Raw genomic sequence first — 57671 nt, 5'->3', positions numbered from 1 at the left:
TGCCGGAAGGCAACCGGATCACCGAGGGGCAGTGGTTCGAGGCGGAGACGGCATCAGGCGATGGTGCCGTGCCGATTTCGGTCGAGGAGGAGCTGGCAGGAAGGCTCGGCCTCTCGCTGGGCGACGAGATGACCTTCACCATCGGCAGTGACAGCATCACGGGCCGAATCACCAGCCTTCGCCACCTGGATTGGGAGAGCTTTCAGCCCAATTTCTTCATCATCTTTCCCCCTGGGGCGCTGGATGGCTTCGGTCACAGCTACATCACGTCCTTCCATCTCCCCGGCGACGGCAACGAACTGCTGGGCGAGATGGTGCAGCGATATCCTGGCGTGTCGGTGCTCAACGTCGAGGCGTTGCTGGAACAGGTTCGCGGCATCCTCGGTCAGGTGACCCAGGCCATCGAGTTCGTGCTCGGTTTCGTGCTGCTGGCAGGCATCAGCGTACTCTACGCGGCGCTGACCGCCAGCCGTCCGGCACGTGCCCACGAAGGCGCCCTGCTGCGGGTGTTCGGTGCCGGTAACCGGACGCTTTCCCGCATGCAGTGGTCCGAGTTCGCCCTGCTGGGCTTTGCCAGCGGTCTGCTGGGGGCCGCGCTGGCGGAGATGGCGGCGCTGGGTATCTACGGCTGGCTGGGGCTGGTGCCAAGAATGCACTGGCTGATGTGGGGGATCATGCCGATCCTGGGCGCCGGGGTCGTGGGCGGCATCGGTTTTTTGCTTTCCCGTGGGACACGACGGCAGGCGCCGATGGCCAGCCTGCGGCTGTTGGGAGAGACCTGATGGATCACGACGCGACCGCAGGGGGCGAATCTGGCGGGGGCGAGACGGCGGATGACGCCCCCGGGCATGTTTTAACCAGGCTAAAGCCAACGTGAGAAATTATGGTTCAGCGCATGACGGACTTTCATAGGAAAGGCCGTCAGCGCTGGGGTATCATTGCGCCCCACGCTGCACCTGAAAAGAGCCTGCGCCGCCCATACAGCGTTGAAGATCGGCTCGGAATGCGCCTCGACTCCCGTGTCAATTCCGCTTCCTCACCGATTCTTGCCTCGTCTGGGTTTCGCTCGCCCCCTTTTCGAACTGCGCTGACGATTTTTGAGATCGAGCCGCCGGATGCCTGACTGGCGCCGCTGGTAGTCGAACCATCCCCGAGCCGAGGATTCCCGTCGATGTTCACCCGAGAGATGCAGATTGCCGGATTCGATGATGCCCTTTGGAACGCGATGCAGCAGGAAGTCGCGCGCCAGGAAGCCCATATCGAACTGATCGCTTCCGAAAACTATGCCAGCCCGCGCGTGATGCAGGCCCAGGGCACGCAGCTGACCAACAAGTACGCGGAAGGCTATCCCGGCAAGCGCTACTACGGTGGTTGCGAGCACGTCGACGTGGTCGAGCAGATGGCCATCGACTACGCCAAGGCGCTGTTCGGCGCGAGCTACGCCAACGTGCAGCCGCACTCCGGCTCTCAAGCCAACGGTGCGGTTTTCCAGGCGCTGGTCAAGCCGGGCGACACCGTCCTCGGCATGAGCCTGGACGCCGGCGGTCACCTGACCCACGGCGCCAAGCCGAGCTTTTCGGGCAAGCACTACAACGCGGTCCAGTACGGCATCGACGAGAGCGGCCGGATCGATTACGACGAAGTTGCCAAGCTGGCCAAGGAACATCAGCCGAAGATGATCATCGCCGGTTTCTCCGCCTACTCGCAGATCATCGACTGGGCCAAGTTCCGCGAGATCGCCGACAGCGTGGGTGCCTACCTGCTGGTCGACATGGCGCACGTCGCCGGCCTGGTCGCGGCAGGCGTCTATCCCAGCCCGCTGGCTCACGCTCACGTGGTCACCACCACCACGCACAAGACGCTGCGCGGCCCGCGTGGGGGCCTGATCCTGTCGGCCGAGAACGATGCCGAGATCGAGAAAAAGCTGCAGTCCGCCGTCTTCCCCGGCGGGCAGGGCGGGCCGCTGATGCACGTGATCGCGGCCAAGGCGATCTGCTTCAAGGAGGCGATGGACCCCGAGTTCAAGACCTACCAGCAGCAAGTGGTCAAGAACGCCCAGGCGATGGCCGGTGTCTTCATCGAGCGTGGCTACGAAGTCGTTTCCGGTGGCACCGAAGACCATCTGTTCCTGCTGTCGCTGGTCAAGCAGGGGCTGACCGGCAAGGATGCCGACGCGGCGCTGGGCCGTGCCCATATCACCGTCAACAAGAATGCGGTGCCGAACGACCCGCAGAGCCCGTTCGTGACATCCGGTCTGCGCATCGGCACCCCGGCGGTGACCACGCGCGGCTTCGGCGAGGCCGAGTGTCGCGATCTGGCCGGCTGGATCTGCGATATTCTCGACGCCATGCAGCAGGGCGACTCCAGCCAGGTCGAGGGCGAGGTCAAGGCCAGGGTCGAGGCCGTCTGCTCCCGCCTGCCGGTCTACCGCTGATCGGACCCGGCTTGCCGCTCACGATGCCCCTCCTTGGAGGGGCATCGTCGTTCTGGCCTCCCGACGGCGTCGCGGAGAGCAAGGGGCTTGCCCGTGGCGGTGGAAGGCGGGGGCGAAAGATGAGACAAGGAGATACCGTCGCGGTGCAGGTCGAATTCGGATTCAGGGTGTATTTTCCTACGACTTTGGTCTTGTCTATGACCATGGTCTAACAGCCAGGCAGGTCAACTTGCTGGAAGCTATGTCGGACATAGATGGCTGTGAGTTGAACATCGCGATGGCAGCAGATCCTCCAGCGACAGATCCCCCCAACCTCCCGAGGCCCGATATCGCCGAAGCGCTGGCCGAGGCCGTTTTCAGCGGCCGCTATGCGATCGGTGCCATGATTCCGCGGGAGGTCGATCTCTGCGAGCGCTTCGGCGTCAGTCGCAGTACCGTCCGCAGCGCCCTGCAGAAGCTGGTCAACGCGGGGCTGCTGGTGCGTATTTCCGGGCAGGGGACGCGGGTCTGCGAGCTGGCCTCCTGGCATCTTCTCGATCCCCAGGTCAGCGTCTGGATGGCGCGCTACGCCCAGCCCAACCCGCATCTCCAGCGGGAAGTCTTCGCCTTTCGCGTGGCCGCGGAGCCGTTCGTTGCCGCTCTGGCTGCCACCCACGCCACCGCCTCGGACCTGCTGGCCATCGAAACCGCCTACGAAGGCATGATCCGTACGCTCGAGCGTACGGATCTGCACTGGCAGGGACAGAGCTACAACGCTTACGACGTGGCGTTCCACGAGGCGATCTTCGCCGCTTCCCACAACCTGATCTGGGCGCAGATCAGTCATGTGCTCAAACCGGCCATCGCGCTGATCGTCGAGCGCTCCAACCAGAGCGCCACGCTGCATAGTGCCAAGGATCTCGATGACAGCATGGCGCGTCATCGACGGGTGATGGAGGCGATCCGCCTGCGCCAGCCGCAGGAAGCCGCCAAGGCGGCGCTATCGGTGCTCAAGCGCACCGGCCGTGACCTCGGCATGGAGGATCTGGTCGAGAATCCGCCGTCGATCGTGATGCCGCCTTCGATCGGGGTGCCGTGATGGCGCTCCAGGCCTGCCAGTGGGGCCGCGTCGGCGCTTTCGCGTCAGCCGGTCCGAATCGAACGAACTGCTTTGAAGAGAACAGGTGAACCATGAAGATTACCCGCTTGAAGACCTGGCAGGTGCCGCCGCGCTGGTTGTTTCTCAAGATCGAGACCGACGAGGGTTGCTATGGCTGGGGGGAGCCGGTGGTGGAGGGACGCGCCGCCACGGTCGAGGCCGCCGTGCATGAACTTTCCGACTATCTGGTCGGTCAGGATCCGCGCCGCATAGAACACTTGTGGAACATCATGTATCGCGCGGGATTCTACCGGGGCGGTCCGATTCTGATGAGTGCCATCGCCGGTATCGACCAGGCGCTGTGGGATCTGAAGGGGCGCGATCTCGGCGTGCCGGTGCACCAGCTGCTGGGGGGTGCCTGTCGCGACAGGATGCGGATGTACGCCTGGACCGGCGGCGACAAGCCCAGCGACGTGGGCGCGGGCGCCAAGGCGCTGGTCGACAAGGGCTTTACCGCATTCAAGATGAACGGTACAGCCGAAATGGCGATCGTCGACTCTCACGCCAAGGTGGACGAGGCGGTGGCCCGTGTCGCCGAGGCCCGCGATGCGGTGGGGCCGGATGTCGGCATCGGTATCGATTTCCACGGTCGCGTCCATCGCCCCATGGCCAAGGCGCTGCTGCGGGAGCTGGAGCCGTATCACCCGATGTTCGTCGAAGAGCCGGTGCTGCCGGAACACCTGCCGAGCCTCAAGCACATCGCCGGGGGCCTCGGCTATCCCATCGCCACCGGCGAGCGGCTGCACACGCGTTATCAGTTCCGCGACCTGCTGGTCGAAGGCATGGTCGATATCGTCCAGCCCGATCTTTCCCATTGCGGCGGCATCAGCGAGGGCATGAAGATCGCCACGCTGGCATCCTGCTTCGATGTGGCGCTGGCTCCGCACTGTCCGCTGGGACCGCTGACGTTGGCCGCTTCCCTGCACGTGGATGCGGTCAACCACAACGCCTTCATCCAGGAGCAGAGCATGGGCATCCACTACAATCGGGACAACGACGTGCTCGATTACCTGGTGGACAAGAACGCGCTGGCGATCGAGGACGGCTACTGTGCGATTCCACAGGGACCCGGGTTGGGCGTCGAGATCGACGAAGCGTTCGTCGAGGAGCGTGCCAAGGTCGGGCATCGTTGGCGCAACCCCGTCTGGACACATGAGGATGGTTCCATCGCGGAGTGGTAACGGCACACTCGATAGCCGCCTGCGCGAGTGAATCGCCGTGTTGCCCGGTGCGCGAACTCCTCACATATACCCCATATGCTCCGGGTTCTGTGCGCCGGGCGCCTTGCGCTTCAGCTCGCTCGGCTGGCTCTCGAGCGCACCGTACTTGGCGCTCAGCCGTCTTTGCTCGCCGACGCAGAGCATCCAGGAAAGTGTGGCCCGGCTGGCTCTCGAGCGCTCCATGCTGGTGCTCTGCTGGCTGCGCTCCAACGCGCGGCCCTAGACTGGCCGAAACGAGGAGAGAGAAATGAATGAAACACGCAAGTTCGCATTGGAAACGGCGCTGCGCGAGCGCCCCCTGGTGGCGATCCTGCGCGGTATCACCCCGGGAGAGATCGATGGGGTGTTCGACGCGCTGGTGGCGGCAGGTTTCAAGCTGATCGAGATTCCGCTCAACTCCCCGCGGGCCTGGGACAGCATCGCCGCGATCGCCAAGCGCTGCCCGGACGATGTCGTGATCGGCGCCGGTACGGTACTCGACCCCGAGCATGCCAAGCGTCTGGCCGATCTCGATGCGCCGCTGCTGATCACGCCCAACACCGATCCGGAAGTGATTCGGGCCGGGGTCGAGCACGGTCTGGCACCGATGATCGGCTGCATGACGCCCAGCGAGGCGCTGGCCGCGGCCAAGGCGGGCGCGTCGGTGCTCAAGCTGTTCCCGGCGGCACGCCTGGGCACGGGCTACTTCAAGGATATCAACGCGATCCTGCCCAAGGGTCTGCCGGTGCTGGCGGTCGGCGGCATCGATCAGAGCAACATGAGCGAATGGCATGCCCATGGCGTGGCAGGCTTCGGCTTCGGCAGCAATCTCTACAAGCCGGGACGCAGTGCCGAAGACGTCGGACGGGTCGCGGCCGAACTGGTCAAGGAGTGGCAGCGGCTGAGCGAGGTCGCCCACTATGCCGAGCAGCAGGAACGCGAGGCGGATGCATGAGTGGCGATGCACCGGCGCGTCTGATCGTCATCGACTGGGGGACCAGCAACTTCCGTGCCTTCCTGGTCGACACGGCCAGCGGCGAGGTGCTGGACAGCCGGCGTTCGGCCTCCGGCCTGCGCGCGCTGAGCCAGAGCGAATTTCCCCACTACTGCGCGTCGCAGACCGACGACTGGCGGGAGGGCGGCGGCGCGGCTTCGGGCGCTGAAAAAGTCCCGGTCTATCTGGCCGGCATGGTCGGCTCCGCGCGGGGATGGCACGAGGCGCCGCAACTGGAACTGCCGGTCACCGCCGCCGATCTGGCGCAGAACGTGGTCGCGGCGCCGGGGCTCGACGACGTCTGGATCGTGCCGGGAGTCAAGCAGGTGACCCCCGAGCATGTCGACGTGATGCGCGGGGAAGAGGTTCAGGCCTTCGGTGCACTGGCGCTTGCGGGCGTGGAGGGTGGCGACTGCTGTCTACCGGGGACGCACAGCAAGTGGGCGCGACTCGATGCCGGCCGCATGACGGCGTTCAACACCATGATGACCGGCGAACTCTACCACGCGGTGCGTTTCCACACCCTGCCGGGAGAGCCGGCTCGCGAGGATGCGCCGTTCGACGAGGGGGCGTTTCGACTCGGCGTCTCCCGGGCCGGCTGCCCCGGGGGGGTGATGCATGCCCTGTTCGAGGCCCGCAGTCGCCATCTCTACGCGGGGCTCGAATCGCCGCAAATCGGCAGCTTTCTCTCCGGCGCGTTGATCGGGGAGGAGGTGAGGGCCATGACAGCGGCTCGCCCCGAGCTCGACAAGGTGTACCTCGTCGGCGCCGATTCGCTACGGCAGAGTTATACCATCGCGCTGGAAGCTTCCGGGATCGAGGTCGAGGCGATCGACAGCGATCGCGCGACACTGGCCGGCGTCATCGCGATCGCGGCAAGACACGTCCGATACTGACCTCGCCCCGCCCATTGAACCATTAATGCACCAAAGTGGTGCAGAGGCACGCGCACCGAGGGTTCGACATCGCCGCCGACGGCCCGCGACCCGTACCCAAGGCGCGGGCCGTCGTGTTTGGCATGATACGTGCTACCTTCACCTATACGACTGCCGACACGCAGCCGATCGCGTATGACATGACGAGGTGATGCGATGCGGGTGAAGCCATGACACAGCCGACCTTGAACCAACCACCGTTGCTGGTGTTCACCGATCTCGATGGATCGTTGCTGGACCACGATACCTACGATTGGCAGCCAGCCTCGACCTGGCTGCATCGTCTCGAACAGCGGGCGATCCCGGTCATTCCCACCACCAGCAAGACCCGTGCCGAACTGCTGGCGCTCCGTCATGAGCTGGGGCTGGAGCAGACACCCTTCATCGCCGAGAACGGCGCCGTGATCGGCTTGCCGCCTTCCTGGCAGCACGCGCGACTGGATCGTGACCCGGCATCGCCGGATGGCCTAGTGGTCAAGACGCCGAGCATGGATGTCGATTTCATCCGGCGACGTCTGGACGTGGTACGCGAGCGCCATGGCCTGCGCTTCCGCCGGATGGGGGAAATGGATCTGGCCGAGGTTCGGGAACTGACCGGGCTCAGCGCCGCCGGTGCCGAACAGGCGATGATCCGTGAAGGGAGCGAACCGCTGGTCTGGGAAGACAACGACACCAAACTGCAAGCTCTGCATGAGACGCTGCGCGTCGATGGTCTCCGCCTGACCCGGGGCGGCCGTTTCTGGCATGTCATGGGCGCGGTCGACAAGGGGCAGGCCGCCGAATGGCTGGTGGCACGATTCGAGTCCTTGCGTGGCTACCGGCCGAGGACGCTGGGCCTTGGCGATGGACCCAACGATCTGGCACTGCTGTCGACGACGGACATGGCCGTGATCATTGCCGCCAGTCACGGCCAGGCGATGACACTGGAAAATGCCCGGGTCTATCGAACGCGAGCGCGAGGGCCTGCCGGTTGGTCGGAGGGCGTCGCGCATTGGCTGACCCAGGAGCCGGGGTGGGAAAATGACGAGCAGCGGTAGCCGAAGATATCGACCTGATGACAGGCGTCACGGATCGACGCCAAAACGACAATACGAAGAGGGCGCTTCATGAGTGATTTTTATCAGAACGGTATCATTACCAATTTCCACAACCTGACTCGGCGCTCGGTGGAAGCCCTGGAGAACGATCTCAAGCAGTTCTCGCGCAGCCGGCCGATGGGGTTGATTCTGCCATCGCTCTACTCGGAGCTGGAGGGACCCGCGCTCTCGCACATCGTCGATGAACTGTGCAAGGTGCCTTATCTCAGCGAAATCGTCATCGGCCTCGACCGGGCCGATCGTGAGCAGTTTCTCAAGGCGCGGGAATTCTTCTCTCGCTTGCCTCAGCACCACCGCATCCTGTGGAACGACGGCCCGCGACTCCAGGCTCTCCAGCAGGAGCTGGCGCAGGAGAATCTGGCGCCCCTGGAGCCGGGCAAGGGCTGCAACGTCTGGTACTGCTCCGGTTATGTTCGCGCATCCGGCAAGGCCGAGGCGATCGCGCTGCACGACTGCGATATCGTGACCTACGACCGCGGCCTGCTGGCGCGATTGATTTATCCAGTTGCCAACCCACGCTTCCACTACGAGTTCTGCAAGGGCTACTACTCCCGAATCGCCTCCGGCAAGCTCAACGGCCGGGTGGCGCGGTTGATGGTCACGCCGCTGATTCGGGCTTTCAAGATGATCTATGGGCCGTTGCCCTACCTCGATTATCTCGACAGCTATCGCTATCCGCTTTCCGGCGAATTTTCCATGCGCGCCGATGTGCTCGACGGCATTCGCATTCCCAGCGACTGGGGGCTGGAGATCGGCGTGCTCTCCGAAGTTCATCGGAACTTCTCGACCAAGCGCCTGTGCCAGGTGGATATCGCCGACGCCTACGACCACAAGCATCAGCCGGTATCCGAGGAGGATCCCAGCGGGGGACTCAACCGGATGAGTATGGACATTGCCAAGGCGATGTATCGCAAGTTGGCGACGCTCGGTGTGGAGATGAGCGTCGAGAGCTTCCGCACCGTCAAGGCCACCTACTATCGCGTGGCGCTGGATCTGATCGAGGCCTACGACCACGATGCCGCCATGAACGGGCTCAAGTTGGACCGTCACAGTGAAGAGGCCGCCGTGGAACTGTTCGCCGACAACATCATGCAGGCCGGCGCCGCCTTCTTCGAATCCCCGCGGGACAAGCCTTTCATCCCCAGTTGGAATCGGGTCCAGGCGGCGATTCCCGACCTTCAGGACCGCCTGTTCGAAGCGGTGGAGCTGGATAATTCCGGGGAGGTGTAGGTGTGATCCGTGCGCTTGCCGAAAGTCGGCCCGCGGGCGGAGAGCATTGCTTCGACCCTCTCGGCCCATCGCTCGAATATCTCAGGGCTGGACCAGCCACAGGCTGCGGTAGGGCCGGAGGATGTCGCGTTCGTCGGGATGCGGGCTCCAGCGCTTGCCATCCTTGAGCACGTCGTACCATTCGCCGCCATTCAGTTCGTCGATCTCCAGCGGTTGGCGCGTGTCGCTGATGTTGTAGATCGCCAACAGGCGGCGCCCATTGGCGAGCGGCCCGCGCTCGACGGCGAAGATGCCGGGCGGCGTATCCAGCACTCGCTGAGCGGCTTCGGGATGAAAGCAGGGCTCGTTGGCGCGGATATTGAGTCGTCGCTTCAGCGAGGTGAACGCCTCACGGGTCGGCGTACTGCGGCTGTCGATGAGTTCGTCCAACTCCTCCTTGGGCCAGCGCCGCCGATTGATCGAGCGAAGGTGACCGCTGCGTTCGACGCCGCCATGGTCGTTGAGCGTGGCGGTCAGGGTGTGGAAGTAGACGCCGGGGATGCCCTGCAGCGCTAGCATCAGATTCTGGCTGCACAGGAAGCGCTCGACCTGCCACGCATCGGCACCGCGACGTGTCCCCTTCATCGCGTCATAGTAGGTGATGTTGATCTCGTAGGGCGAGTCGCTGCCGTCGGCGTCGGTCTTCATGCTGACGTAGCCGCCGAAGCGATGCATGAGCTCGAGCAGAATCTCGAGGTCGTGCGGTGGCAGCAGGCCTTCGAGGGCTCTCACGCCGATACCGTCGTGGCTGGCGGTGAAGTTGAAGTAGGTACAGCCCGGTGGCAGCGCCGGCAGGCTGCGCGCCCAGTCGGCCAGCGTGGTGGCGTCTCCGCTGGTTAGCGTGTGCACCAGCAGAGGCGGTAGCGTGAACTGGTAGATCATGTGGGCTTCGTCGGGCATCGATTGCGACGCTTCGCCGTCGCTCTTGCCCTGTCTTTCCAGGCTCTGTCCTTCCAGCCCCTGTCTTTCGAGACCAAAGTAGCTCATGTTCTCGTGATGTGGCACGTTGGTCTCGGTGATCAGTAGTGTCCCCGGTGCCATGAAATCCAGAATCGCCCGCAGCAGGCGCACGATGGCATGGGTCTGAGGCAGGTGGACGCAGGTGGTGCCGACTTCCTTCCACAGATAGGTGATGGCGTCGAGACGGATGATTCGGGCGCCCTGCTGGACGTAGAAGAGCAGGATGCCGATGAATTCGAGCAGGACGTCCGGATTGGCGAAATTGAGATCGATCTGGTCTTCGGAGAAGGTCGCCCACAGGTGGCGCGTGCCGCGACGCGTCGATACCGGCACCAGGAGCGGCGAATTGCGCGGCCGCGTAACCATGGAGAGGTCCGTTTCCGGGTCCATCTCGATGAAGTAATCGCGCCCCGGCTGCGTGCCCGAGAGATAGTCGATGAACCACAGCGAATCACGCGAGACATGATTGATGACCAGATCGACCATCAAGTCCACCCGCGAGGCGAGCCGACGGATATCCCGCCAGTCCCCGAGCTTGGGATTCACCTCGCGATAGTGGATCACCGAAAAGCCGTCGTCGCTGCTCCAGGGGAAGAAGGGCAGGATATGCAGGCCGCTGAACGTCCCGTTGAGGCGCGTGGCGAGAAAGTCGTCGAGCACTTCCAATGGCGGACGTTCTCCATCGATGATGGTGTCGCCGTACGTGATCAAAATCTGGTCGCGCTCACTCCAGGTGGGGCGCGGCAACGTGTCCAGTGCACTGCGTTGGTGCATCAGCAACGTCATCAAACGCCGCATGATCTCGTCACGGCGGGGTCCATATACCTCCTCCAGGCGCGCGCTGGCGCGTGCCATGAAGGCCTCCTCGGAAAGCGCGGGATAATTCGCGGCACGACTGGGCATGGGCGATTCCTGGTGTCGGCGGTTGACGTACTGTGGCCGGTGGTTCGAGGCTTCGTTGTCAAGGATTGTCACAACATCCTTGCAGAAGATGGGCCAACATCAAAATCGCCAAGGTTTTTCCGCGTATTTCCGCTATGTTGCCCAAACCGGTACACTCTTTCTCTCATACGGCACCGTTACCGCATTCATCAACAAGAGCGGCGATCGCGCTCATCGCCCACGCTGACAGGTAGACCCCGACGATGCATTGCCCGTTCTGTGGTACGCACGATACCAAGGTGACCGACTCCCGCCTGGTGGCCGAGGGGGATCAGGTGCGTCGTCGTCGTCAATGCGCCGAGTGTGGAGAGCGCTTCACGACCTATGAAACCGCCGAACTGGTGATGCCCCGGGTGGTCAAGTCCGATGGCTCCCGCGAGAGTTTCGACGAGCAGAAGATGCGCGCGGGCATGGCGCGTGCGCTAGAGAAGCGTCCTGTCAGCGTGGAGTCGTTCGAGGCGGCGGTCGAACGGATCCGCCAGCGGCTGCGAGCCAGAGGCGATCGCGAAGTGGAAGCGCGCGAAGTGGGCGAAGAAGTGATGGAGACCCTGCAACGTCTCGATCACGTGGCCTATATTCGCTTTGCCTCCGTCTATCGCCGTTTCCAGGATCTCGACGAATTTCGTGCCGAGATCGACCGGCTGTCCCAGGAGCCGAATCTCCCATCGGGTGATGAGGGCGGCCAGCGCTGAGTCGGTGCCTGTCCCGTCACTATCGTCTCCTTGCTTTCCCTGCTATCGAGCGAGCCCTCATGTCCTCATCGATCCTCGAATCCATTTCCCCGCAATCCTGCATGGACCGGGCGATCCAACTTGCCTGGCAGGGCCGCTACAGCTGTGATCCCAATCCTCGGGTCGGCTGCGTGCTGGTCAGGGATGGCCGGATCGTCGGGGAAGGCTTTCACGTGCGGGCCGGCGAGCCCCACGCCGAGATCAACGCGCTGCGGATGGCCGGCGAGGCGGCCCGGGGAGCGACCGCCTACGTCACGCTCGAGCCCTGCTCGCACACCGGGCGTACCGGGCCTTGCAGCCTGGCCTTGATCGAGGCGGGCGTGACCCGGGTCGTCGCGGCGATGGAGGATCCCAACCCGCAGGTATCGGGCCGGGGATTCGCGATGCTGCGCGATGCCGGCGTCGACGTCGCCGTGGGGCTGCGGGAAGAGGCCGCCAGTCGGCTCAATCCCGGTTTCATCCGCCGCATGCGCGAAGGGTTGCCGAGAGTCACGCTGAAGATGGCGATGAGCCTGGACGGCCGTACCGCGATGGCGGATGGGGAGTCCCAGTGGATCACCGGCCCGGCCGCGCGGCGGCAGGTCCAGCGGCTGCGGGCCGAGTCCAGCGCGGTTCTGGCGGGCGTCGAGTCGATCATCCTCGACGACTCCCGGCTGACGGTGCGCGCCGATCAACTGGGGCTCGATGATGCCGAAGCGATCGCCCGGCGTCAGCCTCTCAGAGTGATCCTCGACAGTCAGCTACGCATGCCGCTGGCGGCGGCGTGCCTGAGCGAACCGGGGCGTACGCTGGTATTCACGATCCAGTCGGAGATGAGCGAGCGGCGTCGCAGGCTCGAGGCCGCTGGCGCCGAGGTGGTGGTGATGCCGGCCAATGCCGAGGGGCGCGTGGAGTTCACGGCCCTGCTGCGCCATCTCGCCACCCGGGAAGCTTGCAACGAGGTGCTGGTCGAGACCGGTGCCACGCTGGCCGGCGCGCTGCTCGAGGCCGACTGTGTCGACCGTCTCGAACTGTTCATGGCGGCCACGTTGCTGGGCAGCGAGGCGCGTCCGCTGTTTGCGTTGCCGGGGCTGGCGACGATGAGCCAGCAGCGGCGGTTGAAGATCGACGATATCCGGGCGCTGGGTGACGACTGGCGTATCTCGGCCCGCCCGCTCAGGGATGGCTGACTCCGGCGGAGTGGCGGCGTCACCGATAGCGCGCCGCGTCGCCGCCACCCGACAGTAGCGTCCGCGTCCCGCGACAGGTAGGCTGTGCCGCATCGACCCCTGGTAGTTTCAGTAGACGGCGGTTTCATTGGACGAGTCATCAATGACGACAGCGCAATCGAATCAGTTGGCCGGCATCGATGTCCTGCTGGAAGAGATCCGGCAGGGCAGGATGGTCATCCTGATGGATGACGAGGATCGCGAGAACGAGGGCGACATCATCATGGCGGCCGAGTGTGTCGAGGCCAGCCACATCAACTTCATGGCCCGCCACGCTCGCGGACTGATCTGCCAGCCGATGTCGAGATCGCGCTGCCAGCAGTTGAAGCTGCCGCTGATGGTTAGCGACAACGGCTCCGGCTACGGCACCAAGTTCACCGTCTCCATCGAGGCCGCCAGGGGTGTCTCCACCGGCATCTCGGCGGCCGACCGCGCCCTGACGGTCCGGGCGGCGGCGGCCCGCGGCGCCAAGCCTGAAGACATCGTGCAACCGGGGCATATCTTCCCGCTGATGGCGGAGCCGGGGGGCGTGCTCCGCCGTGCCGGTCACACCGAAGCGGCCTGTGACTTGGCCGCCATGGCCGGTTTCGAGGCGACGGGCGTGATCTGCGAGATCATGAACGACGACGGCACCATGGCGCGGCGGCCGGAGCTGGAGCGGTTCGCGGCGGAACACGGCATCAAGATCGGTACCATTGCCGACCTGATCCACTACCGCATGCTCAATGAGCGTACCGTCGACGCCATCGAGCAGATGCCGGTTCGAACGGCCTTCGGCGACATGACGATGCATGTCTTCCACGACAATGTTCAGGACAGACATCACCTGGCGCTGGTCAAGGGGCATCCATCCCGTCACACGCCGACGACGGTGCGGGTGCATGGCGGCGATACCCTTCGCGATCTGTTGGCCCTGTGCCGGGCGGATAGCCACTGGACCGCTCACACGGCACTGGCCGAGATCGGCCGGGCGGAGTCTGGCGTTTTCGTGCTGCTGGATGATGCACGCCCGCAAGGCGACTTCAAGCAGCAGCTCGACGAGGTGCTGGGGCGGGGGGCGTCGCCGCGTAATAGTGCCACCGATGGAGCGGGAAATTTCCTCTCCATCGGCACCGGGGCGCAGATTCTGCGTCAGCTCGGTGTCGGGAAGATGCGACTGTTGAGCTCGCCGTGGCGTTTCTCGGCGCTCTCCGGTTTCGATCTCGAGGTGGTCGAACTGGTCAGCGGTGACGCCTGAACGAGATTCGAGTCACAGCTCGTGTGAGCATGGTATGGCCGCGCGGCCATGATAAGATGGCCGGCTTCGCGCGCCGAGCGCTAGGTTCTGGCGCCGGCCAATCAGTCTGTTTTATCGCGTTCAGGTTCGAGTGACTGACGAGCCTGACGCAGTGTATCCGGAACCCGACAATGCAACCGATCGCGCAACTGGAAGGTCAGTTCACCGATGTCGATGGCCGTTACGCCATCGTCGTGGGCCGCTTCAATCACCATGTCGTCGACAGCCTCGTCGAAGGCGTCGTCGACAGCCTGATGCGGCACGGCGTCAGTGAAGAGAACATCGAGCTGATTCACGTCCCCGGCGCCTGGGAGCTGCCGTTGGCGGTCAAGCGCGTGCTGCAGGTTTCCCGACCCGACGCCGTCGTTGCGCTGGGCGCGGTAATCCGTGGCGGCACGCCGCACTTCGAGTATGTTGCGGGCAACTGCAACTCGTCGTTGAGCAGCCTGCAACTGGAGTTTGCGACGCCCATCGCCAATGGTGTGCTGACGGTCAACTCGATCGACCAGGCCGTCGAGCGTGCTGGCACCAAGGCCGGCAACAAAGGCACCGAGGCGGCCATGGCGGCGATGGAAATGGTATCGCTGTTCAAGCGACTGGGAGGCGAGGCATGAGTTCACCGTTACGTCAGTCGACGCCGGCCCAGGAGGCCCGCCGTGCAGCCCGGGAGCTTGCCGTCCAGGGGCTCTATCAGTGGCAGATGACCGGGAAGTCGATCACGGCTGTTGAAGCCGAGTTCCGTTCCCAGATCGCCGACGAGGATCTCGAGGATCACGAGAACTGGCACAAGGTAATGGAGATTGCCGACAAGGCGCTCTTCCATGACCTGCTTAACAACACGGCCAACAACCGCGCGGAGCTCGACGCGGCGATCGCGCCGCTGCTCGATCGGCGTCTGGAGGATCTGGACCGCATCGAGCTGGCCATTCTACGCCTCGGCACCTACGAGCTATCCCGCCGTCCCGAGGTTCCCTACCGGGCCGTGATCAACGAAGGGGTGGAACTGGCCAAGATATTTGGCGCCACCGATGGCCACAAATACGTCAACGGCATACTCGACAAGCTCGCCTCGCGGCTGCGGGGCGCCGAGGTCGCTGCACGCCGTCGTTGACATGAGTCGTACCTCCTTGAGCGAATTCGACCTGATCGCTCGCTACCTGTCGCGACCTGCGACAGCCGGGCGTAGCGACGTCATCGTCGGCAACGGCGACGACTGCGCTGTGCTGGCACCCTCCCCGGGTCAGCAGTTGGCGGTCAGCGTCGACACCTCGGTGGCCGACGTCCATTTCCCGCATGATGCACCGCCTGCTGCCATTGGCCATCGCGCCCTGGCCGTTGCCTTGAGCGATCTCGCCGCGATGGGCGCGAAAGCCCGCTGGTGCTGCATGGCGCTGACGCTGCCCGCCGCCGATCCGGTGTGGCTCGAGGCCTTCGCCGAAGGATTCCGTGGGTTGGCCGAACGCAGCGGTTGCGAACTGGTCGGCGGCGATGTCACTCGAGGTACGCTGACGATCGGTGTGACGGTCCATGGCGAACTACCGGCCGGGCTGGCGCTGCGGCGTAGCGGTGCCCGGGAAGGCGATCTGATCGCGGTGACCGGCTACCCGGGGCGCGCGGCCGCCGGACTTGCCCGTTGGCAGCAGGGTGAACGCGACCCGGGGCATCCTCTGCTCGAGGCGTATCTGCGCCCCGAGCCTCGCCTGTCGGCGGGGGAGGCGCTGAGAGGTGTAGCCACCAGCGCGATCGATATCTCCGATGGCCTGCTGGCGGATCTCCAGCATGTTCTGTCGGCCTCGAGGGTAGGCGCCAGGCTCGACCTCGAGTCGCTGCCATTGGCGACACCGCTGCGCGCGACTCTTGAGCTGGACGAGGTATGGGAGCGAGTGCTCAATGGCGGGGACGATTACGAGCTGCTGGTAACGATGGCTGCCGCTGATCTCGCCGAGGCGCAACGCCGCCTGGCGCCGCTCCACCTGCCGTTGACGCCCATCGGCCGGATCATCGCAGGCGAGGGTGTCGAGGGCGTGCCTCTCCGCCACCTCGAAAGCAGCGGCTGGGATCATTTTCCGGAGGTCCTCTCATGAACCGGGCGCCCGCGAGTGTATGGCGTCGACCGACGCATTTCCTGGCCTTCGGGTTGGGCAGTGGCGCCGTACCGTTCGCACCGGGGACTTTCGGTACGTTGGCGGCGATACCTTTCTACTGGTTGCTGTCTGGACTACCGCTGGCGATCTACATGGGGCTGATGGGCGTGGCCACGCTGGTCGGGATCTGGCTCTGCGAGACAACGTCCCGCGATCTCGGGGTTCATGATCATTCGGGTATCGTCTGGGACGAGTTCGTGGGCTACTGGCTCACGATGGCGGCGGTACCGTTTTCCTGGGAGGCCGCGCTGTGGGGATTCGTGGTATTCCGGATCTTCGATATTCTCAAGCCCTGGCCGATTCGCTGGGTGGACCGTCGGGTCGCCGGAGGGATCGGCATCATGTTCGACGACATCCTTGCCGGCGTGTATGCCTGGAGCACGATGCATCTCTGGTTCTGGCTGCATTGAACCATGGGCAACGAAAAACAAGGCGACATCCGATGCCGGCCGAGCCGAAGAGGGACAAGGTGACCGCGCCGACGTCGGCCTCCTCAATGTCTGTGTCAGGAGCAACATATGCGTAAATGGATGATCGCAGGCGCGGTCGTGATCGTGTTGGCCGGCGGCGGCTACCTGGGGGCTCAGGCCTATTCTAGCCAGCGCTTCGAGACCGAGATGGACAAGCTGGTCGCGCGGCTCGACGCGCGCCCCGACTGGGAGGTCTCACGCGAGGATGTCGACAGTGGCTGGTTTCACTCCTCCGGCCGCATCGAGGCGCGTTATGTGGCGGGCGCTGATTCCGTCGCGGTCGACGTCTCGTATCGGGCGAATCATGGCCTGCTCGAGACGACGCTCGATGGCGAAGCGCAGTCGCGGGACGGCGGGGGGCAGACACTGTTCGGTGACGTGCTCGAGAGCCAGGGGCCGATGACCTGGAGCGGGCGCTTCCTGACCCGCGAGCAGAAGCTGGAGGGTCACTTCACCCTGCCGAGTTTCTCGCAGACGGTCACCGTGCCGGCACGAGAGGTCGCTGGGGAGGTGACACCGGCTCGCGACATGCAGCTGGAGTCCGCCGAATCGACGCTCGACGTCGAGCAGGTCGGCGATCACGTCACGTTGAAGGGAGAGGCACCGCGGCTGCGACTGACCGACGATCAGACCGACGTCCTGATCGAGGGGGCGACGGTTTCCGGAACGTTCGAGGGTGATGACCAGGCTTTCCGCCAGGAGATGGCGCTGACGTTCCCGACTACGACGGTCACGCCCAGCGGCAGCCCCAGCGTGATCACCCGGGATATCGGTTACACGGTGAATGCGACGCTCGACGCCGACCAGCTGACGATGCAGATGAAGGCCGACCTGGGTGATACTCGAATCCAGGATCAGTCGGTTTTCAATGGCGGCTTCACGCTGGCGCTGGATCGGGTCGACGGTGACGCCTATCGGGCATTGGCGAAGGTGCTGGAAGAGAATCTGACGGACATTCAGACGGCCGCCGACGCCGGTGATGGCCAGGCGCTAGAGTCCGCGTTGGCGCCGTTGCAGCCCTCGATCCAGGCGCTGCTCGCTGGATCGCCACGCCTGTCGCTGGAGAGTCTGAGCGCCGACAGCACGATGCTGGGCATGAAGATGCGCGGCGAGGGCGAACTCAGTGTCGATGGCGCCGGCATCGAAGAGTGGGATCCCGAGATGATGAGCGACGAGGCGCTGGAACGCGGGCTCCTCCGCCGCCTGCAGGGCAGCCTCACCCTCGAGGGCGCGCCGGCCATGCTGCTGATGACGCTCGGCCTGCCACTGGGCAGCGATCCGCTACAGGTCGAACTGGCGGATGGCTTCCTCGATGTCGATGGTCAGCGGATACCGCTGTTGCCGCCGGCGAACGACTCGAACTGATATCGTCCAGATGCCTGACGGGGCCGCGCTTTCGGGCGCGGCCCGACGATTTCCGCGCTGATCTCCGGTCGCCGACTTGAACTCCCGCCCCGGTGCCCACATCCCTTGGTCATTCGGCCAGCTTTGGCCTCGAACTCAGGGTGAATGATGAGCGAACACGACCGCGACGCCACGGACTACTTCGAAGCCAGCCAGGACGCCGTCGGAGGCGACCCCAAGTCGCAGCAAGCCGCCGGTGCCGTCGTCCCTTCCGGTGATTATCTGCCGGAACGGATCTATCTCCTTCCCATCCATAACCGTCCTTTCTTCCCCGCCCAGGTGCAGCCGCTGATCATCCAGCGCCAGCGCTGGGAGGAGACGATGAAGCGCGTCGCCAATACCCCCCATCACATGGTGGGCGTGGCGTTCGTGGGCGATGTGGGCATGGAGGAATTGAATCCCGGCAGCTTCCCGGAGATCGGCACGGCGGTGAAAGTTCATCGCAACCAGACCGAGGAACAGCAGATCCAGTTCATCGCTCAGGGGATGCGGCGCTTTCGCATTCACCGCTGGCTGTCGAAGACACCGCCCTACCTGGTGGAGGTCTCCTATCCCCGCGAGCCGGTCGATGCCGAGGCGGAGGAGGCGCGCGCCTACGCGATGTCGTTGATCAACGGTATCAAGGAACTGCTGCCGATCAACCCGCTCTATGGCGAGGAGTTGAAGAGCTATCTCAACCGCTTCAGCCCGCACGAACCGGGTCCGTTGACCGATTTCGCCGCAGCCATCACCTCCGCCAAGGGCAAGGAACTGCAGAACGTCCTCGAGACCCTGCCGATCATGGATCGGATGCAGAAGGTACTGCCGCTGTTGCGCAAGGAGATCGAGGTCGCCCAGTTACAGAACCAGATCAGCGAGCAGGTCAACTCGCAGATGCAGGAGCGACAGCGCGAATTCTTTCTTCGCGAGCAGCTCAAGGTCATCCAGAAAGAGCTCGGTATCTCCAAGGACGATCGCGAGAGCGATGTCGATACCTTCCGCGACCGTCTCGAGGCGCTGCGGGTGCCGGAGCGGGTGCAGGAGCGCATCGACGACGAGTTGAACAAACTGTCGGTGCTGGAGACCGGTTCCCCGGAATACGGCACCACCCGCAACTATCTCGACTGGCTGACGTCGCTGCCCTGGGGCATCACCTCGGAGGACCAGCTCGATCTCAAGCGGGCCCGCGGCGTGCTCGATCGCGATCATGACGGGTTGAACGACGTCAAGGAACGCATCATCGAGTTTCTGGCGGAGGGTTCGTTCAAGGGCGATGTGGGCGGTTCCATCGTGCTGCTGGTCGGCCCGCCCGGGGTGGGCAAGACCTCCGTCGGCCGCTCCATCGCCGATGCCCTGGGGCGCAAGTTCTATCGCTTCTCGGTGGGCGGCATGCGCGACGAGGCGGAGATCAAGGGCCATCGCCGTACCTACATCGGCGCGATGCCGGGCAAGCTGGTGCAGGCGCTCAAGGAGGTGGAGGTCGAGAATCCGGTGATCATGCTCGACGAGATCGACAAGATGGGACAGTCGTTCCAGGGAGACCCGGCCTCGGCGCTGCTGGAGGTGCTCGATCCCGAGCAGAACGTCGATTTCCTCGATCACTACCTCGATGTGCGCCTGGATCTGTCCAAGGTGCTGTTCGTCTGTACTGCCAACCAGCTCGACACCATTCCGGGGCCGCTTCTCGATCGCATGGAGCAGATCCGGCTTTCGGGGTACATCGCCGAAGAGAAGGTGGCGATTGCCAAGCATCACCTGTGGCCGAAGCTGTTGAAGCGTGATCGTATCCCCAAGAAACGCATCAACCTGACCGATGCCGCGCTTAAGCAGGTGATCGAGGGCTATGCACGCGAGGCTGGCGTTCGACAACTGGAGAAGCAGCTGCACCGGATCGTGCGCAAGGCAGCGGTGAAAATGCTCGAGCATAACCAGGAGACGGTCAAGGTATCGGTCAATAACCTGGAGGAGTTCCTCGGCGCGCCGCTGTTCCGCAAGGAGAAGGTACTCAAGGGCGTTGGCGTCGTCACCGGACTGGCCTGGACGGCGATGGGTGGTGCCACGTTGCCGATCGAGGCGACCAAGGTGCATGCGTTGACCCGCGGCTTCAAGCTCACCGGCAAGCTGGGCGAGGTGATGCAGGAGTCGGCCAATATTGCCTACAGCTACACGCTGGGCCATCTTGGCGAATACGGGGCCAACGCCGACTTCTTCAACGAAGCGTTCGTTCATCTCCATGTGCCGGAGGGCGCGACGCCCAAGGACGGTCCCTCGGCAGGCGTCACCATGACCACGGCGCTGATGTCGCTGGCCCGGAACCAGAGTATCGACCGATCGCTTGCGATGACCGGCGAGCTGACGCTGACCGGGCAGGTGCTACCGGTCGGTGGTATCCGCGAAAAGGTGATTGCCGCGCGGCGCAGCGAAATCTTCGAGTTGATCCTGCCGGAGGCCAACAAGCGCGATTACGACGAATTGCCGGATTATCTGAAGGCGGGAATGACCGTGCATTTCGCCAAGGTCTACCAGGATGTCGCCAAGGTCGTGTTCGGGCGTTGAGAGAGGCCGCTGGCATACCGCGCAGACGCGTCATGGTATGCTGTTGGTGACGCTGGCGTGACGATCGGCGAAGGAATGAGGAGCATGACGTGGTAAACGACAAGGTGATACAACGATCACGCTGCCTGATGATGGCGACCTGGGCAGTGTTGGCAATGGTGATGCTGAGTGCCTGCAGCTACCATCCGGCACGCATCGAGTCCGAGCCCGCCGTGATCATTGGTGACGGTGACCATCGCCACGGCGACGGCGATTTTTGTCCGCCAGGGCAAGCGAAGAAGGGCAATTGCTGAGGCATTCATTGTCTGGACCGGTCACAAGCGGCGGCGCATCATGCGCCGCCGCTTGCGTTGACGGTTGCGCTGCAGGAGGCATCAGACACACAATCTCGGTTCATCGCTTCCTTCGCGGGTACACGTCATGAGTTTCGAGAGCGCCTTCACTTACCTGCTAGCCATCTTCCTGTTCGCCATTACGCCGGGCCCGGGAGTGTTCGCTCTGATCGCCACGGGCATGAACGCGGGGTTTCGTCGATGTCTCGCGATGGCGGTGGGCATGACGCTCAGCGACGTGCTTTATCTGCTGCTTGCGACCTTCGGCTTGGCCACCATCGCCGAGCACTGGGGGGAAGTCTTCGGCGTGATCCGCGTCTTGGGGGCGCTGTACCTGTTCTATCTCGGCTGGAAGCTATGGAGAGCCCGGTGCAGAGCACAGAGGTGGCATCACCCGGTCGGCCTGGCCGCAATCTGGCAGGTGTAGTGCAGGGGTTTCTGATCTCCGCCTCGAACCCCAAGGTAATCCTGTTCTATATCGCTTTTCTGCCCACGTTCGTCGATCTGGAGCGGCTTGGTGGGTCCGCCCTGGCGTTGTTGGCCGGGCTGACGGTCGCTGGCTTGATGGCGGGGCTTTGTCTGGTCGCTGCCGGTGCCGCACGAGCGCGGAGAGCCTTGCGTTCTCCCCGGGCGCAGCGCAGATTGAACCGGGGCGCCGGATCGCTGATGATCGGCGCCGGCGCGCTGTTGATAGCGAAAAGCTGATGGAGAAGGCGAGTGGCCCTCGTTACTCGTCATCGCCGTAGTACTGGACGCCGAGCTTGATCAGGTCGCGGCCCTGCGCCTTGCGGTGGAGGTTGGAGTCGCGTAGCGAGTAGACGCAGCCGCAATACTCCTGTTGGTAAAAACGCTCGCGCTTGCTGATCTCGATCATGCGTTTCGACCCACCCTTCTTGCGCCAGTTGTAATCCCAGTATTCGATCCCTTCGTAAGGCGCTGCGGCGCGGTGGCCACAGTCGTTGATCTGGTTCATGTCCTTCCAGCGCGAGATGCCCAGTGAGCTGGAGATCAGCGTATAGCCGTTCTCCTTGGCGTAGAGCGCCGTGCGCTCGAAGCGCATGTCGAAGCACATGGTGCAGCGGATGCCGCGCTCCGGTTCGTACTCCATCCCTTTGGCACGGGCGAACCAGTTGTCGGTATCGTAGTCGGCATCGATGAATTCGATGCCGTGCTGCTCGGCGAAGCGGATGTTCTCCTCCTTGCGCAGCAGGTACTCCTTCTTGGGATGGATGTTCGGGTTGTAGAAGAAGATCGCGTAGTCGATGCCGGAGGCGTGGAGCGCTTCCATGACCTCCCCCGAGCAGGGGGCGCAGCAGGAGTGAAGCAGCAGCTTGGTGTGCCCTTGGGGCAGGTGGAGCGTCTGGCGCTCGTCGGCAGTGGACATGGTGGGATTGGCCTGGTCGTGAAGCAATTTCCGAATCATTGCTCATGGTGCGTCGCGAGCCTGGTGTCGTCAACGTCGAGTCTCTTCAGCGGCGTCTTTGCCGGCCACTGACCAGGGCCACCCCGACGGCGGCGATGGCCATGCCCAGCCAGGCAACGGGAGGCATGGTTTCGTCGATCAGCCACCAGGAGAACAATGCGGCACAGGGCGGCACCAGGTAGAACAGGGCGGATACCCGGGAGGCCTCGCCACGGCGGATCATTGCCAGCAGCAGCGAGATGGCGATCAACGAGTTGCCGATGACCAGGTAGGCCAGCGATCCGACCAGCGCACCGTCCAGCTCGAGCGTGAAGTGGCCGAAGAGCGCGATCAGCGGCAGTGTTGTGATCAAGCCGGTCAGGTATTGGATGAGATTGGCGCTGATCGGATGGAGTGGCTCGCCAAAGCGCTTCTCGTAGAGTGTCGCACCGCTCATCCCCAGCAGGGCGGCCAGCGCCAGCAGCAAGCCGCCGACCGTCGTGCCCTCCACGGTCGAGCGACCGACGATGACCACCACGGCGCCCACGAAGCCCAGCAGGAAGCCGATCCAGCGCCGCCTGCCGATGATTTCTCCCACCATGGCCGGGGCCGCGAGGGCAACCAGTATCGGCTGCAGTGACACGATCAGCGCCACCACGCCGGCGGAACTGCCGATGGCGAAGGCGCTGTAGCAGCAGCCGAAGTAGACGGTCTGGATCAGGAAGCCGACCATCGCCTGATGGCCCCAGGCGCCGAGCCTGGCCGGCATCGGTGGGCGCAGCCATAGCCAGACCGGCAGCATGATCAGCAGCACCAGCGCGAAGCGAAGCCCCAGAAACAGCAGCGGATCGACGTGCTGCGTGCCGATCTTGGCAACCGGGAATCCCAGTGACCACAACAGCAGGAAAAGGCCCGGCGCCGCCGATAGCCACAACGGCTGACGCCGGCGAGCGGATGGCTCTGCCATGGAGGATTCAGTCATGTCGATCCGTCATGGAAATTGCGGGGCAGCGGCCGGTGTCCCGAACCGCTGGCGCCTCACGGAAAGCGATTCCCGGCAGTGCCGGGACTCTCGCCGGTATGTCTCAGTCCCGATCCACCGACAGACCGCCCCAGGATTGGCAGACCGGCATCAGCTCGAGACGGTTGATGTTGAGGTGCGGTGGTAGCGTCGCGGCGAGAAAGATCTGTTCGGCGACATCTTCCGGCTGGATAGGCTCCACGCCGCCGTAGAGCTTGTCGTGAGCGCTCTGGTCGCCCTTCATCCGGACCAGCGTGAATTCGGTTTCCGACATGCCGGGGGCGATATCGGTGACGCGAACCCCGGTGCCCTTGAGATCGCAGCGCAGGTTGTAGGAGAACTGATTGACGAACGCCTTGGACGCGCCGTAGACATGGCTGCCGGGGTAGGGCCATAGCGCCGCGGTGGAGCTGACATTGACGATGGTCGCGCCGCGCCCGACATCGATCAACGTTGGCAACAGCGTTCGCGTCACGTTGACCAGGCCGGTGATGTTGGTATCGATCACCGTCTGCCAGTCGTCCAGGTTGGCCTCCTGGGCCGGACCGGCACCCAGGGCCAGTCCGGCGTTGTTGACCAGCACCTTCACCGCCTTGAAATCCGAGGGCAGCTCCTCGACCACCCGGGTGACCGCCTCCCGGTCGCGCACGTCCAGTGCGGCGACGTGAACCGGGACTTGGCTCTCCAACTCGCTTTTGACCGCTTCCAGCCGCTCCTGGCGGCGGCCGCTGAGGACCAGTGCCCAGCCAGCTTCGGCAAAGCGGTGGGCACAGGCACGTCCGAACCCCGAGGTGGCACCGGTAATGAAGGCGACGGAGGATTGCTGATTCATGGTGACTCCTGGTCAAGATGAGTGTGGGAGGTGGGGAAAGACAACCCGGGCGGGACGCCCAAGCGTCGACAGGGATTACCGGGCGCGTCCCGATGAACCCATCAGCGCGGCAGCCAAGCGTCTCCTGGTGGCGACAGCGGCAGGGGGTTTGTGTAAAAAAGAGTGATTCCCAAAGCCCTTAAGCAGTTTTTGTTGCGATCTTGTTACACTTTGACGACGATCCGCGCCTACCGTCGCGGTGCGGCCCTCGCCCTTCGATAATAACCGTATAACGACCCCGCGCAATCGCTTCGCATAGAGCTGGCCGCCTTATGGGGCCGTTTCGGGCATCGCGTTCACTGGCGTGAGGTGCGCCTCGAAGCCTCGTCCGTCGATCACGTCGTCAGGCACTGTCCGGCGGCTAGAAAGGAGGTGACAGGATGTCCACTATCAAACGACAGCGATATTACGGCCTCGAGTGGCTGCGCTTTCTGATGGCGTTGTGGATGGTTGCCTATCACTTCGGCGGGATCTACAGCGACATGCCGGCGATGCTGAGAAGCTTCATCGGCATGGGCTTTTTCGCCACCAGCACGTTTTTCATGCTGTCCGGATTTCTGCTTGCCCACGTGGCGCTGGATCATGCCGGAGAGATGAAAATGCACGGCCCGGCGTTTGTCGCCAAACGCTTGTGCAATCTCTATCCGATTCATGTCATGACGATGCTGCTGTCAATCGGATTGCTATTGATCCAGTACCCCATTCGCCCTGAAGGGGTTCATGTCTACTTCAATACGCACCCCTATTATCCGCTGAGCGACGAGGTGAGGGCTGACTTCGCCGAGCGGTTGTCGTGGCCCAACGCCATTGGTCACATCGCGCTGCAACTGACGCTCCTCCAAGCCTGGGAGCCGCGTTTCCTGTGGCTCAATGGGGCCTCGTGGTCGATTTCCGCGCTGCTCTTCTTCTACGCCTGCTTCCCGTGGTTGGCGCCGCGACTGATGCGGGTCCAGCGTTGGGGCTTGGTGCTGCTGGGCATCTGGGGGCTCTACGCGCTGGGACCGCTTGTCGCCACGCTGGCGGGGTCGTTCGATTACGTAACGGTTGGCGTGCTTCACCGCAATCCGTTGTTTCGCTTGCCAGAGTTCTTGGCGGGCATCGTGCTCTATCGCGCCTGGCAGTCTCCGCGTGTCGGCGACCTGGTGCAGCGGTTCCGCTACCCGTTGCTGGCGCTGGGCCTGTGCGGTGTTCCCATCGGGGTCCTGCTACTGAAAATGGATGGTCTGCACTTCTACTACCTGACCCACAATGGCCTGCTGCTGCCATTCCAGGCGCTGGTGTTGCTCAGCGTATGCGCCTTCTCGGCTCCGCAAAGCGCGACGGTCAAAGCCTGGGCTCAGCGACTGGGGGAGTCTGCGCTGTGCATTTTTGCCCTGCACACGCCGCTGATCGGCCCGACCGCGAGAGCGACCCGCTGGCTCTTGCAGCGATGGCACGAGAGCTGGGTCGTGGACAGCAGCAACGTGGCACTCAAGTTCGCGATCCCGCTATGGACCATGGCTTTCCACCTCGCCATGATCGTCGTCCTGGCGCTCCTGATGCAGCGCTTCGTGGTCGCACCGATACGTCGATGGCTGGAAGCGCGATTGCCGTCGGCATGGCAACGGCATTCGGCATCGAGAGCTGTCCAGGCGTGAGTTCGCCAGCGAGGGGCGGTATCGGAGGCCCCGCAGGTTGTCGTCATGTCTCGAAGGGAAAGTCAGGCATCCAGTGTCAGGTCGGTGAGTGGGACGGCCTGGCAGCTGAGGCACTGGCCCGCTTCGAGGGCGTTGCTCGGCTCGTTCACCTCCCCCGCGATCACGCCGACGGCGCAACTTTCGCATTGACCGACCCGGCAGCCGCTCGGCAGGGCAACGCCATGCCGCTCGGCGCTGTCGAGCAGAGATCCCTCTTGCGGATGCCAGACGAATTCGGATCCCGTCCGTGCGAGACGGACCCGTCTCGGCTGCAGCCCCCGAGTCGCTGGCGCGGGCGGGGAGAGGAAGACCTCGCTGAAGATGGCCTGGGGGGCGACGCCCCGCGCTCGCAAGGCCGTGGTGAGATCGTCCACCATCGCGGGGCTGGCGCACAGGTAGTAACGCGCGTCCCGTGGCAGCTGCAGTCGCGTCAGGGCCTCATCATCGATTCGGCCGCTCATGGAGTGGCCTCGGTCTCCCTCCTCTGGCGCGCTATAGGCCGTGACGATGCGCAACCCTGGAAGCGCCATCGCGAGTTCCGCCAGGCGTTCCCGAAAAGCGTGCAGATGGCGGTTGCGACTGGCGTGGAGCAGCGTGATGTCCGGCATCTGCGGAGAGGCCTCGCGTGACAGCGTCTCGAGCAGTGACAGGAACGGCGTGATCCCGATACCCCCCGCCATCAGCACGATGGGCAGACGATGGCGGCGCGGAAGCGTGAACTGTCCTGCCGGCGCCTGAATGTCGACCTCGTCGCCCACCGCCACCCGCTCGTGCCAATAGGCCGAAACGCTCTCCACCGACTGCATCGCATCGGGCGCGCGCCTGATAGAGATACGATAACGCCGATGCCCCGAGGCGTCGGCCGGGCCGGAGAGTGAATAACTGCGCTGGAGATGTCGTCCGTCCCGGGTGAGGCGCGTCGCGATGTGCTGCCCGGGCAGGTAGTCGGGCAGGCTGAGGCCGTTGGCCGGCTCCAGCCAGAACGAGGTGACCTCCGGCGTCTCCACGATTCGCTCGCTCACCCGCATGCGGCGATAGCCCTGCCACCTTCCGGAGTCGGTTTGGGAGCGCCTGATATCGCACGGCGCCGAGCGCAACGGCAACGCGCCGCTGACCGGGTCGCGCCGGCGGGTGTCGATGATGGCGTTGACGTTGCGGGAACCGGGACCATGAAGCGGAGAACCGGGGCGCCCGAGATCGTCGCAGGCCTGCCACCAGCCGTAATCGGTGATCACCAGGTCCGGCGCGAGCGTCTCGTCGATGACGACGTCGAGAACGATCGAGCCTCGAATGCCCAGCAGCTCCGCGCGATCGCCGGCGTTCAACCCTCTGGCACGTGCCAGATCGGAACCGATGGTCAGCGTCGGTTCCGGTGACCGCCGCCGCAGCGAGGCAATCTGACGCTGCTGGCTGTGGCAGTAGAAGCCGTTCTTGACGCTGACCAGGGTCAGCGGAAGGCGCGGCTCGGGAAGTGAGGATGGTCGATAGGCGGGCACCCCGGGATAACCGGCATCGGCCAGCGTCTGCGAGTAGAGTTCCACCCGTCGTGTCGGGGTCTCGAAGCCCCTGGGTCGACCGGAGGCGTCCTGGACGGCGTAGCCGCATGGGGTCTGGGTCAGCGGCACCCGGTAGCCCTCGGGTCGCTGGCGCAGGTGTTCGACGTCGAGGCCCGAGGGCGCCAGGATATGGTTCCAGCCGCGTTCGATATCGCCGTCGAAGAACGCTTCGCCCATTCCCAGCCGGCAGCCCAGCGCCATGGCGATGGCATGGTCCGGGCGCGCCTCGCCGCGCGGCGATACCATTGCCGGGCGCAACTGAACGTGCGCGGCGGCCTCGGGATTGATCTCGAAACCGACCCGCAGCCCCTCGCGCTCCCACGGCGTCCCGACCGGCAGCAGGAGGTCGGCGTAGGCGTTGGTGGGGGAGGGGTAGAGATCGCAATGAACGTGGAATTCGAGCGCGGCAAGGGCGCGCTCGCCGCGGGCGGGATCGGGTTGCGAGACCAGGAAGTTGCCGCCGAAACCGAACAGCATCCTGGGCCGGTAGGGCAGGCCGGTCTCGACGGCCTCGTAGAGGGCTTCGGCACTGATCCAGCCGCTCGACGCGGGCCCTAGCGGCCGTGCGTCGAGACCCAGCGCCTTGCGTCTCTGCGACTCGGCAAGCAGCTCCAGGTCATTGACGCTGTTGGTCGGCGGCCGGGCCCACTGGCGGTTGCCCCCGGGCCGGTCGAAACTGCCGGTCAGTGCGTAGAGCGTTGCCAGTGCGCGCTCGGTCTGGGTGGCGTTCGCGTGCTGGCCGATTCCCGTCCAGGCGTGATAGCTCACGGCCGCTCCGGCCTCGGCGATCATCTCGGCGGCACGGACGATGGTCCCGGTGGAGAGCCCGGTCACGGCGGCGGCGCGTTCCAGTGGCCACTCGTCGCACGCCCGGCGGTAATGGTCGAAAGCGGGCCGGGCATGACACGCCCCGGTGCCTTCCCGAACCAGGCGATAGCGACCCTCCAGAGCCAGCGCCCGGGTCTGGTCGTTGGTCGGTGGCAGCCGGGTGTCGAGCTCCACGGGTTGCCCGCTCTCGAGGTGCCAGGCGAGAAAATTGCCGTTCGAGGCTTTCAGGAACTTTCCCGACGCCTCGTCCACCAGCAGAGGCGCATTGCTCCAGTTTCTGATGAACGACTGATCGTAACGCTCGTGGCGAATCAGTTCCCGGGCGATGGCCATCGCCAGCACGGCATCGGTACCTGGACGAATGGCGAGCCACAGATCGGCTCTTTTTGCCAGCGGCGTTTCACGCGGGTCGACGACCAGGAGCCTGGCGCCATTAGTGCCGCCTGCGGCGATCTCCCCGGCCTGGGCGAGCCAGACGTGCGAAGGGTTATGCCCCCACAGCACGTTGAGTTTCGAGTTGGCGTAGTCGGCGGTCGGCATGCCGCAACCGAAGGTGAAACGGTGGGCGACATCCTTGTGCCAATTGCAGATCTCGGTGCCATAGAGGGTGTTGGGGCTGCCGTAGAGGCGAATGAAGCGCTCGATCCAGTCGATGCTGTCGCTCATCGGCGTGCCGCTGGGCGTCGTGACGCTGAAGACGACGCTTTCCTGCCCGTGCGTGTCCCGGTAGTACGCCAGTCTTTCGGCCACGAGTGCCAGCGCGTCTTCCCAGCCGATGCGTTCCCAACCCGGGTCTTCCGAGCCCTTGGGGTGAGTTCGCCGCAGCGGATAGAGAATCCGCTCCGGATCGTCGATGAGCTCCGGCGCCGCTCGCCCCTTGGCGCAAGTGGCGCGTCCGGTCGGGTGGCTGGGCAACGCCTCGACCTTGATCAGCCGGTCGCCATCGAGATGATTGAGCGTGCCGCATCTCGAGCGGCATAGCGTACAGAAGCCGGGAACCTTGTTCAGCGTTGTCATGGGACCGTACCGGAATGCGCGTCACGGTTAACCGTATCGCTCAGCGTCGTCGAGGGCCAATGGTATCGACTCTGGCTCGCCATGGATTCTTGGCGTTCGAGATGCGGTACCCTAGGCTCTGTACGAAAACTGCCTGCACTTGGCAATACGGCGTTAAAAACCGGCTCAAGATGCTCATTTACACCCCGTAAACTCCGCGCTTTCGCCGATTTTTGCCTTGTCTTGCCTTCGCTCGCCGACTTTTCGTACAAACCCTAGCAAGCGAGTGCGCCTCGCCGGGTCGCCCCGCGAAGCGATTGCGAATTCATCTCTAAGGGAAACAGCATGAAGGGATCCATCCGTGTGGGGCTGGTCGGCTACGGCATGGCCAGCAAACGGTTCCACGCGCCGCTGATCACCGCGCAGGAGGGCCTGTCTCTGGTGGCCGTGGCAAGCCGGGATGCCGGCAAGGTGAACGCCGACTGGCCGAGCGTGCCGGTGGAGCCAACGCCGGGGGCGCTGTTCGAACGCGACGATATCGATCTGGTCGTGATCCCCACGCCCAACGCGACGCACTATTCGCTGGTCAGCGAGGCGCTGGCGGCAGGCAAGCATGTCGTGGTCGACAAGCCCTTCACCGTGACGGCGGACGAAGCCCGCAAACTGTGCGATCAGGCCAGCAAGGCCGGACGCCTGCTGTCGGTGTTTCACAACCGACGCTGGGATTCGGATTTCCTGACGGTGCGCAATCTCATCGACAGCCAGTCGCTGGGCAGGATCGTCCATTTCGAATCCCATTTCGATCGCTTTCGGCCGGAGGTCGCCCAGCGCTGGCGTGAGGATCCCGCCCCCGGCGCCGGTGCCTGGTTCGACCTCGGTTCGCATCTGCTCGACCAGAGCCTGGTGCTGTTCGGCACGCCGGATGCCATCTCGCTCGATCTGGCCTGCCAACGGGAGGGGGCCAGGGTCGACGACTATTTCCACGCCGTGCTGCGCTATCGGGAGTGCCGCGTGATCCTCCACGGCGGCACCCTGGTTTCCGCCCCCGGCGCGCGTTTCACCGTTCACGGCACCCGAGCCAGCTATGTCAAGCACGGCCTCGACCCGCAGGAGGACATGCTCAAGCGCGGTGACCGGCTGCCGTCGCCGCATTGGGGGGAGGATTGGCGCCACGGCATGCTGACGGTCGGCCAGGTGCGCGAAGGCATTCAGCCGGAGCTGCACGAAGTGCCGACTTTGCCCGGCGACTACCTCGCCTATTACGCGGGCGTTCGCGATGCCATTCAGGGCGGCGCGCCGCTGCCGGTGACGGCCGAATCCGCGCTGGAGGTCATGCGCGTGCTGGAAGCGGGAATTCGAAGCGCGGAGTCGGGGCAGGTCGTCACGCTGTCGTGACCTCTACTGACGTCTCGACCCCTGCCCCGCGATGATATCGAGGGTCGAACCCTCTGCACGACTCATTTCGGGATGGGGGCGGCCTCCTGGCGGGCAGAAGCGCTGTCATGGGCGCTGGCCTCGGCGGGTATCTCCTCCGGCGATCGCAGTTCGCCATTGCGCTTGAGCAGCCACGAGGCGATGGCCGGCGCCATCAGCGCCGAGACCAGTACGCAGGCAGCGACCTGGGTCGTGGCGACACCGACATAGGATTGCAGCGACGGGTCGGCCGCAGCGGCGATTGCCGGTGTGGCGATGGAGTTGCCGGCGGTGGTGCCGGCGGCGAAACCGATACCGCTGCGTCTGCCGCGTTTCAACAGATATCGATAGCCGAGATAGACCAGGCCACCGGTGAACGGGGCGACGAGCAGGCCCAGCGCCAGCCCGGTCAGCCCGCCGTGCAGCACGTCGGTCAGATTGATGCCGGTGCCGAGGCCGAACGAGAAAAAGGGAATCACCATCTCCGGCACCGGACGCATCACCTCGGTCCACTTGGGGTCGAGATTGCCGACCAGAATCCCCAGCAGCAGCGGGATGATCGCCGCCATGAACACTTCCAGTGGTATGTCGGCGAGGCCCGACGCGCCGATCAGGATCAGAGTGAAGAAGGGGCCGTCATTGATGGCGCTGGCGATATAGGCGCCGCGGTCGCGCTGGTCGCCGTAGCGGCCGGTGAAGGCGAGCCAGATACCGCCGTTGCTGTTGTCCATCGCGGCCAGCATGGCCAGGATCGAGATCCCGAACAGGCCCTGCATGCCGGTGGTCAGGCCCAGGATCGCGATCAGCACACCGGGAATCAGGCTCTTGGCCAGGAGTATGACGCTGGCGGTGCCGACGATGGGCCCGGCGTTGCGCGGCGTGATCTGCATGCCGGTGGCGAAGATCACCAGTGCCATGAACGCCATGGCGCCATCCTTGAACAGCGCGGTGGTGAAACTGCCGATCTCCAGCGCGGCGGGCGCGAGCGTGCCGACGATCGATCCGAGAATCAGCGGAATGATCATCAGGCCGCCGGGGATGCGGTTGAGCGTGTCGTAGATGGGGACGCGTGATACGGGAATCGACATGTGATCTTCTCCATGCCAGAGCGGGAGGGGCGCCGTCGGCGACGGCGCCGTGGAAGGTGGCTTGCGGGGTGAAGCGACATGCGTGTTCGGAGAACCCGCGAGTTCAGGTGATGACGCCGATCTGCCAGGGCACGAACTCCTGCTGGCCGTAGCCGTGACGCTCGCTGCGGCTGCGCTCGCCGGAGGCCAGGGCCAGCAAGCGCTGGAATATCTGCTCGCCAAGCTGCTCCATGTCGATGTCGCCATCGATCAGTGCGCCACAGTTGATGTCCATGTCGTCCGACTGGTGGCGCCAGAGCGCGCTGTTGGTGGATAGCTTCAGGGACGGCGCCGGCGCGCAGCCGAAGGCGCTGCCGCGACCGGTGGTGAAGGCGATCAGATTGCAGCCGCTGGCGACCTGGCCGGTGACCGAGACCGGGTCGAAGCCGGGAGAGTCCATGAATGCCAGACCGCGCTCGCGCATCGGTTCGGCGTACTCGAGCACTTCGACCAGCGGCGTGGTGCCGGCCTTGGCAACCGCGCCCAGCGATTTCTCGAGGATCGTGGTCAGGCCGCCCGCCTTGTTGCCGGCGGAGGGGTTGTTGTCGAGGGACGCGCCGCGAACCCGGCAGAACGCTTCCCACCAGTGGATGCGCTCGATCAGCTTGTTGGCGACCGCCGGGCTCACCGCCCGGCGTGTCAGCAGATGCTCGGCGCCATAGACTTCCGGGGTCTCGGCGAGCACGGCACTGCCGCCGTGGGCAACGAGCCGGTCGACGGCGGCGCCCAGCGCCGGATTGGCGGTGATCCCGGAGTAGCCGTCGGAGCCGCCACACTGCAGCGCGACCCGAAGATGCTCGACGGAACACGGTGTCCTTTCGACCTGATTGGCTTCCGCCAGCAGCTGCTCGATATGGCGTATCCCCTCGGCGATGGCCTTGGTGGTGCCGCCGATCTGCTGAATCGTGAACGGATGAAGCTTGGGTCCGGGGTTCAGGCCCTGGGATTCGATCAGGGTGTCGATCTGATTGGTCTCGCAGCCCAGGCCGATGACCAGCACGGCGGCGAAATTGACGTGTCGCGCATAGCCGGCGAGCGTGCGCTGGAGCATCTCCAGGGCCTCGCCGTCCGCGGCCACCGCGCATCCCACGCCGTGGGTCAGTGCCACGACGCCATCCACGTTGGGGTAGGCTGCCATCGCTTCGGGATGGACGTCCCGACGGAAGTGGTCGGCGATGGCGTGAGCGACCGTGGCGGAGCAGTTGACCGAGGTGAGAATGCCGATGTAGTTGCGCGTCGCGACCCGGCCATCCGCACGCTGGATACCCATGAAAGTGGCGGCGGGGGAAATCCGCTCGACGGGCGTGACCTCGCTGCCGATGGCATAGTCCTTGACGTAGCCCTTGGCATCGCCCTGTTCGTGGCCGTCACCCTCGAGATCGCCGATGCCAAGGTTGTGGACGTGGACATGATCGCCGGGTTCGATGGCGCGGGTGGCGCGGCCGATGATCTGTCCGTAGCGTCGAACCATGTCGCCCTGCCGGAGCGCGCGGATCGCGATCTTGTGCGCGGCCGGCACGGCGCTGGTCAGAACGATGCCCGGCAGGATCTCGCTCCCCTTCGGCAGCGGGACGCGGGCGATGACCACGTCATCGCGTTCGTGCAGTCGAATGATCGAGGCGGGAGCCTCGGTGGTGTGTTCGATTAGTGCCATCAATCGGCTCCTCGGGCGAGTCGTGCCACTTTGGTCTATGCGACTTTATCTTTAATTCTTTTTGAATCAGTCGGTTATTATGATTTCCGTGCTGGCTCCACCCTATCCGGTCGCCATGTGTCGCACTACTGAAAGTTGCTGATCGAATGATAACGACCGCGCATTCGTCCAAAGTCTTAGGGGGTGCACGAAAAGTCGGCGAGCGTAGGCAGTTTCCGTACAAAGTCTGATTCTGGTCACGTCATAAGCGAGAGGAGTCGTCGATGCCCCCGACGTTGGAGACACTGATGTCGCGTCTGCGCCTGCGTCAGCTGCGTTTGTTGATGGCGCTGGAGGAGTGCGGCTCGATTCACAAGGCTGCCGAGCAGGTGGCAATCTCCCAACCTGGCGCGACGCGGGCGCTCAACGAGATCGAGTCGACCCTGGGGGCGCCACTGTTCTTGCGTAGCGCGAGAGGGCTCGAGGCCAATGATCTGGGACGCTGCGTGGTGCGCTACGCGAGGCTGATCCAGACCGACGTGGCGCATCTGCGCGAGGAGATGATCGGCATTCAGCAGGGTTACGGAGGGCACCTGGCCGTCGGTGGCACGATGGGCGCCATCGCCGCGATCGTCGAAGCGATCGTCAAGGTGCGTGCCGAACAGCCCTCGCTGTCGCTGCAGGTGATCGAGGACACCAGCGAGGGGCTGTTGCGCTTGCTCGATCAGGGGCGAATCGACGTCGCGCTATGCCGCTCCAACTTCGGCCGGCGTCCCGGGGACTACCATTGCCACGGGCATTTCCCCGAGCCGCTCTGGGTGGTCGCCAATCCCGGACACCCGCTGGTCGAGGCCGGGGAGCCTGATTTCACCACGTTGGCCAGGCAGGCCTGGATCGTCTACCCCGTCAGCATGCCGCGGATGCTGGAACAGGAGTTCGTTGCCGCGGGACTTTCGCAGCCGGTGCAGTCGATCGAGATTTCATCGACCTACGCGATCCTGGCCATGCTGGAGCGGGACGAGGGCGTGCTGGCACTGCTGCCCGAGCGCATTGCCCGGGAGCAGGTGAAGCGGGGGCATGTCGCCCGGATCCGCTACCGCTTCCGAACGCGAAATCCCGCTTTCGAACTGCTCTGGCGCCGGGACAGAGAGCTGTCTCCCGCCGCAAGGAGATTCATCGAGTGTTATGACGACGGCGCGGAATGCGACGCCAGTATTTGCTAGTCGACGATTTTTTGTCTAGGTTTTGTATAGCTTGTTCAGACAAGCTTGGGTGACGCAAACGGAGAAGGTTGATTTCGTTGGATCGGCGTCATATGTAGAGATGAATTAAGGAGGATTCACATGAAAAAATTGAACGCAGCCATTTTCGCCGCGCTCATCGCACTCCCCACCGCCAGCGCGCTCGCTCAGGATGAGGCGCCCAGTGTTAGCCCCGAGACCGGCTCAGCCAATACCCAGTCCGGCGGGGCGTCGCCGACAATGGCCGAAGGCGCTACCGCATCGGACAGCGCAAGTGGGAAATTGCCGACCGAGAACAATCTGCCCGATGAAGACAATGGGCAGACCGGTTCCGCCAACACCCAGCCGGGCAGCATGAAAGTCGAGGGCGGGACGGCCCAGGATACGTCGGCAGCGCAGGGGGCGATGGCCGATGACATGGAAGGCAACCACGGTGTCGATTCCGCGCAGGACGTCGATCCTGACTGATCGAAATCTTGCTTCGCGCTAGCAGCTTCCTACAACGGCCTTGCCGTTCGAAGATCGCCCCGCTCAGCGGGGCGATCTTGGTTTGCCGCATCTTGATCTTTGGCGGCCACTGGTGTCAGCCATGCCTCACCACCAGCTTTCGGACTCCCGCTCGCTGCGCAGTTTTTCGCGAGCGATGAACAGGGCGGCGATGGCGCGACCTTCATGAAAATCGTCCCGTGCCAGTAGCCCGGCGATGTCGTCGATGGCATAGGTTTCCACGATCAGTGGCTCGGGTTCATCGCCTTCCAGGCGCCTCTCGTAGAGATCGCTGGCCAGCATCACCTGGATACGGTGATTCATGTAGTTGGGCGCCAGCGACAATTCCACCAGCGGCTCGATGCGGTTGGCACCGTAGCCGCACTCTTCCATGAGCTCTCGATTGGCCGCCGTGATGATGTCTTCGCCCGGGTCCACCAGCCCCTTGGGCAGGGTCAGCGTGTATTCATCGAAGCCCGCCGCGTATTCCCGGATCAGCAACACGTGATCGGGGTCGGGCATGGCCACCAGCATCACCGCGCCGCGGCCCTTGCCTTTCAAGCGTTCGAAAGTCCGTTCCGCGCCGTTGGTGAAGCGCAGATCGAGCGATTCGATGGCAAACAGTTCGCTCTGGGCGACGTTGCGCCGCGCGAGAAGCGTCGGCCGGGTCAAGACGGGCGGGGGGGAATCTGTCGGCGCCATGCGGCCTCCGTGCATAGGGCGGGTTGCACTGGGTACAATAATCGACGCTTGTCTCCGTGGGAAATGACTCCGATATCTCCTCCCAATGGAGGGGGCGTCCCGCGAGAGGGTTTCTTTCACCGACGGCGAGATTTTTCCGATGATCGACTGGACCGCTATCGATACCGTTTTTCTGGACATGGACGGTACGCTGCTCGATCTCCACTTCGACAGCCATTTCTGGCTCGAGCACTTGCCGCGCCGCTATGTCGAGCTGCACCGGCTCGACGACTCTCATCGCACGGCGCTGGAGTCGCGTATCCGCGACGCCAGAGGAACGCTGGACTGGTACAGCCTGGCCTACTGGAGTCGCGAACTGTCGCTGGATATCGTCGCGCTCAAGCGCGAGGTGGCACACCTGATCGGATGGCGGTCCGACGCACTGGCCTTCATGGAGTGGCTGAAGGCGTCGCCGGTGGATGTGGTGCTGGCGACCAATGCCGATCGCGAGAGTCTCGGTCTCAAGTTGCCGTTGACCGGACTGGATCGCTATGTCGATCGCATCGTGTCGTCGGCGGATGTCGGTGCTCCCAAGGAACAGCTGGCGTTCTGGTCGGCCATGCAGACGCTGCACCCCTTCGACCCGGCACGCAGCCTGTTCATCGACGACAACGCCGACGTGCTCGAAAGTGCCCGGCGATACGGCATTCGCCACCTGCTGGGCATCCATCAACCGGATAGCCGCAAGGTGGGGAGCGCCCATCCGTCGTTCACCGTCGTCGAGCAGTTTGCATCGCTTTTGCCCGTGCGGCCGGGTTGAAGCGGGCACTGCCCACCCCCATCTACGCTCTGTCTGAAAAATGCCTGCGCTCGCCCATACGGCGTTAAAAATCGACTCAAAATGCTCATTTACACCTCGTAAACTGGAGCGCCAGCCCGGTCCTTTTTTCGTCAATTTTTGCCTTGTCTGGCCATCGCTCGCCGATTTTTCAGACAGAGCTATCTAGGTCGGTCGAGGTAATTGACCCATGAGTGAAACCGTACGTATCGACAAGTGGCTGTGGGCGGCGCGGTTCTTCAAGACGCGTCAACTGGCCAAGAAAGCGATCGAGGGCGGCAAGGTCCGCTACAACGGCAGCCGCGTCAAGACCAGCCGCAACGTCGAGGTCGGCGCGCTGATCGAGCTGCCGCAAGGCTGGGACAACGTGACCGTCGAGGTCCTGGCGCTCTCGGATCAACGCCGCGGCGCCTCGGAGGCCCGGGCACTCTACGCCGAGACGCCCGAGAGCCTCGACCGACGGGAGCGGGAAGCGCATCAGCGCAAGCTGGCCAACCAGGTGATGCAACCGCCGATCAAACGACCCGACAAGCGCCAGCGTCGCGATATCCATCGGTTCCAGCGCCAGCACACCGATGACTGATGCCCCACGCTCGTGACGTTGCCCACTACCTGCCCCCACCGGGCGATCCTGCGATCCTCCCGGTGCCCGACGAGATCCGATCCATGAACGATGAAATCCAACGCTTCCTGTTCGACGACACCAACGTGCGCGGCGAGATCGTGCAACTGGAGGCCGCCTACGGCGAGGTGCTCGCGCGCCAGGACTATCCCGCGCCGATTCGCCATCAACTGGGCGAGCTGTTGAGCGCTGTCGCCCTGCTGACCGAGACCGTCAAGCTCGATGGCACCGTCAGTCTCGAGGTGCGCGGCAAGCAGGGGGTCGACGTGCTGATGGCCGAATCCAACCCCGGCGGTCAGCTGCGAGCCATCGCGCGGTACGACGAAAATCAGATCTTCGCCGACGATGCCACGCTGCGGCAGCTGGTGGGCGACGGGCAGATCGTGATCACCCTGGATCCCGCCGAAGGCAACCGCTATCAGGGGATCGTGGCGCTGGAGCACGATCAGCTCGCCGGCTGCCTGGAAGCCTATTTCGCCCAGTCGGAACAGCTGGCGACACGGCTGTGGCTGAGCGCCGACGGCCAACGCAGTGCCGGGCTGCTGCTCCAGCAACTGCCGGACGATGCGTCCAGCAAGGACCCCGATGCCTGGGACCGGGTGGTGCATCTGGCGGCGACGATCACCGCCGACGAGATGCTGACGCTACCGGCGCAGGACGTGCTGTATCGCCTCTTCCACGAAGAGACCACGCGCGTCTTCGACCCCAAGGCGCTGGCGTTCGGCTGCACTTGCTCGCGGGAGCGCATTGCCAACGCGCTGCACACCTTCGGCGCCGACGAGTTGCGAAGCATTCTGAACGAGCAGAAAGCGGTCGATACACAGTGCCATTTTTGTCATACGCAGTACCATTTTAGTGCGGCCGACATCGAGGCAATCATCGACTCTCCCGAGGCACCCTCGCCGACGCTTCACTAGAGAGGCCGTCACTCGCCGAGCGGAGCGGCTCGCCGGGGCATGCGCAGGGCTTTGATCAAATCCGAATTGACATCGGACGTCCAGCGTTTGCGCGCTGGGCGCTTTTTGCCATAATGGCGATCCTTTTTCGCCTGCCATGGTGTCGAGGTCGCCGGTCCCATCGAGAGCGGTGTCGTCGGGATGGCGGGTTTTCGACGCTGTGAAACGATACGAAAGCAGAGGCCTTCGAGCCCAGGATTGGATAATGACCACCTCTCAAGCCATCTCCCAGGCTGCCGGCGCGAAAGCGCATACCCATTTGACCGCGGCCGAGCTGGTCGAATATGCCTTGGCGAGGGGCGAAGGCGTGCTGGCCGACAATGGCGCACTGGTGGTGGAAACGGGCGAGCGCACCGGCCGGTCCACGCTGGACCGTTTCATCGTCGAAGAGCCCTCGACCTCGGATCTGATCGACTGGGGCCAGGTCAACCGTCCGATCGGGCCGGACGTGTTCGATGCGCTGTGGGAGCGGGTCGAGGACTATCTGGCGGGGGGAGAGACCTTCGTTTCGGAACTCCACGTCGGTGCCGATCCCGAATACTACCTGCCGATTCGCGTCGTCACGCAGAAGGCGTGGCACAACCTTTACGCACGCAATCTGTTCGTGCGTCCCGAAAACTGGAACCCCAAGGACAAGAGCGAGTGGACGGTGCTGAGCGCACCTGACTTCGTCTGCGAGCCACAGCGCGATGGCACTCGCTCCGAAAGCACGGTGATGATCAATTTCGCCCGCCGCCGGGTACTGCTGGCTGGCATGCGCTATGCGGGTGAAATGAAGAAGGCGATGTTCTCGGTTCAGAACTTTCTGCTGCCGGAGAAGGACGTATTGCCGATGCACTGCAGTGCCAACGTTGGCGAGGATGGCGAGACCACGCTGTTCTTCGGCCTCTCCGGTACCGGCAAGACCACGCTGTCGGCGGACCCCGAGCGCTATCTCATCGGCGACGACGAGCATGGCTGGGGGGAGGGCACCGTCTTCAACTTCGAAGGGGGGTGCTACGCCAAGACCATCGACCTGTCGCGCAAGAACGAGCCGATCATCTGGGATGCCATCCGGTTCGGCACCGTGCTGGAAAACGTGGTTCTCACCGAGGACCGCGTCCCCGACTACGCCGATGACAGTCTGACCCAGAACGGCCGGGCGGGGTATCCGCTCGAGTTCGTCGCCAAGCGGGTGGAGGAGAATCGCGCTGGCGAACCCAGCGCGATCATCTTCCTGACCTGCGACATGAGCGGGGTGTTGCCGCCGGTTTCGCTGCTCTCCAAGGAAGCGGCTGCCTATCACTTCCTTTCCGGTTACACGGCGAAGGTCGGGTCGACCGAGATGGGGTCCACCAGCGGCCTGGAGGCGACTTTCTCGACCTGCTTCGGGGCGCCGTTCTTCCCGCGCCCGGCCCACGAATACGCCGAGCTGCTGATCAAGCGTATCGAAGCGTTCGAATCCCGGGTCTATCTGGTCAACACGGGGTGGAGTGGCGGCGCTTACGGTCAGGGCGGCAGCCGCTTCAGCATTCCGACCACCCGGGCGATCATCCGCGCCATTCAGGAGGGTGACCTGAAGGACGTCGAGACGCGTCATATCGACGGGCTGAACCTGGATGTGCCGGTGGCGGTGGAGGGCGTCGATGCCAAACTGCTCGACCCGCGCGATGCCTGGGAGGACCGGGAGGCCTATCGAGAGCAGATGAATGCGCTGATCGCCAAGTTCACGGACAACTTCGCCAAGTTCGACGATGTCGATTCGGCGATTCTGGCCGCCGGCCCGCAGCGGCTCTGACCGGCCCCGTCGACAGACGACATTTCGCCGCAAGCGCGCTGCCGATCCGTTCGGCACTGCATCAAGGGGATGGCCAATCGGTCATCCCCATTCGATTCCGGCGTTGCGATGCGCCGGAGAGTGAGCCCCGTGCGTCGCTGTGCTAACGTGGCGCGATCTTGTCCATCGTGATGATTTTCATGTCCAACACCCAATCCGCAATCACCGCGCTGATCGCCGACGAACTCGGCGTTCGCCCCCCTCAGGTTCATGCCGCCGTCGAACTGCTGGATGGCGGCGCCACCGTCCCGTTCATTGCCCGCTACCGCAAGGAAGTCACCGGCGGACTCGACGACGGCCAACTCCGAACGCTGGAAGAGCGTCTGCGCTACCTGCGTGAGATGGAAGAGCGGCGCGATGCGATTCTGCAGGCGATCGACGAACAGGGGCAGATGACCGAGGCACTCCGTGCCGATCTGCTGGCGGCGACCACCAAGCAGCGGCTGGAAGACCTCTATCTGCCTTATCGGAAGAAACGCCGGACCAAGGCTCAGATCGCCCGCGAAGCCGGGCTGGAACCCCTGGCCGATCGCCTGCTGGCCGGGCCCGGTCTGGACCCGGAGCGCGAGGCGGCAGCGTTCGTCGACAGCGCCACCGGCGCCAGCCATGGTGTCGAGGACGCCAAGGCCGCGCTGGACGGCGCCAAGCAGATCCTGATGGAGCGCTTCAGTGAAGAGGCCGAGCTGGTCGGGCGGCTACGCGAGCGGCTGTGGGAGGATGGCCAGCTGCGTGCCCGACTGGTCAAGGGCAAGGAGGCGGAAGGCAGCAAGTTCTCGGATTATTTCGAGCACGACGAGGCGCTGGCCAAGACGCCATCGCACCGCGCGCTGGCGATGTTCCGGGGGCGCAAGGAGGGGGTGCTGGCTCTCTCGCTGGTCATGGCCGGCGAGGACGACGCGCCCATCCATCCGGCCGAGGTGGCGATCGCCCGCCATGTCGGTATCGACCTGGGTGCCGAGCAGGCCGCCTCTCGATGGCTGAAGGAGGTGGTTCGCTGGACCTGGCGGGTGAAGCTCTACACCCATCTGGAAACCGAACTGATGGGCCGTCTGCGGGAGCGGGCCGAGCAGGAGGCGATTGACGTCTTTGCCGCCAACCTCAAGGATCTGTTGCTGGCGGCACCCGCTGGACCGCGCACCACGCTGGGGCTCGATCCCGGCCAGCGCACGGGCTGCAAGGTCGCCGTCGTCGATGCCACCGGGCGTTTCCTGGAGCAGGCCGTCATCTATCCGCACGCGCCGCAGAAGCGCTGGGACGAGGCGCTGGCGACCCTGGCCGCGCTGGTGGAGCGCCATGACGTGTCGCTGGTGGCGATCGGTAACGGTACCGCCAGCCGTGAAACCGACAAGCTGGCCGCCGAACTGGTCAAGCGCGTGGCGCCACGCCAGCTCACCAAGGTGATGGTGAGTGAAGCCGGCGCATCGGTCTATTCGGCATCGGAGCTGGCGGCCAGGGAGTTTCCCGATCTCGATGTATCGATTCGCGGGGCGGTGTCGATCGCCCGGCGACTGCAGGACCCGCAGGCCGAGCTGGTCAAGATCGATCCCAAGTCGATCGGTGTCGGCCAGTATCAGCACGATGTCTCCCAGGTGAATCTGTCCCGGAGCCTCGAGACGGTGATCGAGGACTGCGTCAACGCGGTGGGCGTGGATCTCAATACCGCCTCCAGCGCGCTGCTCTCCCGGGTTTCCGGCCTGAGCGCGATGCTCGCCGACAATATCGTTGCGCGGCGCGACCGCGAGGGGCCGTTTCGCACCCGCCAGGAGCTCCTCGGCGTCGACAGGTTGGGCCCCAAGACTTTCGAGCAGTGCGCGGGCTTCCTGCGCATCATGGGCGGCACCAATCCGCTCGATGCCAGCGCGGTGCATCCGGAGGCCTATCCACTGGTGGCGCGCATTGCCGAGCGCAACGGGCGCGAACTGGGCGGGCTGATTGGAGACAGCCGCTATCTCAAGACGCTCAAGCCCTCGGACTACGTCGACGAGGCGTTCGGGGTGCCGACGGTCATCGATATCCTGGCTGAACTCGACAAGCCCGGCCGCGATCCTCGCCCGGAATTCAAGGCAGCGACCTTTCGCGAGGGCGTGGAGAAGATCGGTGACCTCGAGCCGGGCATGCTGCTGGAGGGCGTCGTCACCAACGTGACCCACTTCGGCGCCTTCATCGATATCGGCGTGCACCAGGACGGGCTGGTGCATATCTCCGCGCTGGCCGACAAGTTCGTCGAGGATCCGCGGCAGGTGGTCAAGGCCGGCGATATCGTCAAGGTCAAGGTACTCGAGGTCGACGTGGCGCGACAGCGGATCGGATTGACGATGCGACTGGGCGACGCACCCGGCGAGAAAGCGGCCCCCGGCGAGCGCCGCTCGGGCAGCGGCAAGTCTCATGGCGGGGCGCGGGGCCGTCAGCCGCGACAGGGCGGCAATGATCGCCAGCCCGCGCAGCCGGGTGGCGCGATGGCCGAGGCGCTGCTCAAGGCGCAGCGACGACGCTAGGGAGTGTTGGCGTTTCACGCACGCTCGCGTCGGAACGTCAACACTCCTGGTACCGGGCCGCGAAGTCGTTAGCCTTGAAAGCGCTATCGTCGGCTCCATAATGAGGTTTGGCTCGCGGTGGCTCCGGCGACAGCAATGGCGTCCGGAGCCGTCGGCGCACGGACAAACGGGGGAGCAGAGCTCTTCCCACGAAATAAGGTGTTGAGCGTGTCTGATCAACTCGCCACGAACGTCGGCCAACTGATGGCGCCGGCCCAGAAGGGATTGCTCGGTCGTCTACGGCGGGGCATCGAGAAGGAAGGGCTGCGTGTCGATTCCAAGGCCGCCATCGTGCAGACCCTCCATCCGCACTCGCTCGGCTCGAAGCTGACCCACCCCCACATCACGACCGACTACTCGGAGGCGCTGCTCGAGTACATCACCCCGGTCTATTGTCGTCCTGCCGATGCGCTCTCTTTCCTGGGCGATCTGGTCCGCTTCACCTATCGCCAGCTCGACGACGAGTGGCTGTGGCCGGCCAGCATGCCGGCGCGGCTCTCCGGCAACGACAGCGTGCCGATCGCCGACTACGGCACGTCCAACGTCGGCACCATGAAGCATGTCTACCGCAAGGGGCTGGATGTACGCTACGGCCGCATCATGCAGTCGATTGCCGGCATCCACTACAACGTCTCTCTGCCGGATGACATCTGGCCGCTGCTGCGGGAACAGGAGGGGCGGCGGGGCGAATCGCTGCAGGGGTATCGCTCGGCCCGCTACTTCGACCTGATCCGCAACTTCCGCCGCAACAGTTGGCTGCTGCTCTATCTATTCGGTGCCTCCCCGGCGCTGGATCGCAGCTTCCTGGGGGAGGATGGCGGCGACAATCGCTGCGACAAGCTCGAGGCGATGGGCCAGCGCACGCTCTACGCGCCCTACGCGACCAGCCTGCGGATGTCCGATCTGGGCTATCAGAACAAGGTCCAGGAGCAGTTGAAGATCTGCTTCAACTCGCTCTCCAATTATGTCGGCACGCTCCGTCACGCCATCTCTGCCGAGTGGCCGGATTATCGCCGGATCGGTGTGGAGGTGGACGGCGAGTGGCGACAGCTCAGCGCCAACATTCTGCAGATCGAGAACGAGTACTACAGCGACATCCGTCCGAAACGGGTGGCGCGACACGACGAGACGCCCACGCAGGCTCTGGAAGCGCGCGGCGTCGAATATATCGAGGTGCGTTGTCTCGATCTGAATCCGTTCCTGCCGCTGGGGATCGATGAGCCGCAGATGCGTTTCATGGATACCTTCCTGCTCTGGTGTCTGCTCTCCGAGAGTCCCTGGATTCCGGACGAGGAGTGCGACCGGCTGGACGACAACCGCCGGCTGGTGGTCGAGCGCGGCCGCGATCCGGACCTGAAGCTGCGGATTGGCGATCGTCACGTGCCGCTGCGGACTCGGGGCCACGAGATCGTCGATGGGCTGCGCGAGGTCGCCGGCCTGCTCGACGCCATCGAGGGCGACGGTCTTCACGCTGCCGCCATCGAGACGATTGCCCGGCGGCTCGACGACCCGGAGCTGACCCCCTCGGCGCAGATGCTGCGGGCACTGGAGGCGCATGGCGGTGAGTGGACCGATTTCATTGCCGATCTGGCCAAGGAGCAGGGGCGTCATTGGCGCTCGACGCCGATGGACGAGTCGCGTGCCGAACTCTTTTCCCAACTGGTCGAGACGTCGCATCAGCAGCAGCACGACATCGAAGCCGAAGACCGGGTGTCGTTCGCGCGCTTCATCACTGATTATTTCCAGCGGGCGAGGGAACCTCGTTCGGCGGCGTGAGTCAGTGAATCCGTAACGTTCGGCGAGAGCCCAGGATCGGCTGTCGTGAAATGGAAGCACGGCCGGTGCTGGACCGCACTGGCCCTCAGTGGAAACGAGACATGCAAATCAAGCGTTGGGTGGCGCAAGCCAGTATGCGTCAGTGGTGCCTGCTGGGGCTATTGATGTCCTGCTTCATGATGGCGGTCGCGCTCTACCTGCAGTATGGCGTCGGCCTTGAACCTTGCCCCTTGTGCATCTTCCAGCGCGTTGCGGTGATCTCCGCGGGTGCCGTGTTCCTGATCGGGGCGATTCACAACCCCGGCAAATCCGGAGGCCTGGTCTATGCACTGCTCGCTCTGATTGCCGTGCTGACGGGCATCGGCGTGGCGGGGCGGCATGTCTGGCTGCAGACCCTGCCACCGGATAGCGTGCCAAGCTGTGGGCCCGGCCTGGACTACATGATGGACATGCTGCCGTTTTGGGATGTCATGGCCCGCGTACTCCACGGTTCCGGTGAGTGCGCGGCCGTCGAGGGAGCGCTGTGGGGCGTCACGTTGCCGCAATGGACACTGTTGGGGTTCGTCGTCATGGCGACGATTCCGGTGATGATGTTGGTATCCCGATTGCGCTACAGTGGCAGGACGGTTCGCGAACCGGCAGGGCAGGGCTCCTGAGAGCGTGCCTTCCGGGTTGCGCGGCCAATGGCGCCATACGGCGTTACGGGATTTGACGAGAGAACCACCATCGTCGGCATCCCGCGCCTTGTCTGGCACCATTTGACGCAGCAACGCGGTTCGCGCTGAAACGTCAACAGCCCCTGGGGAGAGAGTGATCATGCTGGAAGATTGCAAGACAGCTCGGGAGCGATGGGGCGGCGTACACACGCTGATCGATCGATGGCTGGATCAGCGCTATGACATGCTCGTGACGCTGGTCGATCTCCGTGAGTTCTGCGATGCCGATCTCTCGGCGGTGTCCAAGGCGCGAATCGATGCTTTCAGCGAAGCGCTGATGGACTACATCAGCGCCGGCCATTTCGAGATCTATCCGCAGTTGCGAGAGGAAGCCAGGGCCTTCGATGACCAGGAGGCGCTGGCGGTGGCCGACAAGCTCCTGGCTCGTGTCGACGCGTCGACGCAAATGGTGCTCGATTTCGACAATGAGTACGCGACGCCGTCGCGCTGTCAGCGCTATACCGACCGGCTCCCCGGCTGGCTGGAAAAACTGGGCGCCACCATGACCGAACGCTTCGATCTCGAGGATCAACTGATCGGCCGGTTGCATGCGGTGCACGCGCCTTCGTCCACCGAGGCGGCGGCTGCGCGAGACGGCCAATCCCTGCGGACGGAGTGAGTACCGCTTTCCCCGGTGTCGTTTCCTTGTTTCGATCCCGCGACGCCCTGGTTTCCGCCAGGGCGTCATGGCCTGGTCTGGTCCGCCCGCGGCAAGGCTACGCCGATGGCGCTCGCAAGGAGAGCACGCGCCAGCCTCGCGCCCGGGCCAGTTTCTCGAGCTCCTCGTCGGGGTCGACGGCCACCGGCGTGGCGACTTCCTCGAGCAGGTATCGATCGTTGATCGAGTCGCTGTAGAACCAGGCGTCGTCCAGCGCCAGGGTGGGGTGCTCCTCCAGCCACTCTCTGACCCGCGTGACCTTGCCTTCACGGTAGCTGGGGATACCCTCCACGCGGCCGGTGTAGCGCCCATTTTCCCGCTCCGGCTCGATCGCGATGAGATCGTCGACACCGAGGCGCCGGGCGATGGGGCCGGTGATGAACCGGTTGGTCGCGGTCACGATCAGCAGGAAATCGCCTCGCTGGCGGTGCCACGCCAGTAGCTCCTCGCCCTGTGGCAGAACATGCGGCTCGATCTTGCCGGCCATGAATTGCTGATGCCAGGCATTGAGCTGCTCTTCGCTATGCTCGGACAGCGGCTTCAGCGCCATCGAGAGATAGGCCATGATGTCCAGCTCGCCGGCCCGATAGTCGCGTAGATACTGATCATTGGCACGCCGGTAGGCTTCGCCATCCACCGCACCCTGTTCCACCATGAATTCGCCCCAGGCGTGGTCGCTGTCACAGCTCAGCAGGGTGTTGTCGAGATCGAAGATGGCCAGACTCAAGGTTGGCTCCTGTCTTGTGCGTGTGTCGTTAGGGCAACAGCGTTGCCGTTCGGATCGTGAGTGCGAGCGCCCGGCAGTATCGCAAACTCCCGCCGCTTTGCCCACGGTGACGGTGGCGCCCATAATGGTTGCCCAACGATAAGTCATTGTCGCCAAAGGCATGGCTGCAAGAGCTGGTAGAGGAGCATTCCGATGCCGAGGTTTTAGCGTCGGTTAGCTTAAGGCGTATTGATGCCCTTTCTCGCTTTGTGGAAGAATGATCCCAACGACGATTGAGCTAAGGTGAACGCTGTGATAGACGCCGATGGCTTTCGGCCGAACGTTGGCATCATTATCGCCAACTGTGATGGCCAACTGCTTTGGGCGCGTCGGGCGGGTCAGGAGGCGTGGCAGTTCCCGCAGGGAGGCATCAAGGCCTGCGAGACGCCACATCAGGCGCTCTTCCGGGAACTCGAGGAGGAAATCGGGCTGACGTCCAAGGATGTCGATGTGGTCGCCTGTACGCGTGGCTGGCTGCGTTACCGTCTCCCCCGACGCATGGTCCGAACGCATTCGAAACCGCTCTGCATCGGTCAGAAGCAGAAGTGGTTTTTGCTGAAAATTCGCTGTCACGACAGTCAGGTCTGCGTCGACAGTACGCCCAAGCCCGAATTCGATGGCTGGCGGTGGGTGAGTTACTGGTATCCTCTCGGGCAGGTCGTGTCCTTCAAGCGCGAGGTCTACCGGCGCGCGCTGAGGGAACTGGCGCCCGAATTCCATCGGCTCTCTCTGGAGGAAATGGCCAGGCTTTGAGGCCGGCAGCACGATTCACGGCTGAGTGACTCCCCCCTGATGGCGACGACTGTCGCGTGGCATTCAGGGGTGGCGTCTCACCGGCCATTGATGCCACGACGAGGATCTCCTCGCCCACAAGAAAAGGCTCATGCTCGATACCCTTCGCCGCATCGTTCAGGAAGTCAATGGCGCACGTAGCCTGGATGCCGCGCTGGCCACCATGGTGCGCCGAATCCGGAAAGCGATGCGTACCGACGTCTGCTCCATCTATCTGTTCGACCGCGAGCGCGATCGACTGGTGCTGATGGACACGATCGGCCTGCGCACCCAGGCCGTGGGGATTGTGACCCTGCGTCTGGGAGAGGGGCTGGTCGGGCTCGTCGGGCAGCGCGAAGAGGCGCTGAATCTGGAAGATGCACCATCCCATCCGCAGTTCCGCTACTTCGCGGAGACGGGAGAGGAGCGTTTCTCGAGCTTCCTCGGCGTACCGATCATTCATCAGCGACGAATGCTCGGGGTCCTCGTCGTCCAGCAGCAGGAGAAGCGGCGTTTCGACGAGGGCGACGAGGCGTTTCTGGTCACGATGGCTGCGCAACTGGCGGGTGTCCTGGCGCATGCACTGGTATCGGGGACGCTCAGTCGGCCCACGGGGCCTGATGGGCAGGCGATGTTTTCCGGCGTGGCGGCGTCGCCGGGAATGGCGATCGGCGAGATCGTGGTGATCGCCCCACCTGCCGACCTGGATAGCGTGCCGGACCTGATTCCGACCGACCCGGATGCCGAAGTAGTCCGTCTCCATGCCGCACTCGCTCATGTGCGGGAGGATATTCGCAAGGCGGGAGCCCGCCTGGCTAGCCGGATCTCCACCCAGGAACTCGCGCTCTTCGATGTCTATCAGCAGATGCTGGGAGATGCCGCGCTGGGCAACGAGGTGGAGAAGCGGATTCGAGAGGGCCAGTGGGCGCCGGGCGCGCTGGCCGATGTGGTGCGTCGCCATACGCAATATCTGGAACGGGTGGATGACGGCTATCTGCGCGAGCGGGCGGCGGATATTCGGGATCTGGGCCGTCGGGTGCTGGCCCACCTGCAGGAAGGCAACGAGCGAACCCCCTCGACCTATCCCGACAACGCCATTCTGGTCGGCGACGAGATCAGCGCGGCAACGCTGGGCGAACTGCCCAGGAAGCGTCTGGCGGCGCTGGTCTCGATTCGTGGCTCCAGCAACTCCCACGTCGCCATCCTGGCCCGCGCCATGGGCATCCCCACCGTGCTGGGCATGGTCGATCTGCCGCTGCCCAGGATCAACGGGGCCAAGGCGATCCTCGATGGCCATCGGGGGCGGCTGTTCGTGCGGCCCGATGCCCAACTGGCCAAGCGCTATGAACGTCTGATCAAGGAGGAGCAGGCGCTGGCGGAAGTGCTGGAGCACGAGCAGCACCTTCCCAGCGAGACCTCCGACGGTCACGCCATGCCGCTGCTGGTCAATACCGGGCTGGCGGTGGATGCCGTTGCCCAGCTCAAGCCACGTGTCAGCGGGGTGGGACTCTACCGGACGGAAGTCCCGTTCATGATGAACGAGCGCTTCCCCAGCGAGCAGGAGCAGACCCGGCTCTATCACGAGCAACTGGCCAGTTTCGCCCCTCTGCCCGTGGTCATGCGCACGCTCGACATCGGTGGCGACAAGGATCTGCCGTATTTTCCGATCAACGAGGCCAATCCGTTTCTCGGCTGGCGTGGCATCCGCGTCACGCTGGATCATCCGGAAGTCCTGATGGTGCAGATGCGCGCCATGCTGATGGCATCGCGAGAGCTGGACAATCTGCGTATCCTGCTGCCGATGATCACCAGCGTGGACGAGGTCGATACTGCGCTACGCTTGCTGGCGCGCGCCCGGGAGGAGCTTGCCGAGGAGGGGATCGAGGTTGCCTCGCCCAAGGTCGGAGTGATGATCGAGGTGCCCGCGACCCTCTACCAACTGCCTGCGCTGGCGGAGCGGGTGGACTTCTTCTCGGTGGGGAGCAACGATCTGACCCAGTATCTACTCGCGGTGGACCGCAACAACGCGCGCGTGGCTGGACTCTACGATGCCTGTCATCCGGCGGTGCTCAACGCCCTTTCGCGTCTTGCGCAGGAGAGCCGGCAACTGGCGGTTCCCGCCTCTGTCTGCGGTGAACTGGCCGGGGATCCCGCCGGCGCATTGCTACTGATGGGCATGGGCTTCGATGCGCTGTCGATGAATGCGCCCAGCCTGCCAAGGGTGCGGGCCGCGATCCGGCGTGTCAGTATCGGTGACGCTCGCGCGCTGGTGTCGGAAACCCTGTCGTTGCCGACCACGGCGGTCGTCAGAGCGCACCTTCGCCAGCGTCTGACTGACTGGCAGATCGGCCACCTGCTGCCGCCTCAGGACTGAACCGTCGTGGGCGTCGCCAGGCTTGTCACATCACCGATCGGTGCACCGCCCGGGGCAAATCGCTGCTCTTCCAGCGTCGTTTCCGTTGTCGAGACCGAGACCAGCGTCGTGGCTCGCGTCCCGTACTCCTGTCCCTCGATGAACGCCGACGAGAGCCGGCGCTCGAGATCTCGGTCAACCCCGGTGTGCGGGAGCTTCTCGATCGGTGCCTGACGCGTATCGCCCATGGCCGACCGCATGCCGACCCGCCAATCCCTCGTCGTCAGCACCTGTCGCAGCGCCTCCCTAGCCTGAACGACCTTGGGCCAGGGCGTATCGAGGCCGGCATTGGACAAGCCATGCAGACCGGGCGACACGAGCCGCCAATGGGTCTCATGGCGACTGTGATGAAGCGTCCACATCCGGGTATCCGACATCACCAGCAGATTGAATCCGGCGTAGGGATCGGCGCCACCCGACGCCAGGGTCTCCAGCCACACCGCCGGGTCCTCGACCTCGAGAGCCTGGCGCACGAGCTCGCCACGGCTAGGGGCGCCGGCGGGCGTTGGAGCCTGCCCCTCCCTGACATTGGTCAGGGCGGCCACCCTTGTGGGCGTCGCCGCCAGCCAGGTTCCCCCGCCGACCCGGTCCCGGCCGCCGATCAGGTCGCTGCCGGGCCAGCGATGCAGAGCCTCGGCCGGGCGAGCGTGGAACTCGTCGCGATTGGCGGCGAGGCGCAATCTTACCGCTGCCTGGGGCTGCCAATCGAACACGATCAAGCACATGCGGTGGTCTCCAGCGAGAAGGTGATGGGGGGAATGTCGGGGGCGTCGCCATGACACGGTCCCGTCGGCAGCGTACCATAAGCGCGCTAGCGACCCGTGCCTGCTCTCTGCTCCGTTGCCTCGTGCTTTACAGGACCGCCACATGCCCATATCCCTATCGTCCTCCATTATCACCAGGCCGTCGGCGGGACTTCTTGTCCCCGCGATCCTTGTGCTCGTCAGGCGTGGAGGCGTCCAATGCTGACGGCTATCGCGATCTATCTCCTGGTCGGCGCCGCTGCGGGTCTGATGGCGGGCGTGTTCGGTATTGGCGGGGGCATCGTCATCGTTCCCGCGCTGGTATTCACCTTTCTCGCGCAAGGGTTCGATCCCGCGGTCGTCGCGCATTTGGCGGTAGGGACGTCGCTGGCGACCATCGTGGTCACCGGTGCCTCTTCAGCCTGGGGGCACTGGCGTCGGGGTAGTGTGAGGCAGGACTGGCTTCGGCTGATGATGCCGGGATTGCTGGTGGGCGGTATTCTCGGTGTTCTGCTTGCCTCGGTACTGCCGGGTCACGCGCTGACGCGTCTGTTCGGGATTTTCGCGATCGTGATGGCGCTGAAAATGTTGTTGACTCGCCCGCCCGCGACCCTGGGGCGGGAGCCGCGGCGCTGGCCGATGACCTCGGCCGGCGCAATCATCGGCGGCGTCTCGACGCTGTTCGGCGTGGGCGGCGGGGTCATGTCGGTGCCGTGGCTGTCGCGTTTCACCAGCCGGATGACGGAAGCGGTGGGAACTTCGTCGGCCATCGGCCTGCCGATTGCGTTGATCGGCACCGCGACCAATGTCGTCGTGGGGTGGGGCGAGATGACCCTGCCGACGGGGGCGACCGGTTATGTGATGTGGCCGGCTTTTCTCGGCCTGATGGTGACCAGTGTTCCGATGGCCCGGGTCGGCGTCAAAGTCGCCCATGCATTGCCTGCCAGGACGCTGCGACGTATCTTTGCCCTCCTGCTGATCGTGGTAGGGATCAAGCTGATGATCGGCTAAGGAAACACTGCATAAATGTCTGCGCAGGTGAATCGGCTTCGTTGCGCGGTGCTGGAGCGCCAGCCCGGTCGGGAATCCTCACATATAACCCATATGCTCCGGTTCCTGCGCTCCGTGCGCCTTGCGACGGAGTGCCGCCCACTTCATCCTGCTCGCCGATTTATTCAGCGTTTCCCTTAACTCTTTCGTAGCCAAGGAGAAAGCATGCTGGCTTACCCCGAGATCGACCCGGTGGCCGTTTCGTTGGGCCCGCTCAAGGTGCACTGGTATGGGCTGATGTATGTCGTCGGCTTCGTGGGGGCCTGGTGGCTGGGGCGCCTGCGTGCCGACCGCCTGGGGCTCAAGCGCGACGATATTGGCGACATGCTGTTCTACGGGGCGCTCGGGGTGGTGCTCGGTGGTCGTATCGGCTATGCGCTGTTCTATGGTCTCGACCGGTTCGTGGATAACCCGCTGTGGATATTCCAGGTCTGGGATGGCGGCATGAGTTTCCATGGAGGGCTGTTAGGGGTGCTGCTGGCCGCCTTGCTGTTCGCACGCAAGCACGGTCTGGCGTTCTTCCAGCTCACGGATTTCATCGCGCCGCTGGTACCGATCGGCCTGGGGGCTGGGCGTATCGGGAATTTCATCAATCATGAACTGCCCGGCCGCGTGACGGACGTCCCCTGGGGGCTGGTCTTCCCGGGAATGGGAGGGCAGGGGCGCCATCCCTCGTCGCTCTACCAGTTCTTTCTCGAGGGTGTCGTGCTGTTCGGCGTGCTGTGGATGGCGTCCCTGACCCCGCGTCGACGTGGCTTCGTCTCGGGACTCTTCCTGATCTGCTACGGCGCGTTTCGATTCCTGTCGGAGTTCTTCCGCCGCCCGGACCCGCAACTGGGGTTCATCGCCTTCGACTGGCTGACCATGGGGCAATTGCTGTCACTGCCGATGGTCGTCGCGGGTATCGCGCTGATCGCCTGGTCGCGTCACAATGAGGTAGACGACGCCCGCCCGGGGCAGCCCACGCGCTGAGCGGGCGTCGTCGAGTGGTTGGCCGCCGAAGTTTCAAGCGGCCTTGAAATCGAGAGTGTTTCGATGGGCTCGTCGCTTGCGCCGAGCCTGTCACTGGAAAGGAGCGTGCCCATGCGGCCTTATCTCGACTTGATGCAGCGCGTGCTGGATAGCGGCGTTGAAAAAGCCGATCGGACCGGCGTCGGGACGCTTAGCGTGTTCGGTCACCAGATGCGCTTCGATCTGCGTGAAGGATTTCCCCTGGTCACGACCAAGAAGCTCCATTTACGCTCGATCATTCATGAGTTGCTATGGTTTCTCCGGGGCGAGACCAATATTGCCTACCTGCACGAGCACAACGTCTCGATCTGGGACGAGTGGGCGGATGCCAACGGCGATCTCGGCCCTGTCTACGGCTACCAGTGGCGAAGCTGGCCGGCGCCCGACGGCGGGCATATCGACCAGATCGCCAGGCTGGTCGAGCAGATACGCCGCAACCCGGACTCCCGCCGACATATCGTCTCGGCGTGGAATCCCGCGCTGGTCGATGAAATGGCGCTGCCGCCTTGCCATGCGCTGTTCCAGTTCTACGTCGCCAATGGGACGTTGTCCTGCCAGCTTTACCAGCGCAGTGCCGATATCTTCCTGGGCGTGCCGTTCAACATCGCAAGTTATGCGTTGCTGACGCACATGATCGCTCAGGTCTGTGGGCTCGAGCCTGGCGAGTTCGTGCATACTCTGGGCGACGCCCATCTCTATCTCAATCATCTCGATCAGGCTCGGCTGCAGCTTTCGCGTGAACCGTTGGTGCTGCCGACCCTGAAGCTGAATCCGTCGGTCGATGACCTGTTCGCTTTCCGCTTCGAGGATATTGCCATCGAGGGATACGAATCCCATCCTTCCATTAAGGCGCCCATTGCCGTATGAGTGACGTGACATTGGCAATGAAGCCGGAAACACCGATCGCCATGATCGCGGCGCTATCTCGCAATCGCGTCATCGGCGTGGGTAATCGGTTGCCCTGGTATTTGCCGGAGGATCTCAAGCGATTCAAGTCGCTCACGCTTGGCAAGCCGCTGGTCATGGGACGCAAGACATTCGAGTCGATTGGTCGACCGCTGCCCGGGCGCCTGAATATCGTGATTACGCGCGACCGGCACTATCATCGCGAAGGGGTAAGGGTGTGCCACTCCCTGGACGAGGCGCTACAACTTGCCGATCATCAAGCGGTGATCGACGATGCGGCCGAAATCGTGGTGATGGGCGGAGGAGAGATCTATCGCCAGGCGCTGCCTGTCGCCGACAGGCTCCAGCTTACCGAGGTGGACGTCGAGATCGAGGGGGACGCATTCTTTCCCGACTTCCTGAACGGCGAATGGCAGGAAGTGGAGCGTGCCGTAATGCCGCCGCAGCCCGGTCAGCCGGACTATGCTTTCGTCCAATACCGTCGAGCGGCCGGTTCTGGCTGAGTCTCGGCAGGGCCATGCGGCCAGGAGGGATCGAGTGCCAGTCGTCAGGATGAGCGACGGCATGTCCCTACGTTGATCAAGAGGACTTGAGAGGAGTTGTGCCGTGTTGACGGATCGAACACAGGCGCTCCTGGCTGCCATCGAGCACCAGGTCGAAGCGGGTCAATCCGCTTTGGAAGCCGAGAAAGAGCGGTGCAAGGCCTTGGAGGCCGAGAATCGAGCCCTCAAGGAGCGCCTGCTCGCGCTGGCCGAACTGGACCCCATGGTGGTCAAGGGGCAGGATCATAGCGAAGATCCGGACGGTGGCACGCGCGCACGTGGCCTGGGCAATCTGGCATTTCGGCGGCCTCGGTCGAAACCGGATGGTGACGCCGACACCAGAGCGGGCCGCCACGGTCCGATCTCGCCGTTGCAGCGCCTGACGTCCGCTCCCTCCCATGCAAGGGCGTTTTCCGAGACCGCTCGGCCCGTGGATGTCGCGCACTCGGCGCCTCCGGACGGTGAGTCCGAATCATCCTCCTCTCGAACGTCTCCCGACATCCCTTCGAAGCTCTCCGCGGAGGAGTCGGTGCCTGTCAATGTCGAGCCGCCGCCGCAGAATTCACTGGCATTCGGCGCCGAGCACGAAGTGCCCTCGCCGCATGCGCTGCTCGCCCAGTGGTACAAGCGCTATCCCAAGACCTTCTTCAAGGGGCATACGCGGCCGCTGAAAACCGGCATTCATCTTGATCTTTGCGAGGTCGAACCCTGGCCCGAGAAACTGGTCCGCCGGGCGTTGGCCTGCTATGTGCATCTGCCGCGCTACCTGAAATCGGTTCGAGAAGGGGCGAGTCGAGTGGATTTGACGGGGGAGGACAGCGAGGTGGTGACTGCCGAGGAGGCCAAGCACGCCAAGCGGCAACTGGAAGCGTTGCAGAAGAAGCAGAAAGCTCGCGAGACACAGCAGCGATCGGAGAAACTGGACCGCAAGATCGGGGCGTTGCTGGCCAAGCATGGTCAGCCTCCGCAGGAGTGACACGGAGCAAGCGCAATCCGATTGAGATGACTTGAACTTTGGTAGCGTTGGGCAGGCGAGACAAGCAGGGAAAGGAATGTTCGCCCCGATTCCTTGCCCCGATGGGTCGTGTCATGAGACCGTCATAGCCTGTGGCTAGGCTGCCAGCAGCCGGTTTCCTCGGTCGACGTCACGAATCCCGGTAGTGACGAAAGGCAAACCGGCGGGAAGCGCAGGGAACGAAAACAGTGTTTTTTTCTTGTTGCGTTCCTCCAATGTCCGGTATAAGGTTTCCGGGCGAGCATTGGACAATAACAAGGCTTCCAAGTTCCGCAGCCGTCATTCGTTCGCGTGACGAAGCTGGTTGAAGGTGCCGAAGCCGACTGCATCTGCAGACACGATCGAACAGTAAGCTAGTTAAGGAACCTATCGCGATGAAAAAGACGCTCTTAGCGACTGCTATTGCTGGTGCCCTGGGCGCCTCTGCCGCTGCCCAGGCAGCGACTGTCTACAACCAGGACGGCACGCAGCTCGACATCTACGGCAACATCCAGATTGCCTACAAGTCCGTTGACAATGCGGATGGCAATTCCGAGGACGAGGTGTTCGATAACGGTTCGACCATCGGTTTTTCCGGTCAGCACATCATCAACCCGGGTCTGACCGGTTATTTCAAAGCCGAGTTCGAACACGAAGCTGATGAAGAGAAAGTCAACGGCGGCATCAACGATGGCGATCAGGCTTATCTGGGTCTGAAAGGCAACTTTGGTGACGTTCGTTTGGGCTCCTGGGATCCGTTGATCGATGACTGGATCCAGGATCCGATTGGTAACAACGAATATTTCGACCCGACTGACTCTTCTTCTGATCTGGGTGGCCTGTATGGTGGCTCTCTGGCGGATCAGGTCGATGTCGACCGTGAAGGCGACAAGCTCCAGTATCTGTCTCCGGTTTGGGCTGGTCTGCAGTTCGCCATCGGTACCCAGTACAAGGGCGACGCGGAAGAAGAGTTCGGTGCTAACAATGAAGTGACTGGTGTTTCCAGCCAGGGTTCCAACGCATCGTTCTTCGGTGGTGCCAAGTACACCATCGGTAACTTCTCTCTTGCCGCTGTCTACGATGACCTGGATAACTACGGTTTGCACGCAACTGAGGAAGCGACCGGGCGGACTCTTGAATACGAAGCTAAGGCCTACGGCCTGACCGCTCAGTACGTCATCGATACGCTGCGTATTGCTGCGAAGGTTGAAAATACCGATGCAACCTACGCGGGTGAAGACGGTGATATTCTCCGTTACGCGTTGGGTGCTCGCTATGGCTACGCGTTGTCCGATAATTTCTCGGGCGATCTCTATGGTAACTATCAGTACATCGATGCTGATAAGGAAGTGGCTGCAATCACCAATGCCGGTGGGGTCAATAATAGTGGCGACTATGTTGGTGATGACTCATTCAACGAATTCGTCGTTGGTGCCACTTATAATATCTCCCCGGCCATGTACACTTTCGTCGAATACGCTCAGTATGACCGTTCGCACGATGAAGGCGACGGCGTTGCCGTCGGCGCTGTCTACAGCTTCTAAGCGGTCCCCGATGCGAGTGGCTTGAGCCACTCACTCGAACGAAGCCGGCCCTCTCGGGGCTGGCTTTTTTTATGCTCGATAGATAACGGGCTACGCTTGTCCTGTCGGCAAACAGCACTCGTCCTTTGCAACTCGTGGCTCGATGTTCTCCTTCGTCTAGATGTCATTATCGTGACAGGCTGGTAATCTCTTGTTGAGCGGATGTTCAATATATTATGGAGCGTCACGCTGTCGTAACAGGTCTGTCGTATAACAACGTTTTCCACGCCTCTTCTTGACGAAGCCGGGAGAGTGGATCGACAAACAACAGGAGACCTTCGATGACCCTTTCCCGTCGTCGTTTCTTGCAGGGTGCCGCGGCTGCCGGCGCCGCCGCTTCGGTACCGTTCTACATCAACCGTGCCCTGGCTCAGGATCAGGTCCTGCGCATCTACGCCTGGGCCGGTTATTTCACCGACGATATGTTGTCGGATTTCACCGCGAAGACCGGTATCAAGGCGACCTTTACGCCTTACGGTACCAACGATGAATTGATGAACTCGCTTCGGGCCACCGACGGCTCGGGCTTCGATGTCATCATGCCTACCGTGGATCGGGTGCCCGGTTATCTGGATTATCAGTTGATCCAGCCGCTGGATGTGTCGCGTATCCACTGGGATGGTTGCCTGGATACCGCCATGAAGGGGTCGGAAGTCGGTGGGGTGATCGATGACAAACGCTACTTTGCCCCCTCCGACTGGGGCACCGAGGCGATCGCCTATAACACCCGCTATACCGACATCGATCGCTCGACGCTCAGCTACGGGGACCTCTGGAATCCCGATATCGGTGAAGGGGTCACGGTCCGTGCGCACTCGGCGCTGATCGGCATCGGCCTGTGGCTCGAATCCCAGGGCAAGCTGCCGCGACCGTTGCTGGATTCGTTCAAGACCGAAGAGGCGATGCGCGCCAACTTCGACGTCATCCTGGCCGAGGCCGTCAAGCACAAGGACATGGTGATCCAGTTCTGGTCCACC

General features: G+C 63.7%; 52 protein-coding genes (2 of these 52 cut by a window edge). 41 read left to right on the top strand and 11 right to left on the bottom strand.

The window, feature by feature from the left end; all coding sequences use genetic code 11:
* From F0A16_RS13560 to dgoD, 4 genes are all read left to right on the top strand, one after another.
* Positions 1–782, top strand: the 3' portion of a protein-coding gene (locus tag F0A16_RS13560) for an ABC transporter permease (RefSeq protein WP_149435933.1). Its footprint begins 1732 nt before the window's first position; only the last 782 of its 2514 coding nucleotides appear in the window; its start codon lies beyond the left edge, outside the window; it ends in the stop codon at positions 780–782.
* A gap of 389 nt (positions 783–1171) precedes the next feature.
* Positions 1172–2434 (top strand): serine hydroxymethyltransferase, encoded by a 1263-nt coding sequence (gene glyA, locus F0A16_RS13555; RefSeq protein WP_149435932.1) that lies wholly within the window; start codon positions 1172–1174, stop codon positions 2432–2434.
* 277 nt (positions 2435–2711) lie between these two features.
* The gene (locus F0A16_RS13550) at positions 2712–3512 is read left to right on the top strand and encodes a FadR/GntR family transcriptional regulator (protein WP_149435931.1); all 801 of its coding nucleotides are present in this window, start codon (positions 2712–2714) and stop codon (positions 3510–3512) included.
* Positions 3513–3604: 92 nt separating this feature from the next.
* Entirely contained in the window at positions 3605–4753 is a 1149-nt protein-coding gene (gene dgoD / locus F0A16_RS13545; RefSeq protein WP_149435930.1) for a galactonate dehydratase, read from the top strand.
* A 60-nt stretch (positions 4754–4813) separates the two neighbouring features.
* Here the strand turns inward: dgoD and F0A16_RS21750 are convergent, their stop codons facing one another.
* Positions 4814–4975 carry a hypothetical protein gene (locus F0A16_RS21750; RefSeq protein WP_187776008.1) on the bottom strand — a complete coding sequence of 54 codons (162 nt, stop codon included), beginning with the start codon at positions 4973–4975 and terminating at the stop codon, positions 4814–4816.
* A gap of 64 nt (positions 4976–5039) precedes the next feature.
* Between F0A16_RS21750 and F0A16_RS13540 the strand changes: the two genes are divergently transcribed.
* The 4 genes from F0A16_RS13540 (at position 5040) to F0A16_RS13525 (ending at position 9027) form a co-directional block, all read left to right on the top strand.
* The gene (locus F0A16_RS13540) at positions 5040–5726 is read left to right on the top strand and encodes a 2-dehydro-3-deoxy-6-phosphogalactonate aldolase (protein WP_149435929.1); all 687 of its coding nucleotides are present in this window, start codon (positions 5040–5042) and stop codon (positions 5724–5726) included.
* Positions 5723–6661 carry a 2-dehydro-3-deoxygalactonokinase gene (locus tag F0A16_RS13535; RefSeq protein ID WP_149435928.1) on the top strand — a complete coding sequence of 313 codons (939 nt, stop codon included), beginning with the start codon at positions 5723–5725 and terminating at the stop codon, positions 6659–6661. The genes F0A16_RS13540 and F0A16_RS13535 overlap by 4 nt, the downstream gene beginning before the upstream one ends.
* A 209-nt stretch (positions 6662–6870) precedes the next feature.
* Complete coding sequence (locus F0A16_RS13530; RefSeq protein WP_149435927.1) at positions 6871–7737, top strand: HAD-IIB family hydrolase; 867 nt, start codon at positions 6871–6873, stop codon at positions 7735–7737.
* Positions 7738–7806: 69 nt separating this feature from the next.
* Complete coding sequence (locus F0A16_RS13525; RefSeq protein WP_149435926.1) at positions 7807–9027, top strand: glycosyltransferase family protein; 1221 nt, start codon at positions 7807–7809, stop codon at positions 9025–9027.
* An 81-nt stretch (positions 9028–9108) separates the two neighbouring features.
* Here the strand turns inward: F0A16_RS13525 and F0A16_RS13520 are convergent, their stop codons facing one another.
* Positions 9109–10929 carry a sugar phosphorylase gene (locus F0A16_RS13520; RefSeq protein ID WP_149435925.1) on the bottom strand — a complete coding sequence of 607 codons (1821 nt, stop codon included), beginning with the start codon at positions 10927–10929 and terminating at the stop codon, positions 9109–9111.
* A gap of 242 nt (positions 10930–11171) precedes the next feature.
* On the opposite strand from F0A16_RS13520, the gene nrdR reads away from it, so the two are divergent.
* The 12 genes from nrdR (at position 11172) to F0A16_RS22195 (ending at position 21773) form a co-directional block, all read left to right on the top strand.
* The gene (gene nrdR / locus F0A16_RS13515; protein WP_149435924.1) at positions 11172–11660 is read left to right on the top strand and encodes a transcriptional regulator NrdR; all 489 of its coding nucleotides are present in this window, start codon (positions 11172–11174) and stop codon (positions 11658–11660) included.
* Between the two features lie 59 nt (positions 11661–11719).
* Positions 11720–12868 carry a bifunctional diaminohydroxyphosphoribosylaminopyrimidine deaminase/5-amino-6-(5-phosphoribosylamino)uracil reductase RibD gene (ribD, locus tag F0A16_RS13510; protein WP_149435923.1) on the top strand — a complete coding sequence of 383 codons (1149 nt, stop codon included), beginning with the start codon at positions 11720–11722 and terminating at the stop codon, positions 12866–12868.
* Between the two features lie 142 nt (positions 12869–13010).
* Positions 13011–14144 (top strand): bifunctional 3,4-dihydroxy-2-butanone-4-phosphate synthase/GTP cyclohydrolase II, encoded by a 1134-nt coding sequence (ribBA, locus tag F0A16_RS13505; RefSeq protein WP_149435922.1) that lies wholly within the window; start codon positions 13011–13013, stop codon positions 14142–14144.
* Between the two features lie 170 nt (positions 14145–14314).
* Positions 14315–14797, top strand: a complete 483-nt coding sequence (ribH, locus tag F0A16_RS13500; RefSeq protein ID WP_149435921.1) for a 6,7-dimethyl-8-ribityllumazine synthase — start codon at positions 14315–14317, stop codon at positions 14795–14797.
* Positions 14794–15294: a transcription antitermination factor NusB gene (nusB, locus tag F0A16_RS13495; RefSeq protein WP_149435920.1), complete on the top strand. Its 501-nt coding sequence runs from the start codon at positions 14794–14796 to the stop codon at positions 15292–15294. The genes ribH and nusB overlap by 4 nt, the downstream gene beginning before the upstream one ends.
* A 1-nt stretch (position 15295) precedes the next feature.
* Positions 15296–16267, top strand: coding sequence for a thiamine-phosphate kinase (thiL, locus tag F0A16_RS13490; protein ID WP_149435919.1), 972 nt, complete (start codon positions 15296–15298; stop codon positions 16265–16267).
* Positions 16264–16737 carry a phosphatidylglycerophosphatase A family protein gene (locus F0A16_RS13485; RefSeq protein ID WP_149435918.1) on the top strand — a complete coding sequence of 158 codons (474 nt, stop codon included), beginning with the start codon at positions 16264–16266 and terminating at the stop codon, positions 16735–16737. The genes thiL and F0A16_RS13485 overlap by 4 nt, the downstream gene beginning before the upstream one ends.
* Positions 16738–16845: 108 nt before the next feature.
* Positions 16846–18162, top strand: a complete 1317-nt coding sequence (locus F0A16_RS13480; protein ID WP_149435917.1) for a DUF945 family protein — start codon at positions 16846–16848, stop codon at positions 18160–18162.
* A gap of 147 nt (positions 18163–18309) precedes the next feature.
* Entirely contained in the window at positions 18310–20736 is a 2427-nt protein-coding gene (gene lon, locus F0A16_RS13475; RefSeq protein WP_149435916.1) for an endopeptidase La, read from the top strand.
* 89 nt (positions 20737–20825) lie between these two features.
* Entirely contained in the window at positions 20826–21029 is a 204-nt protein-coding gene (locus tag F0A16_RS13470) for a hypothetical protein (protein ID WP_149435915.1), read from the top strand.
* A gap of 127 nt (positions 21030–21156) precedes the next feature.
* Complete coding sequence (locus tag F0A16_RS22200) at positions 21157–21495, top strand: LysE family translocator (protein WP_338100611.1); 339 nt, start codon at positions 21157–21159, stop codon at positions 21493–21495.
* A complete protein-coding gene (locus tag F0A16_RS22195; protein ID WP_338100610.1) occupies positions 21495–21773 on the top strand; it encodes a LysE family translocator in 279 nt (92 codons plus the stop codon). The genes F0A16_RS22200 and F0A16_RS22195 overlap by 1 nt, the downstream gene beginning before the upstream one ends.
* 22 nt (positions 21774–21795) lie before the next feature.
* Here the strand turns inward: F0A16_RS22195 and F0A16_RS13460 are convergent, their stop codons facing one another.
* The 3 genes from F0A16_RS13460 to F0A16_RS13450 form a co-directional block, all read right to left on the bottom strand.
* Positions 21796–22452 (bottom strand): epoxyqueuosine reductase QueH, encoded by a 657-nt coding sequence (locus F0A16_RS13460; protein WP_149436002.1) that lies wholly within the window; start codon positions 22450–22452, stop codon positions 21796–21798.
* An 85-nt stretch (positions 22453–22537) separates the two neighbouring features.
* Positions 22538–23452: a DMT family transporter gene (locus tag F0A16_RS13455; RefSeq protein ID WP_149435914.1), complete on the bottom strand. Its 915-nt coding sequence runs from the start codon at positions 23450–23452 to the stop codon at positions 22538–22540.
* Positions 23453–23555: 103 nt separating this feature from the next.
* Positions 23556–24323 carry an SDR family NAD(P)-dependent oxidoreductase gene (locus F0A16_RS13450; protein ID WP_149435913.1) on the bottom strand — a complete coding sequence of 256 codons (768 nt, stop codon included), beginning with the start codon at positions 24321–24323 and terminating at the stop codon, positions 23556–23558.
* 419 nt (positions 24324–24742) lie between these two features.
* Between F0A16_RS13450 and F0A16_RS13445 the strand changes: the two genes are divergently transcribed.
* Entirely contained in the window at positions 24743–25999 is a 1257-nt protein-coding gene (locus tag F0A16_RS13445; protein ID WP_149435912.1) for an acyltransferase family protein, read from the top strand.
* Positions 26000–26061: 62 nt separating this feature from the next.
* Here the strand turns inward: F0A16_RS13445 and F0A16_RS13440 are convergent, their stop codons facing one another.
* Positions 26062–29439, bottom strand: a complete 3378-nt coding sequence (locus F0A16_RS13440) for a molybdopterin-dependent oxidoreductase (protein WP_149435911.1) — start codon at positions 29437–29439, stop codon at positions 26062–26064.
* 324 nt (positions 29440–29763) lie between these two features.
* On the opposite strand from F0A16_RS13440, the gene F0A16_RS13435 reads away from it, so the two are divergent.
* On the top strand, positions 29764–30813 hold the full coding sequence (locus F0A16_RS13435; protein WP_149435910.1) for an oxidoreductase: 1050 nt from the start codon (positions 29764–29766) through the stop codon (positions 30811–30813).
* A 62-nt stretch (positions 30814–30875) separates the two neighbouring features.
* On the opposite strand, the gene F0A16_RS13430 is transcribed toward F0A16_RS13435, so the two are convergent.
* On the bottom strand, positions 30876–31919 hold the full coding sequence (locus tag F0A16_RS13430) for a 2-keto-3-deoxygluconate permease (protein ID WP_149435909.1): 1044 nt from the start codon (positions 31917–31919) through the stop codon (positions 30876–30878).
* Between the two features lie 103 nt (positions 31920–32022).
* The gene (locus F0A16_RS13425; RefSeq protein WP_149435908.1) at positions 32023–33612 is read right to left on the bottom strand and encodes a UxaA family hydrolase; all 1590 of its coding nucleotides are present in this window, start codon (positions 33610–33612) and stop codon (positions 32023–32025) included.
* 263 nt (positions 33613–33875) lie between these two features.
* Between F0A16_RS13425 and F0A16_RS13420 the strand changes: the two genes are divergently transcribed.
* Together F0A16_RS13420 and F0A16_RS13415 are read left to right on the top strand one after the other, a co-directional pair.
* Complete coding sequence (locus F0A16_RS13420; protein WP_149435907.1) at positions 33876–34814, top strand: LysR family transcriptional regulator; 939 nt, start codon at positions 33876–33878, stop codon at positions 34812–34814.
* A 120-nt stretch (positions 34815–34934) separates the two neighbouring features.
* Positions 34935–35300 carry a hypothetical protein gene (locus F0A16_RS13415; RefSeq protein WP_149435906.1) on the top strand — a complete coding sequence of 122 codons (366 nt, stop codon included), beginning with the start codon at positions 34935–34937 and terminating at the stop codon, positions 35298–35300.
* A gap of 126 nt (positions 35301–35426) precedes the next feature.
* On the opposite strand, the gene nudE is transcribed toward F0A16_RS13415, so the two are convergent.
* Complete coding sequence (gene nudE / locus F0A16_RS13410; RefSeq protein ID WP_149435905.1) at positions 35427–36020, bottom strand: ADP compounds hydrolase NudE; 594 nt, start codon at positions 36018–36020, stop codon at positions 35427–35429.
* Positions 36021–36159: 139 nt separating this feature from the next.
* Between nudE and F0A16_RS13405 the strand changes: the two genes are divergently transcribed.
* The 8 genes from F0A16_RS13405 to rsd all read left to right on the top strand — a co-directional run bounded on the left by F0A16_RS13405 (position 36160) and on the right by rsd (position 45876).
* Entirely contained in the window at positions 36160–36819 is a 660-nt protein-coding gene (locus tag F0A16_RS13405) for an HAD-IA family hydrolase (protein WP_149435904.1), read from the top strand.
* 208 nt (positions 36820–37027) lie between these two features.
* The gene (hslR, locus tag F0A16_RS13400; protein ID WP_149435903.1) at positions 37028–37420 is read left to right on the top strand and encodes a ribosome-associated heat shock protein Hsp15; all 393 of its coding nucleotides are present in this window, start codon (positions 37028–37030) and stop codon (positions 37418–37420) included.
* An 83-nt stretch (positions 37421–37503) separates the two neighbouring features.
* On the top strand, positions 37504–38376 hold the full coding sequence (gene hslO, locus F0A16_RS13395; RefSeq protein ID WP_149435902.1) for an Hsp33 family molecular chaperone HslO: 873 nt from the start codon (positions 37504–37506) through the stop codon (positions 38374–38376).
* A 244-nt stretch (positions 38377–38620) separates the two neighbouring features.
* Positions 38621–40192 carry a phosphoenolpyruvate carboxykinase gene (locus tag F0A16_RS13390; RefSeq protein WP_149435901.1) on the top strand — a complete coding sequence of 524 codons (1572 nt, stop codon included), beginning with the start codon at positions 38621–38623 and terminating at the stop codon, positions 40190–40192.
* Between the two features lie 179 nt (positions 40193–40371).
* On the top strand, positions 40372–42726 hold the full coding sequence (locus F0A16_RS13385; protein WP_149435900.1) for a Tex family protein: 2355 nt from the start codon (positions 40372–40374) through the stop codon (positions 42724–42726).
* Positions 42727–42969: 243 nt separating this feature from the next.
* Complete coding sequence (gene gshA, locus F0A16_RS13380) at positions 42970–44541, top strand: glutamate--cysteine ligase (protein WP_239023835.1); 1572 nt, start codon at positions 42970–42972, stop codon at positions 44539–44541.
* A gap of 101 nt (positions 44542–44642) precedes the next feature.
* The gene (locus tag F0A16_RS13375; RefSeq protein ID WP_149435898.1) at positions 44643–45197 is read left to right on the top strand and encodes a disulfide bond formation protein B; all 555 of its coding nucleotides are present in this window, start codon (positions 44643–44645) and stop codon (positions 45195–45197) included.
* 160 nt (positions 45198–45357) lie between these two features.
* Positions 45358–45876, top strand: a complete 519-nt coding sequence (rsd, locus tag F0A16_RS13370) for a sigma D regulator (protein WP_149435897.1) — start codon at positions 45358–45360, stop codon at positions 45874–45876.
* A 97-nt stretch (positions 45877–45973) separates the two neighbouring features.
* Here the strand turns inward: rsd and F0A16_RS13365 are convergent, their stop codons facing one another.
* Positions 45974–46642 (bottom strand): histidinol-phosphatase, encoded by a 669-nt coding sequence (locus F0A16_RS13365; RefSeq protein ID WP_149435896.1) that lies wholly within the window; start codon positions 46640–46642, stop codon positions 45974–45976.
* A gap of 291 nt (positions 46643–46933) precedes the next feature.
* Between F0A16_RS13365 and F0A16_RS13360 the strand changes: the two genes are divergently transcribed.
* Both F0A16_RS13360 and ptsP read left to right on the top strand, forming a co-directional pair.
* Complete coding sequence (locus F0A16_RS13360) at positions 46934–47434, top strand: RNA pyrophosphohydrolase (RefSeq protein WP_149436001.1); 501 nt, start codon at positions 46934–46936, stop codon at positions 47432–47434.
* A gap of 130 nt (positions 47435–47564) precedes the next feature.
* A complete protein-coding gene (gene ptsP / locus F0A16_RS13355) occupies positions 47565–49826 on the top strand; it encodes a phosphoenolpyruvate--protein phosphotransferase (RefSeq protein WP_149435895.1) in 2262 nt (753 codons plus the stop codon).
* Here the strand turns inward: ptsP and F0A16_RS13350 are convergent.
* On the bottom strand, positions 49817–50590 hold the full coding sequence (locus tag F0A16_RS13350) for an NRDE family protein (RefSeq protein WP_149435894.1): 774 nt from the start codon (positions 50588–50590) through the stop codon (positions 49817–49819). The genes ptsP and F0A16_RS13350 overlap by 10 nt on opposite strands.
* Positions 50591–50827: 237 nt before the next feature.
* Between F0A16_RS13350 and F0A16_RS13345 the strand changes: the two genes are divergently transcribed.
* The 7 genes from F0A16_RS13345 to F0A16_RS13315 form a co-directional block, all read left to right on the top strand.
* A complete protein-coding gene (locus F0A16_RS13345) occupies positions 50828–51619 on the top strand; it encodes a sulfite exporter TauE/SafE family protein (protein WP_149435893.1) in 792 nt (263 codons plus the stop codon).
* A 204-nt stretch (positions 51620–51823) separates the two neighbouring features.
* The gene (lgt, locus tag F0A16_RS13340; RefSeq protein ID WP_149435892.1) at positions 51824–52630 is read left to right on the top strand and encodes a prolipoprotein diacylglyceryl transferase; all 807 of its coding nucleotides are present in this window, start codon (positions 51824–51826) and stop codon (positions 52628–52630) included.
* 111 nt (positions 52631–52741) lie between these two features.
* Positions 52742–53536 (top strand): thymidylate synthase, encoded by a 795-nt coding sequence (locus F0A16_RS13335; RefSeq protein WP_149435891.1) that lies wholly within the window; start codon positions 52742–52744, stop codon positions 53534–53536.
* The gene (locus F0A16_RS13330; RefSeq protein WP_149435890.1) at positions 53533–54078 is read left to right on the top strand and encodes a dihydrofolate reductase; all 546 of its coding nucleotides are present in this window, start codon (positions 53533–53535) and stop codon (positions 54076–54078) included. Before F0A16_RS13335 ends, F0A16_RS13330 begins: the two co-directional genes overlap by 4 nt.
* Before the next feature lie 103 nt (positions 54079–54181).
* A complete protein-coding gene (locus tag F0A16_RS13325) occupies positions 54182–55093 on the top strand; it encodes a ProQ/FINO family protein (protein WP_239023827.1) in 912 nt (303 codons plus the stop codon).
* Between the two features lie 413 nt (positions 55094–55506).
* Complete coding sequence (locus F0A16_RS13320; RefSeq protein ID WP_149435889.1) at positions 55507–56655, top strand: porin; 1149 nt, start codon at positions 55507–55509, stop codon at positions 56653–56655.
* A 320-nt stretch (positions 56656–56975) separates the two neighbouring features.
* On the top strand, positions 56976–57671 hold the 5' portion of the coding sequence (locus F0A16_RS13315; protein ID WP_149435888.1) for an extracellular solute-binding protein. Its footprint extends 417 nt past the window's final position; only the first 696 of its 1113 coding nucleotides appear in the window; its start codon is at positions 56976–56978; the stop codon falls past the right edge of the window.

Source organism: Salinicola corii (genome assembly GCF_008298015.1).
GTDB classification, from domain to species: domain Bacteria; phylum Pseudomonadota; class Gammaproteobacteria; order Pseudomonadales; family Halomonadaceae; genus Salinicola; species Salinicola corii.
The sequence above is the reverse complement of the archived record's forward strand: the minus strand, read 5'-3'. Positions and strand labels throughout refer to the sequence as shown.

Bases quoted from the DNA above. Each gene is read 5' to 3' on its own strand.
- lon (WP_149435916.1), top strand. From the start codon at position 18,310: ATGAGCGAACACGACCGCGACGCCACGGACTACTTCGAAGCCAGCCAG.
- F0A16_RS13550 (WP_149435931.1), top strand. From the start codon at position 2,712: ATGGCAGCAGATCCTCCAGCGACAGATCCCCCCAACCTCCCGAGGCCC.
- gshA (WP_239023835.1), top strand. From the start codon at position 42,970: ATGGCGCCGGCCCAGAAGGGATTGCTCGGTCGTCTACGGCGGGGCATC.
- F0A16_RS13320 (WP_149435889.1), top strand. From the start codon at position 55,507: ATGAAAAAGACGCTCTTAGCGACTGCTATTGCTGGTGCCCTGGGCGCC.
- F0A16_RS22200 (WP_338100611.1), top strand. From the start codon at position 21,157: ATGAGTTTCGAGAGCGCCTTCACTTACCTGCTAGCCATCTTCCTGTTC.
- nudE (WP_149435905.1), bottom strand. From the start codon at position 36,020: ATGGCGCCGACAGATTCCCCCCCGCCCGTCTTGACCCGGCCGACGCTT.
- F0A16_RS13450 (WP_149435913.1), bottom strand. From the start codon at position 24,323: ATGAATCAGCAATCCTCCGTCGCCTTCATTACCGGTGCCACCTCGGGG.
- F0A16_RS13435 (WP_149435910.1), top strand. From the start codon at position 29,764: ATGAAGGGATCCATCCGTGTGGGGCTGGTCGGCTACGGCATGGCCAGC.
- F0A16_RS13330 (WP_149435890.1), top strand. From the start codon at position 53,533: ATGAGTGACGTGACATTGGCAATGAAGCCGGAAACACCGATCGCCATG.
- F0A16_RS13535 (WP_149435928.1), top strand. From the start codon at position 5,723: ATGAGTGGCGATGCACCGGCGCGTCTGATCGTCATCGACTGGGGGACC.
- F0A16_RS13485 (WP_149435918.1), top strand. From the start codon at position 16,264: ATGAACCGGGCGCCCGCGAGTGTATGGCGTCGACCGACGCATTTCCTG.
- F0A16_RS13420 (WP_149435907.1), top strand. From the start codon at position 33,876: ATGCCCCCGACGTTGGAGACACTGATGTCGCGTCTGCGCCTGCGTCAG.
- dgoD (WP_149435930.1), top strand. From the start codon at position 3,605: ATGAAGATTACCCGCTTGAAGACCTGGCAGGTGCCGCCGCGCTGGTTG.
- F0A16_RS13405 (WP_149435904.1), top strand. From the start codon at position 36,160: ATGATCGACTGGACCGCTATCGATACCGTTTTTCTGGACATGGACGGT.
- ptsP (WP_149435895.1), top strand. From the start codon at position 47,565: ATGCTCGATACCCTTCGCCGCATCGTTCAGGAAGTCAATGGCGCACGT.
- rsd (WP_149435897.1), top strand. From the start codon at position 45,358: ATGCTGGAAGATTGCAAGACAGCTCGGGAGCGATGGGGCGGCGTACAC.
- F0A16_RS13335 (WP_149435891.1), top strand. From the start codon at position 52,742: ATGCGGCCTTATCTCGACTTGATGCAGCGCGTGCTGGATAGCGGCGTT.
- nusB (WP_149435920.1), top strand. From the start codon at position 14,794: ATGAGTTCACCGTTACGTCAGTCGACGCCGGCCCAGGAGGCCCGCCGT.
- F0A16_RS13375 (WP_149435898.1), top strand. From the start codon at position 44,643: ATGCAAATCAAGCGTTGGGTGGCGCAAGCCAGTATGCGTCAGTGGTGC.
- F0A16_RS13460 (WP_149436002.1), bottom strand. From the start codon at position 22,452: ATGTCCACTGCCGACGAGCGCCAGACGCTCCACCTGCCCCAAGGGCAC.
- ribBA (WP_149435922.1), top strand. From the start codon at position 13,011: ATGACGACAGCGCAATCGAATCAGTTGGCCGGCATCGATGTCCTGCTG.
- F0A16_RS13480 (WP_149435917.1), top strand. From the start codon at position 16,846: ATGCGTAAATGGATGATCGCAGGCGCGGTCGTGATCGTGTTGGCCGGC.
- F0A16_RS13345 (WP_149435893.1), top strand. From the start codon at position 50,828: ATGCTGACGGCTATCGCGATCTATCTCCTGGTCGGCGCCGCTGCGGGT.
- F0A16_RS13430 (WP_149435909.1), bottom strand. From the start codon at position 31,919: ATGTCGATTCCCGTATCACGCGTCCCCATCTACGACACGCTCAACCGC.
- F0A16_RS13530 (WP_149435927.1), top strand. From the start codon at position 6,871: ATGACACAGCCGACCTTGAACCAACCACCGTTGCTGGTGTTCACCGAT.
- F0A16_RS13445 (WP_149435912.1), top strand. From the start codon at position 24,743: ATGTCCACTATCAAACGACAGCGATATTACGGCCTCGAGTGGCTGCGC.
- F0A16_RS21750 (WP_187776008.1), bottom strand. From the start codon at position 4,975: ATGGAGCGCTCGAGAGCCAGCCGGGCCACACTTTCCTGGATGCTCTGC.
- F0A16_RS13525 (WP_149435926.1), top strand. From the start codon at position 7,807: ATGAGTGATTTTTATCAGAACGGTATCATTACCAATTTCCACAACCTG.
- F0A16_RS13390 (WP_149435901.1), top strand. From the start codon at position 38,621: ATGACCACCTCTCAAGCCATCTCCCAGGCTGCCGGCGCGAAAGCGCAT.
- F0A16_RS13415 (WP_149435906.1), top strand. From the start codon at position 34,935: ATGAAAAAATTGAACGCAGCCATTTTCGCCGCGCTCATCGCACTCCCC.
- glyA (WP_149435932.1), top strand. From the start codon at position 1,172: ATGTTCACCCGAGAGATGCAGATTGCCGGATTCGATGATGCCCTTTGG.
- ribH (WP_149435921.1), top strand. From the start codon at position 14,315: ATGCAACCGATCGCGCAACTGGAAGGTCAGTTCACCGATGTCGATGGC.
- ribD (WP_149435923.1), top strand. From the start codon at position 11,720: ATGTCCTCATCGATCCTCGAATCCATTTCCCCGCAATCCTGCATGGAC.
- nrdR (WP_149435924.1), top strand. From the start codon at position 11,172: ATGCATTGCCCGTTCTGTGGTACGCACGATACCAAGGTGACCGACTCC.
- thiL (WP_149435919.1), top strand. From the start codon at position 15,296: ATGAGTCGTACCTCCTTGAGCGAATTCGACCTGATCGCTCGCTACCTG.
- F0A16_RS13455 (WP_149435914.1), bottom strand. From the start codon at position 23,452: ATGACTGAATCCTCCATGGCAGAGCCATCCGCTCGCCGGCGTCAGCCG.
- F0A16_RS13440 (WP_149435911.1), bottom strand. From the start codon at position 29,439: ATGACAACGCTGAACAAGGTTCCCGGCTTCTGTACGCTATGCCGCTCG.
- F0A16_RS13350 (WP_149435894.1), bottom strand. From the start codon at position 50,590: ATGTGCTTGATCGTGTTCGATTGGCAGCCCCAGGCAGCGGTAAGATTG.
- lgt (WP_149435892.1), top strand. From the start codon at position 51,824: ATGCTGGCTTACCCCGAGATCGACCCGGTGGCCGTTTCGTTGGGCCCG.
- hslO (WP_149435902.1), top strand. From the start codon at position 37,504: ATGAACGATGAAATCCAACGCTTCCTGTTCGACGACACCAACGTGCGC.
- hslR (WP_149435903.1), top strand. From the start codon at position 37,028: ATGAGTGAAACCGTACGTATCGACAAGTGGCTGTGGGCGGCGCGGTTC.
- F0A16_RS13540 (WP_149435929.1), top strand. From the start codon at position 5,040: ATGAATGAAACACGCAAGTTCGCATTGGAAACGGCGCTGCGCGAGCGC.
- F0A16_RS13520 (WP_149435925.1), bottom strand. From the start codon at position 10,929: ATGCCCAGTCGTGCCGCGAATTATCCCGCGCTTTCCGAGGAGGCCTTC.
- F0A16_RS13425 (WP_149435908.1), bottom strand. From the start codon at position 33,612: ATGGCACTAATCGAACACACCACCGAGGCTCCCGCCTCGATCATTCGA.
- F0A16_RS13385 (WP_149435900.1), top strand. From the start codon at position 40,372: ATGTCCAACACCCAATCCGCAATCACCGCGCTGATCGCCGACGAACTC.